The sequence below is a fragment of the Psychrobacter fozii genome (genome assembly GCF_003217155.1).
GTDB classification, from domain to species: Bacteria; Pseudomonadota; Gammaproteobacteria; order Pseudomonadales; family Moraxellaceae; genus Psychrobacter; species Psychrobacter fozii.
The window spans coordinates 1-57,671 of the sequence record NZ_QJSU01000005.1; the positions used below are offsets into that span (position 1 = coordinate 1).

The window sequence follows — 57,671 nt, forward strand, 5'->3', positions numbered from 1 at the left end:
CAGTCTGGTATCGGCCGTGAGAACCATTTGATGATGCTGGATCATTATCAACAAACCAAGAACATGCTGGTGTCTTACGATCCTAAAAAAATGGGGTTCTTTTAAGCCAAAGTTCGAAGCACTTTGCAATCAAGGTTGCAAAGTGTGTTTGTGATGTTTATATAGCATTTTTATGCAAAAACTCTAACAAGGAAGAATTATATGAGTAATAAAATGAAAGCCGCCGTATTACATGAGTTCAACCAACCATTACAGATCGAAGAAGTTGATATTCCAACGCCGGGCGCTGGTGAGATCGTGGTTAAAATGCAGGCCTCAGGTGTCTGTCATACCGATTTGCATGCTATCGAAGGCGATTGGCCAGTCAAACCAAGTCCGCCATTTATCCCTGGACATGAAGGCGTTGGCCTGATTACTGCCGTTGGTGAAGGTGTTACCCATGTGAAGGAAGGTGATCGCGTTGGTGTGCCTTGGCTCTACTCTGCTTGTGGTCACTGTACCCATTGTTTAGGTGGCTGGGAAACCTTGTGCGAGCGTCAACAAAACGCAGGCTATTCAGTCAATGGTAGCTTTTCAGAATACGTACTGGCCAATGCCAACTACGTCGGTATCATCCCTGAAAGTGTTGACTCGATTGAAATTGCACCCGTTTTATGCGCAGGCGTCACCGTGTACAAAGGCCTTAAAATGACCGACACCAAGCCTGGTGATTGGGTTGTTATTTCTGGTATCGGTGGTCTCGGTCATATGGCAGTACAGTATGCCATTGCAATGGGACTGAACGTTGCGGCAGTCGATATCGATGACGAAAAGCTCGCATTTGCCAAAAAACTAGGCGCGACCATTACCGTTAATGCAAAAAATACCGATCCTGGCGAGTATCTAAAAGAAGAAATTGGCGGTGCCCATGGTGTGTTAGTAACAGCCGTATCTGCTATCGCGTTCGATCAAGCGTTGAGCATGGTCAGACGTGGTGGCACGGTGGTCTTTAACGGCTTACCAACTGGTGACTTCCCTGTTTCTATCTTTGATACGGTGCTCAACGGTATTACCATTCGCGGCTCTATCGTCGGTACGCGTCTCGACTTACAAGAGTCGTTGGACATGGCAGCAGCAGGTAAAGTAAAAGCCACTGTTAGCGCTGAGCCGTTGGAAAACATTAACGATATATTTGAACGTATGCGTAACGGCAAAATCGAAGGTCGCATTGTGATTGACTACAGTATGTAGTTATAGCTGATTCAGTTTAAAAGAGATACAAGGCAACCGAGCGCAGATGTATATGTGATACCTCAAGTGAGGTTAACGCTGTAACTCTTTTATAGAGGATTGACTATATTGCTTGTGAGATTCTGACATTGTCTTAATGCTTCACACATTTAATCACAAACCATCAGTCGTATCGTCTTCATTCACATGCTATAAATGATGTGAGTGAAAACGATACGGCTTTTTATATTCTCATCCAGTATGACACTTATACTTAATAAGACGCTCATACTTAATAAGACGTTTTCTAAAATTACATTCTATATGATAAGGAAATCATCATGAAAGTCAAAGCGACAGAATCCTGCATAGACCTAATCGAACTACTGAAATCCAAACACGGTGAGCTTATGTTTCATCAGTCTGGTGGCTGCTGTGATGGTAGCTCCCCCATGTGTTATCCGCTAGGTGAGTTTAAGGTAGGCGGCCAAGATGTATTGGTCGGTGAGATTGCTGGCTGTCCATTCTATATGGGCAAAGCGCAGCACAAATTATGGCAAAATACGGATTTGACCATTGATGTGGTTGACGGGCGTGGCGCCAGCTTTTCGCTAGAAATCCCTGAGGGTAAACGCTTTATTGTACGTTCAGAAATTTGCTCAATATAAATGACTATTAGAGCGTGCCCTTATTTCGAAATGGTGATAAATACTGCTAAATATCCTCAAAAAACCTATCAATAGGCTTCTATTGATAGTTTACTTTCTCTATCTACACGCTCTAGTCATTTTTATTTTATTATTCTGGCAAAATAATAGATATTGTAAAGAGTAGCTTACTTTGAAAAGCTCGTTTTGATTAGCATGGATGCTATAAGGAAGATAAAATGGAATTTGATAAAACGTTTGATTACGTCATCGTGGGCGGCGGCTCTGCCGGCTGTGTACTTGCCAGCCGACTCACCGAAAACCCAGATATCAGTGTCTGCTTATTAGAATATGGCGGCGACGGTAAAGACCTTGCGGTGCGTGTGCCTGCTGCTCTGATTCTGCTAGTCCCCGGCAAACCACTCAAACTCAATAATTGGTGCTTCCATACCACCCCTCAAATTCATCTAAATAACCGACGTGGTTTTCAGCCACGTGGACAATGCTTGGGTGGCTCGTCTGCTATCAATGCCATGATTTATACGCGTGGCAGTAAGCTGGATTATGAGCGCTGGGTAGAGCAAGGCTGTGCTGGATGGGGATTTGATGATGTGCTTCCCTACTTTATAAAGGCTGAAAACAATATTCACGGTAGTGACGAGCTACATGGTGATAGTGGACCGCTGCATGTCAGCGATTTACTCAGTCCACGGGACATCTCAAAAGCATTCGTAGAAGCTGCTGTTCTCAATGGTCTAGATCACAACACAGATTTTAATAGCGAAAAGCAAGACGGCACAGGATTGTATCAAGTCACTCATTTTCATGGCGAAAAACAAGGTCAACGCTGCTCTGCCGCTGCTGCTTATCTACACCCAGTACAAAGCCGCCCGAACCTAACCGTTATTACCCACGCGCAAGCCAACCGTGTCATCATTGAAGACAAACAGGCCACTGGCGTGATCTATGAAAAAGACGGTGTCGAGCATACGGTCATGGCAAACCATGAAGTCATATTATCAGGTGGCGCATTTGGCTCACCCAAAGTATTAATGCTATCAGGTATCGGCCCCGCTGAGCACTTGCAGGCTCATGGTATTGACGTAGTAGTAGATGCCCCTGATGTCGGTAGCAATCTACAAGATCACTTAGACGTGGTCTTTGACTACGAGGTTAACACTACTGATGTCATCGGCATTGGTATGGCCTCGATTGCAACCTTGACCAAAAGTATTCGCCAGTGGAAAAAAGACGGCACGGGATTACTGTCGAGCAATTATGCCGAAGCAGGTGCGTTCTTCAGTGTTGGCGATGCACCAAAAGAGTGGCCAAATACCCAATTGCATTTTGTCATATCTCGCGTAATCGAACACGGTCGTGACCTCAGACGTGGCTTTGCCGTCTCTTGCCACAGCTGCTATCTACGTCCTGAGAGCCGCGGTACGGTTAGGCTTGACTCTGCCAATCCATCTGATGCTGTACTGATTGATCCAAACTATCTATCACATCCAAAAGACGTGGAGTATATGGTGGCGGGTGCCGAACGTACTCGTGCCATCATGCAAGAGTCGCCAATAGCCGAATATATCACCGAAGACTACCCTGCCCCTTATATCGAAAAAGACGGCATGCTCGGCTATATCCGTAACAAGTCAGACACCATCTATCATCCTGTAGGTACCTGCCGAATGGGCTCAGACGAACGCTCTGTAGTCGATTTAGAATTGAAAGTGCGCGGCGTGAGTGGACTGCGAGTCATCGATGCGTCAGTCATGCCAACATTGATTAGCGCCAATACTAATGCTCCGACGATTATGATTGCTGAAAAACTGGCAGATATTATCAAAGCAACTCATAACCATGTCGAAAACACTGTCACGTAAATAACCATCATAAAAGCATTTTCTAACTGGTTGCGTCAAGTACACGTAACCAGATTATTTCTTTTCGTCTGTAATTCGTTATAAAACCATACCTAAGTGATTTCGTAATCATCTAACCCTTTACCTTAAACAAATAGATAAAATAGTAAAATTCCGCATATTCCATTAAATTCGTGCTGTTAACGGCATATTAATGTATTTTTTATCGAAATTAGTTTAATTATATCTTGCGTTATTGCAGATTAAGAGAGTATATTCGAACGAGTTGTTTATATTAATAGTTTCTATGGATATAAATTAAAGTTATAACAACTCATAATATGTTTTTTTTTGTATATACGTAAAATCACATAAATAAATATTTTCAAGGTTATTAAATGCTTGCTCATTATATTCATGATCGAGTACGAACATGTAGATATACGAGTAGCTACCTATCACTACATAGGATGTAATAATGCAAAAATCCCTCTTTAAACTTACCATGCTGACGACACTTATCTTAGGTATTAGTGCCTGTGGCGGCGACAATAAAACCACCGACGATTCTGCCGCTAGCTCAGATGCTAAAGCGGCTAAAACATTGCTTTATTGTTCAGAAGGTAGCCCTGCAGGTTTCGATCCAGCGCAGTATACTTCAGGTACTGATTTTGATGCGAGCGCCTTCCCTATCTATAATGGCTTGGTAGAGTTCAAAAGAGCCGGTACCGAAATCCAGCCAGGGTTGGCTGAGAGCTGGGATGTCAGCGAAGATGGCAAGACCTATACCTTTAATCTACGTAAAGGGGTCAAATTCGGTAAGACTGATTACTTTACTCCGACTCGCGATTTTAATGCAGACGACATCCTCTTTACGCTAGAGCGTATCACCAATCCAGACTTTGATTTTAATAAAGCCTATCCTGCTGAATTCCCGTATTCTGTGGGCATGGGACTGCCAGACATCATCTCTAATATCGAAAAAGTGGACGACTATACGGTAAAAGTCACGCTCAGCGAGACCAACGCCCCGTTTTTACAGAACCTAGCGATGCCTTTTGCTTATATTGATTCTGCTGAATATGCCAACAAATTGATGGCGGATGGTAATGCCGCTGATATTAATACTAAGCCAGTGGGTACCGGTCCTTTCGTCTTTACTTCTTATCAAAAAGACGCGCAAATTCGTTATACTAAAAATCCAGACTATTGGAACAAAGACGATATCCATATCGACAATCTAGTCTTTGTCATCACTAAAGATTCAGCCGTTCGTGCTCAAAAAGTGCAAGCCGGTGAATGTCATGTCTCCGCTTATCCAAAGCCTGCTGAAATTGAATCGGTCAAAAAATCTGGTAAGGCGACGGTCCTTGATCAACCTGGATTCAACGTCGGTTATGTCGGCTACAACGTCGAAAAACCTAAACTGAGCGATCTCAAAGTTCGTCAAGCATTAGACATGGCCATCAATAAAGACGCCATTATCAATGCGGTTTATCAGAGCGAAGGCTTAAAAGCCACCAATCCGATGCCGCCAACGCAGTGGGGCTATGACAAGTCGCTCAAAGACGCGCCTTATGATGTCGAAAAAGCAAAAGCTCTGATTAAAGAAGCGGGCGCGGACAATCTTTCTATCGACCTATGGTATATGCCAGTGCAACGACCGTACAACCCTAATGCCAAGCTGATGGCTGAAATGCTACAAGCAGATTGGGCCAAAATTGGTATTAATACCAAGCTTGTGACTTATGAATGGGGTGAGTACCTAAAACGTGCAGCCAAAGGCGAGCCTGATGTCATTCTAGCGGGTTGGACTGGTGACAATGGTGATCCAGACAACTGGCTGGGTTCGTTATTGTCTTGCGACGCAGTCGGTGGTAACAACTACTCGCGCTGGTGTAACAAAGACTTTGACAGCCTAGTAACCAATGCCCGTCAGATTAATAATCAAGATGAGCGCGTGAATGAATATGTACAAGCACAGCAAATATTCAAAGAGCAGCTGCCTTGGACGACGATGGCGCATTCGGTTGTGACCGTATTTACGGCACCAAATGTGGTCGATTACAAAATCAGTCCGCTTGGCTCAATACGTTTTGACGGGGTGAAAGTTGAATAATCTTCACTAATCCGATACGACATACATAATGGTTTAATTTATATTCGGCTGGGTCAGACTTCCTGCACCAGCCGTATTCATCTGCATTAAACGCCTTGTCGCGGACACCTTCATCATTGCAAGCCCTCTTATCATTGAATCACAACTATTGAGCAGCCCATGCTACTTTATATTCTGCGTCGAATCGCTATTCTCATTCCTGTCTACCTTGGCTTGACCCTATCGACCTTCACTCTGATTCGTCTCGTGCCTGGAGATGCGGTCGAGATTATGATGGGCGAGCGTATGGTCGATCCAGAGTTACATGCCCGCGCCCTAGAGCGACTGGGACTAGACAAACCTCTTGTCGCCCAATATTGGGATTATCTAACTGGCATCTTGACGGGTGACTTTGGTGAGTCTTTTCGTACTCGAACCCCAGTATTACAAGATTTCTTTGCCCATTTTGTACCCACCTTAGAGCTGGCTCTGTGCGCCATTGTCATTGCTAGCGTCATTGGTGTGAGCTTGGGCATCTTTGCCGCGCTGCGACGTGGTACTTGGATTGATTACACCCTTATGTCAGGTGCGCTGGCAGGTTATTCCATGCCCATCTATTTATTGGGGCCCATCCTCACTGGTATATTTGCTCACTATTTAGGCCTGTTGCCTGTCGCTGGGGTGATCTCTGTCGCGCAATTTTTAGATGTGCAGCCATTATATGGCTCATGGCTACTTGGCTCTCTCACCTCAGGAGAACCTGGAGCGTTTTGGAACGTGGTCAAACACTTTATCTTGCCCTCTATTGCATTATCGACTATTCCGCTTGCCATGATTGCACGGATGACGCGCTCGGCGATGCTAGAAGTACTGGATGAAGACTACGTACGTACGGCTCGAGCTAAAGGCTTATCACCAAGCCGCGTGATCATGGTACACGTAATGCGTAATGCCTTAATCACGGTGGTTACCGTCGTTGGCTTGCAGATGGCGACATTGCTCGCGGGTGCGATTATCACCGAGACTATCTTTAGTTGGCCAGGTGTTGGTAATTGGCTACTTGATGGGTTTTTCACTCGTGATTATCCGATTGTACAAAACGGTATCTTACTGGTCGCTACCGCCCTGATTTTAGTCAGTTTATTTATTGATATTTTGTATGGTCTGATCAACCCACGTATTCGACATACTTCTTAATCTAACGTTGATAAATACTCATATTATAAATAGTGATGAGTAACGCGTGCCGAGTGTTGAGTAAGTTTTAGCACGTTCTAAATGATTGCTAAAAACCAGACTGACATACGGCCAACGCGTTCGCCACTGTAGGAAATGCTCATGAAGCCTTCTGTTGTTCCCTCTGATCTTAAGCTGGCGGCTCTCACGCCGCCCTCGTCTTGGCAGCTATTTTTATCAACGTTCTGCCGTAACAAAGGCGCGGTACTTGGTTTTATCGTACTGGCACTGATGGTGCTTGTGGCCATACTTGCGCCCGCTATTGCCCCTCATGACCCTTATGAGTTATTCACCGGTCAAGAGCAATTGCCACCTGCCTTTTTGGATGGTGGTAATACGATGTTTTGGTTAGGTACGGATGATGCTGGACGAGATACGTTGTCTCGAGTGATGTACGGCGCACGTTATTCGTTGTTTATTGGTCTAAGCGCCACCACTTTGGCGATGATCGTTGGTATTTCACTAGGACTTAGTGCTGCATTTTGGCCAAAGGTCTGGGGCAAAGCGGTCATGCTGGTCAATGACATCTTGATGTCTTATCCAAGCTTACTATTGGCCATCATCATTGCTGCTATCTTAGGGCCTTCGATGACCAATACGATTATTACCATCGCTTTGGTCTGTACGCCACCCTTTATTCGGCTGACTCGTGCCACCGCGATGGTAGAGCTACAGCGTGAGTACTTTATCGCTTCGCAAGTGATGGGTGCTGGCGTGCTGCGCTTATTGTTTATTACCATTTTGCCCAACTGTATGGCTCCGCTTATCGTACAGGCGACGATGATTTTCTCTTCTGCTATTTTGGAAGCAGGCGCGATTGGTTTCTTAGGCTTTGGCGTACAGCCACCAGATGCAGAATGGGGTGCGATGTTAGGTACGGCACGCCAATATATTCAGAGTAATGTTTGGCTCGCTATTTGGCCGGGTGTCGCTATTTTCTTGGCTGCCCTGTCGATTAACTTGACTGGTGATGGCTTACGCGATGCACTAGATCCTAAACTGAAGCAGGTGACCTAAGATGACGGATATATTGGATAAAACAGTGATAATAAATGACTCTTTAAGTGGCTCATTGATTAAACCAGCACCTTTGCTCTTAGACATCGAAAACCTATCGGTTACGTTCGGTCAAGGGATACGCGCCTTTCGTGCAGTCGATGATGTGTCATTAAAGATTACACAAGGTGAGGTCATCGCCGTCGTCGGTGAATCTGGCTCAGGCAAGTCCGTCACTATGATGGCACTGATGGGACTGTTACCACCCTCTGCAACCGTGCGCGCACAGCGAGTGGTGTTTGACAATAAAGACATGCTTAGCATGCCAGCCAAAGAGAAGCGCGGCATCATTGGCAAAGACATCTCTATGATTTTTCAAAATGCCATGTCTTGCCTAAATCCAAGCTTCACGGTTGAGATGCAACTAGGCGAAGTGCTACGTAAACATCTTGGCTTGCGTGGCTCGGCCGTACAGATGCGTATCTTAGAGCTGCTAGAATTGGTCGAGATGCCCGATGCCAAAAACCGACTCAAAGTCTATCCACATCAACTGTCGGGCGGCATGAGTCAGCGGGTCATGATTGCAATGGCGATTGCTTGTGAGCCAAAACTACTGATCGCAGATGAACCGACTACGGCTCTGGATGTCACGGTACAAGCGCAAATTATGGACTTACTGAGCCGATTACAACGTGAAAAACAAATGGCGATGGTACTGATTACTCACGACTTGGGTTTGGTCGCACAGAACTCACGTGATGTCGCGGTCATGTATGCCGGACAAGTGGTTGAAACCAGTACCGTGCCAGAGATTTTTCAACATCCTGCACACCCTTATACTGAAGCGCTGCTGCAAGCCATCCCAGAGCTAGCTATCGGCCAAGATAGATTGAACAGTTTGCCAGGGGTCGTGCCGAGTCAATATGATCGTCCAAGTGGTTGCTTACTGTCTCCTCGTTGTCCGTATAAGGAGCCCGCTTGCGAAGTACCACCACCTATTTTAGATACGCCTACTGGTAAGGTGCGTTGTATTCACTCTGATCCTTCTTCTCGCAACTCTATCTCTCACGCTGCTACTTTGGAGTCCCAAGTATGAGTAACAAAGTGGTCTTAAAAGCAGACAACCTACACAAGCACTACCCAGTATCACAAGGTCTGGGCAAAGCCAAAGCGTATGTGAAAGCGCTTAATGGTATCTCGTTCGAGCTTGAAGCTGGCAAGACATTGGCCGTCGTTGGTGAATCAGGCTGCGGTAAATCAACCCTTGCCCGCCAGCTGACGCTCATCGAAGCGCCTACTCATGGTGAGCTATTTATCAATGATGAAGGCACCACTGGCTATAGTAGAAAGGCGCTCAAAGAGTTGCGTACCGAAATTCAAATGGTTTTTCAAAACCCTTATGGCAGCTTAAATCCGCGCCATACTATTGGCTATCAATTGACTGAACCATTGGATATCCATACCAAATTGTCCAAAGAAGAAAAGCGCAACAAAATCAACGAGATGATGAGAAATGTCGGCCTACGTCCCGAACATGCAGGCCGCTATCCACATATGTTTTCGGGTGGTCAGCGCCAGCGGATTGCCCTCGCCCGCGCGATGATGCTCAATCCTAAAATTGTCGTCGCTGATGAGCCGACCTCCGCCCTCGATGTCTCCATTCAGGCGCAAGTCTTAAATCTATTTATGGATTTGCAGGATGAATATCGTACCGCTTACGTTTTTATCTCGCATAACTTGTCGGTCGTACGCCACGTCGCTGATGATGTGATGGTCATGTATTTAGGTCAAGCTGTTGAGCACGGGCCGAAAGAAGCGATTTATAATGCGCCAAAACACCCGTATACCATCGCACTATTGGCTGCTGCCCCAACGGTAAATGGCCACAAGAACGATCTGACGCTACAAGGTGAGCTACCAAGTCCGCTTAATCCACCAAGTGGATGTGCACTACACAAACGCTGTCCGTATGCCAAGCAGCAATGCAGCGAAATAGAGCCACAACTGCGTGAATGGGATGGTCGATTGGTTGCTTGTTTGCGTTTGGAAGAAATATATGGGTAAGTGAACTAACACCTAATCAATATTGACCACACCTCGGCACTTAGGAAATTGACTACAACCAAAAAAGACCTGACCTTGATTCAGGCCTTTTTTTGCAGTGCGTTCAACCATTTCGCTGTTACATTTCGGGCAAGTTGGTGCTTGGACGAGATTAGCGGTATGGGCTGTCGCCTCAAATATTGCAGGTGCTTCCACCTGTGGCTCAGGCTCTACAACTTCAAACGGCGTGAGAAACATCTTATCAGCCATATCATGCGATATACTGGTATGTGATATATTTGTCTGCTGAGTATTCAGACTGTCCGTTAGTAACTCGCTAGATTCAATCTCAGTCTGACCCGACCATCGCAGCACTTCTCTACTTTTTAGCGTGGCTCGTTTAGCGGTTTCTTTTACTATCGGCTCTGATGTAGGTTTATTAGACATTTTGGCAACTGGTTTATCATTGGCGTTACCGCTAGGCTGATTGTTTGTATTTTTGCTTGGATTACTATGCTTGTCTTTTAGATAGGCTTTATGCTCTCGATTGGTGCGCCAAGATTTGCTAAATCTGTTGCTATTAATTTGCTCAACGATGGACTTAACCTCGTCTTCAGTCAGTATTTCATCCTGCTTTTTCTTCACATAAGATACCATCCCACTCGTCAATACGTGTTCGGGTAGCTCATCACGGGTTTTCAGCTCGCACTCACCGATGAAAGCAATCATCGAATGAAAGTAGCCCAGCTCCAACCCTAATAAATCGGCGAGCGTCTTGATGTGCAGATAATTTTGGCGCAATGGGTTCTGGAATTTGAATTTACTTCCATTCGGGAAAGCTTGTGTCCACTGCTTTTGCTTCTCGCTACCATATATCCAACCTTTATAATTTTTAGTTTCGATGACAAAGATGCCGTATACAGAGACGATGATATGATCGATTTGGGTACTACCACCGTTGGCTCTTGGCAAGGTGATACCGTTTAATCGGTGATAGACGTTTTTTTCTAATTTTAGCCACATGGCAACGTTGATGACGGTCTCGCCTAGGAAACCTTTAAAGCTGGATTTTAGGGACATTGTCGCTCTTATATTTTCAAGTCATCAGAATTTTTACTAGATGTAGCAAACTTAATTTAGTCTACGCTCGCTGTATTGACAAGTAGGTTTTTTGAGAAACCTAGATTGAATGTGCTGTCTCTAATTGCATCATCTAGGATGACTAGCAGATTTTGATGCATTATTTAACTGTTCATTAGCATTCATATTCTTAACCTTAGATAGAGTTTTTTATTTGTAAAAAGAATTGATTAATTCTTTCAAATTCAGACCAAATACTTTTATCAGTTACCTTTTCAAATCCGTTGATTTGGATTGTTGATATACGCGTAGCACTATCAAAACTATCTGAATTTTTTGACACTGTGCTTACTCTATAGAAGTCGTTGTTTTTTACAACATAGAATCTTCCCATAACCATGACATTTGCATTTCCGTTTAATACGGCGAAGCCATTATTTATTCTGGCAAAGTCTTGCTTTAGATAGTCATCTAGAAAACATTCAAACTGTTCAATAAAATGTTTAGCATCTCGCTCATGATAGTGGGTTAATATCTTATCTATAAAAAACTGTTTTTCATCTTTTGTTAGTACGTCAGACTTTATTTCCATGTTGAACTCCTTGGTATCAGATGTATGACTAATACTATATTTATGACTTGATACCTAAAGCATCGTTCCACGCCTGCAGTGCAAAAAACTGATTAATTGCTTCAAAGTTCGATCTGATATTTTCATCAGTAACTTTTTCAAACCCATTGACTTGAATCGATGTTACACGTGCCCCTCTGCAGAAGCATAGCATAGCTTGCTTTATATGATTATCTTAAACTACATTCAGTCTATGCCCGTAACATTCTAGTTATACATCTTAATGACAACCTGCTGCTAGAGCCCCTCCCCAACCTGACATAAACCCAATGATTACAGCTGCTAGAGTATAAACGATCATTAAGATAATCACGCCTATAATAGAGCCAGTTCCTTTTATTTTTTCATCGTAAAATATTTGATAGTAGCTATACAATGCAAAGGCCATTCCTGAAAATAGAACAAACTTTGTTGTATCAGATGAGACTCCACTTGAAATACTGCACCCAACATACATCATAATAAATGGTAGCCAAGCTGGAAAAGTGAACAAGATAAAAAATTTAACCCACCACTTAGCATTTTTTTTGAAGGTCTTTTCATTTGAGTTTTTATCTATTTCATTCATTTAAGTCTATCCTATAAGCTTTATAATTATATGTAATAACTAACGTTTTTATCATTGCATGAGAAACAAATTAAGCTCATTATTAGCAATAATTCGATGTTGCCACTATCCTTAATTACAATGACTATTCTTCTAGTAGTATTACAGATAATAGCGAAAAGCGATATCAACTCCAAAACCAAAAATTAAGCCATAAAAAGAGCCACTAGAATTCTCTAGCAGCTCTTTTTCAAACACTAACTAAGTTAGGTTTATTACACCAGACTATTTACCGCTTCAACCACAGCATCAGTCGTAATACCAAACTCTTTATACAAATCACTAGCAGGAGCAGATTCGCCATAAGTGGTCATTCCGATGACTTTGCCATCTAGACCAACGAACTTATACCAGTAATCTACATGTGCCGCTTCGACTGCTACGCGAGCACGAATATTGGCAGGCAATACTGCTTCACGATAGCTAGCATCTTGCTCTACGAAAATCTCAGCACATGGCATAGACACTACACGGACGCCAACACCGTTTGCGCTCAATGTCTCGTACGCTTCCATCGCTAGGCCAACTTCTGAACCAGTGGCGATGATGATGGCTTGTAGCTCGCCCTGCTCTTTTGCCAGTACATAACCACCTTTGGTGATGTTCGCTACTTGCTCACTATCACGTGCTTGATGTGGCAAGCTCTGACGGCTAAAGATCAATGCTGATGGGTTGTTTTCAGACTTGATTGCTTCTACCCAAGCGCTAGCAGATTCAGTCGCATCACACGGACGCCATGTGCGTAGATTTGGCGTGGTACGTAGGCTAGTCAATTGCTCAACTGGCTGATGCGTTGGGCCATCTTCACCCAGACCGATAGAGTCATGCGTATAGACATGGATAACGCGCTGCTTCATCAATGCGCCCATACGTACCGCGTTACGTGCGTATTCCATAAACATCAGGAACGTTGCTACGTAAGGGATAAAGCCGCCATGCAATGCGATACCATTGGCAATCGCAGTCATGCCGAACTCACGCACACCATAATAGATATAGTTACCGTCAGCATCTTTTTCGATACCTTTAGCGCCTTTAAATAGTGTTAGGTTTGAGCCAGCGAGATCCGCTGAACCGCCTAGCAATTCTGGTAATAATGGCTGTAAGGTATTGATAGCATTTTGACTGGCTTTACGACTGGCGACATCGCCGCCCGCTTCTTGCGTTTGCTGAATATAGGCTTGTGCTTGATTATCAAAGTCAGCAGGCAAATCACCATTTAGACGGCGTAGCAACTCAGATGCCAGTTCAGGATAGGCTTTTTTATACGCGTCAAAGTCAGCATCCCAGTTCTTTTGCTGGACGTCGCCTTTGGCTTTAGCATCCCACGCTTCATAGATTTCGTCATCTAATTCAAATGGCGCATGTTTCCAAGACAATGCATCACGAGTCAAAGCGATTTCGTCATCACCAAGTGGTGCACCATGACTGGCTGCTAGACCCTGCTTGTTCGGGCTACCAGCACCGATCGTGGTTTTGCAAATCAGTAGACTTGGTTTAGCAGTCTCTTTTAGCGCTTGTTCAGTTGCTTGCGTGATTGCATCCGCATCATGACCATCTACTTTGATAACTTGCCAGCCGTATGACTCAAAACGCGCTTGCGTATCATCTGTGAACCAGCCTTCGACATTACCATCAATAGAGATGCCATTGTCATCATAGAAGAACACTAACTTACCAAGACCTAACGTGCCAGCCAATGAGCAAACTTCATGACTGATACCTTCCATCAAGCAACCATCGCCTAAGAACGCATAGGTGTTATGGTCTACGACGTTATGACCGTCACGATTGAACTGTGCGGCTAAAGTTTTTTCTGCAATTGCAAAACCAACGGCATTAGCAATACCTTGACCTAGTGGACCAGTAGTCGTCTCGACACCTGGTGTATAACCAAGCTCAGGATGACCTGGAGTTTTTGAATGCAGCTGGCGGAAACCTTTCAGATCATCGATGCTCAAATCATAACCAGATAAATGCAGCAATGAGTAAATAAGCATTGAGCCATGGCCGTTCGATAAGACAAAGCGGTCACGGTTATGCCACTGTGGATCGGTTGGGTTGTGCTTCAAAAACTTGCGCCACAGAACTTCAGCAATATCAGCCATGCCCATCGGAGCACCTGGATGTCCAGAGTTGGCTTTTTGTACCGCGTCAAACGACAGTACACGAATGGCATTGGCTAATTTACGTTCGCTAATTGGAGCTGGCATAGAGTGTCCTAATATTCAAATGAGGGGTATGGCTGATAAGAGGAGAGTTTACTCAAAGGGTAATAAAATAAGGACGCAAAATGCGCCCTTACCGTGTTGGCTATAAAATCAAAGTGCAATATTAACATATTTGATGCAAGTCACGCCAAAAAATGGCATGACAGCCAAGTTTATTACTGCTCATACTTCATACATATCATGAATAATACTGGTCAGTAATTTGATATTTATGACATGAGCTTTAAATCAATACAAATCAAATTCAGCCGTTATATCTTGATACAAGCTGATATCTACTGGCTGGTTATTGTGAAACAGAAAAAAGCTATCTATCACTTGGCACGTATCGTTAGTACAGCGCTGATAGTGCTTAAACCCAATCGCTACAGGAATTCGCACTTCTAAATCATACAGCCCGTCTGTACGATAGGTTTCTATATTAATACGAGTCTGGATATAACTATTATCATCAAGCAAGCTACCTAAGACGATATGCTCTTCATTTGAATAAGGCAAATCCATAATATAACGTTTTATGGATACCCAATCGAATGTTGCCAACTCATCATTTGCGGTTCTTAAATAAAACTGCGTCATAGAAGTATCACCTAATAGAAGAGTCGCCTGAATTAGTACGAGTAATGATAAGTCTCTAGGCAGTGATTAAGCACAGCCGACTTGTTCTGTCGGCAGAACGTCACGACATAATCCGTTATTTTATCGTATATATCTTCACCATCTAGGTAATAGCAGATACCTGTCTCGCCATTTTTAATTATCTGATACAAATACACTTGAATGGCTTGTTGGTCTGACGGTTCATCGAAATGATTGCTTAATTCAGTCTCAAGGCACTTAGCCATATTGTTAAAACCATCACTCCAATTCATATTGCCATTTCGGTAATACTCGCTAGCCAACCGACCGATCAAGCGAACGAGCTCACCTTGGAGTGTAGCGGCATGACCACTCTTCGGTACAAGGCTTTGCCACAGAGCGTCATACTCACTCTGATATTGACCTGAACCATCTGCATACAATGCCACTACTTATCCTTATTCAGCTATATGGTGAATCCGATATTAAACTGAAATAGTCTCAGCACCGCCCATAAACGGACGCAATACTTCTGGAATGGTGATGCTGCCATCTGCGTTTTGATGGTTTTCCATCACTGCCAGTAGTGTACGACCGACGGCCAAACCTGATCCATTTAAGGTATGAGCCAAACTGGTTTGCTTGCCATCTTTGACACGAGTTCCCATACGGCGTGCTTGGAAATCACCACAGTTAGAGCAGCTTGAGATTTCACGGTACGTATCTTGGCTCGGTAACCATACTTCGATGTCATAAGTCTTTTGTGCTGCAAAACCCATATCACCCGTACATAGCTGCACAGTGCGGTACGGTAGGTTCAACTGCTGCAAGATATATTCGGCCTGTCCTGTCATTGCCTCTAGCAATTCATCAGACTGCTCAGCCGTGGCAATATTGACCATCTCAACTTTTTCAAACTGATGCTGACGGATTAGACCACGAGTATCACGGCCATGTGAGCCTGCCTCACTACGGAAACAAGGCGTATGCGCGGTAAACTTAAGTGGCAGCTCGCTAATATCCAAACGCTCGCCACGTACCAAGTTGGTCATTGGTACTTCAGCGGTTGGAATCAAATAAAAGTCCATATCTTCGTTATTAGTATGATTTTTCAATTTAAATAAATCATCTTCAAACTTTGGCAGCTGCCCTGTACCTTTGAGGCTGTCTGAATTCACAATATAAGGCACATAGGTCTCAAGATAGCCGTACTTCATAGTATGGGTATTGAGCATGAATTGAATCAGTGCGCGATGCATCTGCGCCAATTGTCCTTTTAGCACATTAAAGCGACTGCCAGTCAGCTTGGTCGCCGCTTCAAAGTCTAACATACCAAGTGTCTCGCCAATATAAGTGTGATCTTGAATCTCAAAATCAAATGTACGCGGCGTGCCCCACTTGCGTACTTCTACATTGTCATCTTCTGACGTACCCACTGGCACATCGGCTGCTGGAATATTAGGGATTTGCATGCCAGCTTTGGTGATACGCTCTTGCAAAGTGCGCAATTCATCTTCAGCCGCTTTAATCTCACCACTGACACTTTGCATCTCAGCCAATAGCTCACTGGCGTCTTCGCCTGATTTTTTTAGCGCACCTACTTGCTTAGCACCAGCATTACGGCGTGACTGCAACTCTTCAGTTTTGATCTGCAAAGATTTACGTTCTGACTCAACCGTTTGCCAAAAATCCATGTCAAGTGCATAACCACGAGTGGCCAACTGCTGTTGTAAGTCGATTAAATCGCCGCGTAAGAGTTTCGGATCAATCATAATAGTTGCCTGTAACGCTAGAAGTGAATAAGAGGTTTAAAGGTACTGTTTTTAAAGGTACTGTTTTTAAAGGTGCTGGTTTTAAAGGTGCTGGTTTTAAAGGTGCTAGTTTTATCAAAATAAGTGGTAGCCGCTATAATACCAAGACCCATCTCATTTGACCATGTTTTGGCGATACTTTCATTCATCACTTTGATGATTAATGGCATGCGATTTTTAACTTGATAATATGCTTTGGGCATTCACAAGCCTCCATAATCATCATCCGTATTAATTAATCGCTATAATATCGCGTCTATCCGTGAACAGTGCTGCTTATATGTTTCATTTGAGAGCGCTTTTCGGTAAGATAAGTGCATACCTTTTTTCACTTTCAGCCAAGTGCCGCGTAGTTGCTTCACTTTGGTGATTTAAACCCAACACTTTTAACACAAGTATTTGAGAAACCTTTATGGCCCTGTACCCCTACACGCTGCAACCTGTCGCCTTAAACCTAACCGAGGCAGAATTTCACCAAGCACAATACGAGCTATTTTCTAGTGCCAGCCCTTCTTTTGGTCTAAAAAGCATCAAAACGAAAGAGTGGATCATTATGGCAGTAGTCGTGGTATTAGCGATTGCAGGGTTGGTCTTTGTCACAGGCTACTCAACCATTATTTTTTGGTTAATGTTGGTTTCAGTGGTGGTTTACTTACTGGTTCGTACCCTTGGTTTTAAATGGTATGTCAAAAGAGAGTTCGAAAAGCAAGTGGCCGACCAAGAAATGCCAGATGAGATGCGCCAGATGAAACTGGGTGTGCAAAAACATGGCTTAGTGATGGCAATGCCCGTCAATCAACCTGATTTGATGAAAAACTCGCAAATGCGTGGTATGCAGATGCGCGCGAGCAATACTCAACAAGCGGTTATCCCATGGTCTGCGGTCAAAAGCTGGGATGAGACTGATGACTACATCTTTATCATGTTTGAAATGAAAGGTCAGCAAGGCAGCCAAATCGTTCCCAAACGCCTGCAAGCTCAGAAATTCCCAATCGACACAGTGCGTCAGCATTTAGAGGAATTCATTGCCGTTAAAGGATTGAACCCTGAAAATTTACAACCACCAGCATAAAGCATTAAATAGCTCTTTATCGCTCATTCATTGAACGATAAAGGGTTTAGCTCTTTTGATAAACCAATCGCATTATTGTATTTATTAAACTTAACTTGTCGATGATGCTTTGTTATTATAATAGGCATCAGAAGAAAGGTAGCAGAAGCGCTGGATTATATAAATAAGTTAAAGTTATAACTTTCTTCATTTAATTTTCACATCAACACTCACACTATAAGGATAATATCATGAGTAATAATGAGACTAACCAAATCGGTCTAGAAAGAGCAGACATGAGCGAAGTCATTGCTAAGTTAAATGGCCTATTATCAAGCTATCATATGTTTTACATTAATGTACGCGGCTATCATTGGAACGTTAAAGGTGAGCATTTCTTCACTTTACATCCAAAGTTCGAAGAACTATATACCTCACTACAAATACAAATTGATGAAATCGCTGAACGTATTCTAACGTTAGGTGGCACGCCATTACATGCTTACAGCGACTTTGCTCAGCACACAAGCATTAGCGAAGATAAGAACGTTAAAGACGGCACAACTTGTGTTAAAGGCGTGGTCAAAGGCTTACAAGAGCTTATCGAAGAACAGCGTCAAGTATCTACTCTAGCAGCGGATAGCGAAGACCAAGGGTCAGCTGATCTTGTCGATGCATACGTACAAGAGCAAGAAAAGTTAGTATGGATGTACAACGCCTTTTTGGGTTAATAGCAGCCAGACTAAAATGAGATAAAAGCTATAATGTACAAATAAAAAAAACACCTAACATAGGTGCTTTTTTATTGTTAAATATTTATAAAGACGGTAATTTATTTTTGAATCCATTGACTCATTTTTTCACGCTCAGCAGGTGTTGCTTGTAGCCAGATTTGCATAAACTGATCTAAATTACTGTTAGATGAATTAACGCTTGTCGTTTGCTGTACAGTGTTTTGATTCGCAACCGCTGGCTTGTCTAATGATGCAATAACACGTTGGTTTTGCATCTCAGCATCACCCGAGCCACCAAACACACCGCCTATTACGTTACCCAAACCTGAAAATAATCCGCCTTGGTTATTCGCCATACTTTGCTGGCTAGCGATCACAGTATTATCCTGCTGCACAGCTAACGTTGGACGTTTGGCATATTCTCTAGCCGCTTTATACTCTTCTGGTTGACTTGGCATAGTCAAACGATAGGTTTGATTATCAGCCAATTGTGCGGTCACACTGACGTTACCTGAACGCAAATAATCATGCTCATCACGAGGCAGGTTATACAAACGGTCATACTTAGCAGTAATGGCATGTTGTCCAGGCTGTAGTGTAAATGTTTTTGTCGGCGACTGAAAAATACTCTGCTGGATTTCCTGCCCATTAATCGCAGTAACCTTGATGTGGTCATCAACTAACAGAGTGACCTCTGCTTGCGACAACATAGAGACGGAGCTTGCACCAATAAGTAACGTACCGATAGTCATTTTTTTTAGCAAAGAAGCATTGAGTTTCATAAGTGATTCCATTAATAGTAAAAACGTTTTTGATAAAAATATTCGTATTTTTAGGACTAAAAGTCGAATGGCATAGTATGTTGATCTTGATCTGCAGCGTCATGATCTACTTGCGTCTCTTGCGCAATATCAGCTAGCTCTGCCGCTAGTGTCTGTTCATCAATAGTACGTAATGCATCACTTATGACTGCTTTGGATATATTGTTGCGGCCAAGGTTAGAAAACATCGGTTGAATATAGTTGAGCACGTCCATCATCGCCCCGATACGGTGCGGGCCTTCCGTAAGCAAATAGTCAATAATTCTATCGTCAAACTGCCAGCCACGTCGACGCAAGATAGACTGCAACAATGCCTGACGATCTGCCAAATCATGACCATTAGGTACTTTAAACGTAGGCGCTTGTGCCAAACGGGTCAATAAATCTCTCAGCTGAAAAGGTAAATCATCAGCAGGTTTATTGGCTGCAAACAATAACTGACGCTGACCTTCCCGACTACGATTAATCAAATGGAATAAAGCTTCTTGCCACTGACTGCTTTGCTCAAGGACTTCTAAATCGTCGATTGCGATCAGATCAAAGTTCTCTAAAGATGAAAGCACGTGGACATCGGCATGAATCAACTCGTTGAGTGACAAACAAATAGCAGATTTGTCCATCTCAATAAACGACTCACAGATTGCTGATAGCAAATGAGACTTACCAGTAGCAGGACTACCAAATAGATACAGCTGTCCTATCAGGCCGACATGTAACTGCCGCACTGCATCAATAATCGACATCCAACCAGGACCGGCAAAGTCGCTTAGACTTGCATCATGCTTAATGTCCAGATTGAGACTTAGCTGTGCTTCTGCCATGAATCATCAACTCGTTTTACGTAACACAATGGAAAATAGGAGGCATAACGGTCGTAGAACTGACTTTACTGTGTTCAATACGACTTGATATAAACTTGTGGCGTTGGTCTGCCGTGTTCTTGGCTATGGACATATCGTAGGACTACCATTATAAAAATGGCTCTTGCCAACGAATAACCACTGATACTACTAACACTGCGCCTATATATAACATATTTGCAAAATGACTGACAAGTCTTTTACCTATTAAGCCTTATCAACCGCCCTTTATCTCTCTCATAATTCTACCGCCAATTTATGATAAACACGTTAATTTAACAGTAAATTATCTAATTCTTTTCAAACAAAGCCAATTGCTTACGGCCTTTATAAAAATCAGTCGAACGATAGTAAGCGTATAAATGGCGGAACAATACATTAAGCACCGCTGAGACAGGCAAGGCTATCAACATACCAACGAAACCTAACAGGCTTGCCCCTGCCAATACCGAAAAAATAACCCATAGCGGTGATAGACCAATCTTATCACCTAATAGCAACGGCTGCAGTACATAACCCTCAGCGGCCTGCCCAACCAAAAATGCACCCACGATTAATGAAAGATAAGTCCAGTCTAGTCCAAACTGGAAGAGGCATGCAGTAATGGCAGCGATGAAACCGATACCAAACCCCAAATAAGGAACAAAGCTAGCAACCCCCGCAACCATACCAATGATAAGTCCAAGCTCAAGACCAATGAGCTGCAACTGCACCGCATAAATCATGCCCAACAGCACCATTACCAATAACTGACCTTTGATAAAAGCCATCAATGCACGATCACACTCTTTGGCGATCTGAACAAACTTTTCATTATAAGCCGCTGGAACCGCCATTTTCCACGTATGCAAACGCTGATCCCAATTGAATAAGAAATAAAAGGTCAGAATAGGCACTAATACGATGAGTCCTGCATTATTAATAAAGCTCATACTTGAGGCAATGATATGACTCATCATCGTGCTGGCATCTTCGAACTTATAATTTGTTTGCATGTAATCGACCAACGTCTCAGAAAATCCTTTTGACTCCAGCTCTGGCAAACTAATACGGCTGTTATTAACAAACCATTCTCGCACCACTTGGTTATACCAGTTCAAAACTTTGGGTAAGTAGTCCCACGCCGCTTGCAACTGATTCCACAATGTCGGTATCAACCACCATAGCAGCAGCACCATTCCTAACGTAATGGTCGAATAGACAATGATAATCGCTATCCAGCGTTTGATATATTTCGATAGGCGTTTGACCAACGGATTGAATAAGTAAGCGAGTACGAAAGCAAAGACAAACGGTATAATGACAGGCATCATTAAATACAATAAAAAGACAACCACCACCATAGCAACGACGATAAATAAGCGTCGAAAAAAGAGGTCGATTGGTTGGTTCATCATAACAAGTTATCCTAGGCTTAGGCTGATTTAAGGTTGCGATATGATTGCTTTGAAATAGGTGTTATTGAGTAACAACACCTTAATAGCAAACAGTTATTGACAGTAGATTTAGATTCCCATTATCGCAGAGTACCGTTAAAAATCAGTCATTTTTTGTTTCTTGACGCTTTATTTGCCACTTAAAGTAAGTCTTCACTAAATATCAGCCAAATATCCGCAAGTTGCTTTGCGAGTGTGGGTCGTTTTTGGGTATAATGCGCCCACTATATTCAGAATTAACACAACCAACTCGCTTTTCTACCGATAGACCTTCATTCCCTATAAAATTTGTGAGATGACCATGAGTAACAAGCCTTCTTTAAGCTACAAAGATGCCGGCGTTGATATTGATGCAGGCGATGCGTTGGTTCAACGTATTAAATCAGTGGCAAAAGCCACCTCTCGTCCTGAGGTTGTGGGCGGACTTGGCGGTTTTGGCGCGCTTTGTCGTATTCCGACCGGTTACACCTCACCTTTATTGGTTTCGGGCACTGACGGCGTCGGTACCAAGCTTAAACTGGCCTTGCAACTGAATCGTCATGACACTATCGGTATTGATTTGGTCGCTATGTGCGTCAATGATCTGTTGGTTTGCGGTGCTGAGCCATTATTCTTCTTAGATTACTACGCAACAGGCAAGCTTGATGTTGACGTAGCAGCGACTGTCGTCACTGGTATTGGCGAAGGTTGTAAACTCTCAAACTGTGCGCTCATCGGTGGCGAGACAGCTGAAATGCCAGGCATGTATCAAGATGACGATTATGACCTAGCTGGATTCTGTGTGGGCGTGGTTGAAGAAGCCGAAGTGATCACTGGTGAAAATGTCGCAGAAGGTGATGTATTGATCGCTCTTGCCTCAAGTGGTGCTCATTCAAACGGCTATTCATTGGTTCGTAAAGTTATCGAAGTGAGTGGCGTTGATGTCACCACTAGTGATGCACAATTAGATGGTCAGCCTATCCAAGACGCACTAATGGCCCCTACTCGTATCTATGTTAAAGCCATCAAAGCTTTGCAAGACACTCTTGGTAGTTCAGCCCTTCACGCGATGTCACATATCACAGGTGGTGGCTTGACAGATAATTTACCGCGTGTATTGCCTGAAACACTAGCCGCTAGCATCGATACCAATAGCTGGCAGTTTTCAGAGCTATTCACTTGGTTACAAACCCAAGGTAACATCGAACAGAGTGAAATGTACCGCACCTTTAACTGCGGTGTCGGCTTTGTAATTGTCGTGCCTAAAGATAAAGCTGAAGCGGCTATCAATATATTGAATGACGCTGGCGAAAAAGCATGGCAGTTAGGCGAAATGGTCAGTCGTGAAGTGGATGCAGTGGTGTACCGTTAATGCTAGCCAATAATACCAGTCACGCCAACAAGCCATTACGTATTGCCGTTCTGGTATCAGGCAGTGGTAGCAATTTGCAAGTATTGATCGATGCCATGCAAGCTGGCGCACTACCGATTGAAATAGTAGGTGTCATCAGCAATCGTGATGACGCTTATGCCGTCACTCGTGCCAATGATGCTAATATTCCAGTCGCGGTACTGTCACACGTTGCTAACGGCAAACGCATGGGTATCAAAACTTTTGAAACTCATGCAAATGCACAGCTTGTTGAATGGCAACCCGATTTAATAGTGTTAGCTGGTTTTATGCGTGTATTAAGTGGCCCATTTATAGATAATGCGCCAGCGCCTATGATTAACTTGCATCCTTCTCTATTGCCTGTCTACAAGGGACTTGATACCCATCAGCGAGCTATTCAAGCCGGTGAGCGTCACCATGGCTGTAGTATTCATGTTGTCACTGCTGAGCTCGATGCAGGCACTGTTTTGACTCAAGCGCTGTTAGAGATCAATCAAACAGAGACAGCTGATAGCCTACAAGCACGTGTACAAAAACTTGAGCATAAATTGCTGCCTTGGACAATTTTGCTGTTGGCAAATAAAGCATTGTCACTTGGTACTAATAATGAAGTCAGCAATGAAACCTGTAATAAAACTAAGGCAAATTACTTGCCAGCCTTGCCATTACAGCTGTTTATAAACACGTAAAAGTTTCAGCTTATCAAATTACATGTTTTACCGTTCTATTTGATGCAATAAAAAGCCCAGTTACTCATGATGAGTAACTGGGCTTTTTTCTTTCAATAACCCTCTACAATTTGAAATCATAAAAGGTTATCTGCTGATAACTATATAGCTATTTAACTAGCTAGATTCTTAAAATGTAGGCTCTTAAAATACATGAACCGCTTTGATATTAACAAACTCTTTGATACCAAAGCCCCCATGCTCACGGCCATAGCCTGAATTTTTGACGCCACCAAATGGCAGTGCAGGGTTGGCAAGACCGTAACCATTGATGTAGACCATACCAGTATCAAACTCTTCACGTGCTAGACGTACCGCTTTGTCTGTATCTTTTGAGAAGATTGCACCGCCTAAACCATAGCGACTGTCGTTAGCGATACGTAAGGCATCGTCTTGATCTTTTGCACGAATAAGCGAAGCGACAGGGCCAAACAACTCATCATCATAGGCAGGTTGACCTTTCTCAACGTTTTCTAAAATAGTGGCTGGATAAAAGCTGCCTTTGCTATCAGGAACCTTACCACCAACAGCAATCGTTGCACCTTTAGCCACACTTTGCTCTACTTGCTCATGTAACTGTTCTTGTAGATCTTTGCGAGCCAATGGTCCGATGTCTGAGCTATCATCCATAGGATCGCCATATTTCGCACCTTCAAACTTCTCAACAATACGCTTGCGGAATTCGTCGTATACGCTATCTACTACAATGAAGCGTTTTGCGGCGACACAAGTTTCACCGTTATTGATTAGGCGTGCTTGTGTACAAGTTTCTACTGCTATGTCTAAATCAGCATCTTCTAATACGATGAAAGCATCGTTTGAGCCAAGCTCTAGTACCGCTTTTTTGATTGCTTTGGCGGCTTGCTGTCCAACGATTACGCCTGCTTTGTCACTACCAGTTAGTGTGACGCCACGCACTTTATCGTGTCCAATCAAGGCTTCTGATTGGTCGTGATCAATGATAATTGTACGGAACAAATCACTTGGTAATTCAGATTCATGAAGTATTTTTTCAATTAATAAACCAGAGCCTGTTACGTTAGAAGCGTGCTTTAGCAGGATACTATTACCTGCCATCAAGTTGGCAATGGTATAGCGGAATACCTGATACGCTGGGAAGTTCCAAGGTTGCATACCATAAATGATACCGATAGGTTGGTAGCTAACCAATCCTTTTCTCATGCCTTCAATATCACGTACATCGTCGGCCAGTGATTCAACACCGTTTTCAGCAGTATAATCACAGATTGCCTTACACAGATCAATCTCTTGTAAGCTTTGGCTATATAGCTTACCGCGCTCTTCTGTCATTAGTTTAGCCAACTCTTCTTTGTACTCGATTAGCTTATCACCAATAGATTTGATCGCTCGGCCACGATCTTCGTGGCTAACAGTGCGCCATGCTAAGAAAGCTTCATGTGAAGCATCAACAACTTTATTAACTTCGTCTACGCTCATGTAATCGTAATTTTTAATCTCTTCACCCGTGGTTGGGTTGATAGTAGTAATATCTGACATGTTATTGTCCTTGTTATATTTTATTTTATGTTTAGTATTTTCAGTTTATAAAATAAGCATTGGTTACTGTTTTGTGGCTCAGCATACTCGCTAAACGTTATGTAATGAGTTCTTGTTGTATCATAAGCTCTTATAGCAACCAATCACTCAAATAGGTATCAGCTTGTTTGTGCACTGCTTTCTATCTGTGGCCATCATAACAAGGTAATTTGGATGATAGGTTTACAAGATATGAAGAAGTGTGCATAAGATGTTAACAGTGTGGCTATCTTATTAATTACGCTTAAGTTGTAAGTAGTTTGAGTTATGGACGAGGTAGTTGAGTAAAATTAGACCAATAAAAAACCAGCCCTGCGGCTGGTTTGATAAAAAATTTATCTGTCTTAGAAAGTAATCAATTTAAAATAGATGGTTCATCACGGGTATCTCCTGCGGTGGGTTTTCTTCCTCATCAACGATTTGACGAGCCACATGCATGATAAGTTGGCGTAACCAACGATGAGCTGGATGATGTTGCAATAACGGTGACCACGCCATCGTTAGCTCAAACTCAGGAATGAAGAATGGCGGCTCTTCCATTTTAATACTGTCGTTATTTGCCTGCATTTTTGCCACACGAGTTGGCAAAGTTGCTACCAAATCTTTATTAGCAGCAAGCATGGCTGGCATCTGATAATGACGCGTAAAGACACTGATTTGACGTTTTTGTCCGAGGCGTTGTAACGCTTGATCGATAGACCCCAAACCACCTGATTTTTCTGGATTGACACCGAAGCCCACACCCATACCCGTTTTCGATACCCAAACATGCTGCGCTTTCAGATAATTTTTTAAATTAAAACGATTGGCATAAGGGCTGTCAGAGGATAGTAGACAACTAAAAGTATCACGCCACACCAACACTTGGTGAAAGCTCTGTGGTATCTCATTAAAGCGATTAATCGCTAAATCAACGCGTCCCTGCTCCATATCACGATAAGAGACGTCCGATGGTGTCAAGAAATCCAAAATGACATTGGGTGCTTCTGAGCGTAGTGCTTTGACCAGTTTAGGAACTAGCGTCGCTTCTGCATAGTCTGACGTCATGATACGGAAGACGCGAGAGGTGCTATAAGGACGGAACTCAGTACGTGGCTCTAACACTTGCGTCAAATCTGCCAGTATCTCACGAATACGAGGTTGCAACTCTAAAGCCCGCTCTGTTGGCGTCATACCTTCAGATGATCGAACCAATAAAGGGTCGTTAAACAATTTGCGCAGACGACGCAAAATATTACTCATCGCAGGTTGGGTAATGCCAAGCTGCTCAGCTGCACGAGTGACATTTTTCTCTCGTAACAACACATCTAGATGTACCAATAAGTTTAAATCTACCCGCTGCAAATTCATATATAGTTCTCTTGGCCTTTGGATAAGTGCCGTTATAAGCTTGGCATTTTTGGTGCTGTTCTAACAATTTATGGTCTATAACAGTGTAATTCTGCTACTTTTTATCTGATTTTATGCGATATCTGCTAAGTATAACCCAAACCGTCTAACGTAAGGTACTGTTATATATGAATTATAACTAAAGAAAATACCCAAGATAATAATCATAAATTAGATAAATCTTGGTAAGGCAGTTATAGTAAGTCTCATAGGATGACTTGTAACGTAAACGATACAGCTTAGTTTTATAGACTGGCTACATTCATTTGACCGACACAATTATATAGTATATTGATGGTCTTTATCGGTAGCATCATACGATGAATTGATTGCTTAAAAGACCGTTATAGTCATTAGACAATGACCAAATCTATCGCACAAACTGTTTATTATTGTAACATTTCTTATTGCCGATAATGACATCGCCACTCAATAAAGAACGCAAGTGCCTTAGCAATATATGAATAAGCTCAGCAACCTTTTATACATTGCCCATTGTTTTTTCACTACCAAGTTCTAGTAATTCTCTTGTATTAGTGACTAAGTTTGTTTAGGGTAAATAAGGCTTTAACTGATAGCTTGTAATTCTGTCTGACCTTATGAGATGTCAATAGCACTAATATAAAGTCTAAATGTATACCTTTTCAGTCATACACAATTGTCATTATTTTAGCACTTAACTTATTTGTTTTTACACCCCACCAAGGAGACATAGATGTCAACTGCATATAAATCAGCGATCGACTTAGTACGTGAATTGAAGCAAAAGCACGGTAACTGGCAGAATATCAGCGAAACCGATGCGGCACGTATGATGTCACAAAACCGTTTTAAAACGGGCTTGGATATCGCAAAATATACTGCAAAAATCATGCGTCAAGACATGGAAGACTATGACAATGATACGTCTCAGTACACACAGTCTCTAGGTGCATGGCATGGTTTTGTTGCACAACAAACTATGTACGCTAAAAAGAAATATTTTGGCACGACTTCTAAAACTTACATCTACTTATCAGGTTGGATGGTTGCAGCCCTACGCTCTGAGTTTGGTCCACTACCTGACCAATCTATGCACGAAAAAACATCAGTACCTAAGCTAATCGAAGAAATCTATACTTTCCTACGTCAAGCCGATGCTAAAGTATTGAACGATTACTTCCGTGAGCTAAACGCTGCTGAAGAAGCTGGTCAAGATACTTCAGCTATCGTAGAAAAAATCGAAAACTTTGATTCGCATGTTGTGCCAATCATCGCTGATATCGATGCAGGTTTTGGTAACGAAGAGGCCACTTACCTACTGACTAAGCAAATGATCGAAGCAGGTGCTTGTGCCATTCAGGTTGAAAACCAAGTATCTGATGCTAAGCAATGTGGTCACCAGGCTGGTAAAGTAACTGTACCGCATGAAGACTTTATCTCTAAGCTAAACGCTATCCGTTATGCATTCCTAGAGCTTGGTGTTGAAGACGGTGTTATCGTTGCTCGTACTGACTCTGAAGGCGCATCACTCACACAGAAAATCCCAGTATCAAATGAGCCAGGCGATCTAGCTTCTAAATACATCGACTTCATCGAAATGGAAGAAGTTACTTTAGAAAATGCAAAAGAAAACGACAGCTTACTTAAGCATAACGGCAAACTAGTACGTCCAGTTCGTCTGCAGAATGGTCTATATCAGTTCCGCGAAGATACAAACATTGACCGCGTTGTACTTGACTGTGTGACCGCTCTAGAAAACGGTGCCGATCTATTATGGATTGAAACACCAACTCCAGATGTAGAACACATTAAAATGATGGTTGACCGTATTAAAGAGCAACAGCCTAAAGCGAAGCTTGTATACAACAACAGCCCATCATTCAACTGGACGCTTAACTTCCGTAAGCAAGTGATCGCACAGTGGGAAGAAGAAGGCAAAGACATCTCTAGCTACAATAAAGATGACTTGATGAGTGCTGATTATGACGGTACTGAGCTTGATGCAGCAGCTGATGTTGCCGCTAAGAACTTCCAACGTGATGCGTCACGTGAAGCTGGTGTATTCCATCACTTAATCACGCTACCGACTTACCACACGACTGCTCTTAGCGTTCATGAACTTGCTAAAGGCTACTTCGGTGAAGAAGGCATGCTTGCTTATGCAGCTGGTGTACAACGTAAAGAAATCCGTGAAGGCATCGCTTGTGTTAAGCACCAAGCAATGGCTGGTTCTGACCTAGGTGATGACCACAAAGAAATCTTCTCTGGTGACAACGCACTTAAAGCTGGCGGCGGCAAGAACACAATGAACCAGTTCTAATCACCGACTCTCTATAAGTAATTGCTAAAAAAGCCGCCCTACATAATGTAGGGCGGCTTTTTTATGGCTGTTTATTGATATTCTGTTATTGTGAGCTTTTTAAGCATCCATTCTAGGGTGTGTCCTCATTTTAAAAATGATGATAAAAATGAGATAAATTGCCGTCAAACGAGGAAAATAGCGCAGATAATATCAGGATATTAACCAGCTATTTGACGATTTTTGGCAAAATTTAGCTATTTTTAGCTCATTTAGAGGACACTCGTTTGAATTGAGGACACGCCCTAATGCTTAGCATCCTTGCTATCAGTCTCTTTAGCACTGTCGGTATTATCACCTACCTGATTGCTCTTTATACCCTCTGAATGATGGACGTCTTGGTTTTCACCCATCAGATTACGTCGTAAGTGTTCCACACGAGGGCTGTGTTTAAAAAACTTACGATAGATCGCTTTTATTATTCTATAAATTAGATAAAAAACACCACCAAGCACCACTAGCCACCACAATTGTATAATGCCAAGTGCAAATGACCTGAGCATACTCCAACCATCTTTGAATGATTTGTTGACTTCGGTGCCAAAACTCGGACGTTCAGCATCTATCAAAACGTCTAGGTTTTGCGTGGTTTCTTTATAACTGACATCTGGCTGCATAAAGCTCAGATTGATGGTGCTATATTTAACTTTATCGGCGATATCCATTTGCTTAAGCTTCGCCAATTCTTTTTGGCGACGGGCGGCATAGGTTGCAGTGATAGCATCGACATTACTACCCTGATCTTTATCATTTTTGCTCTCGAGACGCTCTTGACTGAGCTCATCTACCATATCGCTATTTAGCTGACTTGCCAGCTGCTCACGATAAATATCCAAAGTAACATCTTGTGCAGTGAACTCCTGACTATTCAAAAAAGCCACTTGCTGCTGCATTTGTTCTAAAAACTTATGGACGTTGACCCGAGGAACCCGAACCGTCATCTCAGCTTGGCGATTATAGGTTGTGATTGTAATATTCTTATCACCTTGGACAAAGGTTCTATCACTACGTGGATAATTGCTAATATTACTGAGCGCTACATAGCCACCCTGCTGCCGTGTCAATGTCTCAATAGCGGCGCTACTCTTGACCACGTCTTTGACAGTAAAGTTTGTACTGGCATTGATCAGCAGCTCTTTACCTTGTATCTGGATATTAGCGGCCTGAATAGCGAGTGTCTGCTCACTACTCTCTGATAAGTTTTCAACCGTCAGCTCATTGGCTTGATTGTCAGCCTCTAACTCTAACTCTGGCTCTACAGCAGCTGATTGCTCAGACATCATGGTATTTATATCAGTGTCAACGGCTTTTTCATTCGCATAATCGCTTGGCTCCTCTGAGGCACTTTCTGCATATTCCTCAGATTGACTACAGCCACTCATCAGTAATACAGACCCGAGCATTGCCGCTGCTATAGCTAATGACAAACGATTGGGTGGTGATGATGTTTTAAGCTTACTCATCATAGAGTCGTGCTGCCTATCAAAACCAACCTGCTTTTTCAAAAGATGGCTTTCAGATACCATAAGGATTTCTCTCATATTAAATATACTTTTGTTCAATATTTTCTCAATTATAACGACAATAAAACAAAAGTGTATTTTTTATAGAAAAACACATAGATAGTTCTATAGAATATTACTTGTTATTAGATGATAGCTTTCATACGATAGAGTTGATTCAATCTAAAAAAGTACCAAGTAGCCGAGTACAGATGTGTAGCACTTTCACTCGACTTCCTTGTATCCAAATTATATTGAGCCGACTATAGATTGACTAAAGTACTCACTTAACGTTTATTAAAATAATTGGGAGCCACCATGCAAGAGATAGAACTGAAGTTTTTGGTGCCAGAATCACGGCTAAAAGGCTTGATGCGTCAAGCTCAAGTCAAATCCTCACAGCTGACGCAACTGGCTGCCCATTATTACGATACGCCTGACCAACAGTTGGCACAGTCAGGTATTGGCTTGCGGATTCGTAAAGAAGGCGATTCGTGGGTACAGACTATTAAAGCTGGCGGCGATGGCATTGCCGCGCGCTTAGAGCACAATGCGGTATTAGATAATGAACAAGTACAAGCAATGCTCGATGCCAACTCCCTCATGCCTGATTTGACCATTTATAAAGACACTCCAATCGCTCCTGCATTGTCTAAATTTAAGCTCAAAAAACTGGTAAAAACACTGACACGATTGTATGTCACTGATGTACAGCGCACCACTCGATTGCTAGTAGAAGATAATGGCGATCAAATGGAAAACAGTATTGAGATTGCCTACGATCATGGAGAGATTATTCATGGTAATGATGATGCTCAGCGAGAGGTCATCCAGGAGATAGAATTCGAGCTGATATCAGGAGATTTAGATTTTCTGTTTATGACAGCCAAAACTTGGTGTCAGCGCTATAAGCTATGCTTATCTACTGTGACCAAGGCTGAACGCGGTGGATTACTCATCAACGGACAGAATCATAGCCCAGCCGTTAGCGCTGATCTTAGTCAGCTAAACATCAGCAAAAAAGTTAGCATACCTGCCTTTGTAAGGGCTGCCATACATAACTGTCTGCTGCAAATATTACCGAACAGCAGTGCTATCGTGGCTGGTAGTACTGACAGTGACCATATCTTACAATCACAGATAGGCATTCGCCGCCTGCTAGCTGCCCTAGATGCGTTTGCTAGCTTCTCTGATGAAATCAATCCTGATTGGCAGCCAATCCTAAACCAAACGGCCACCTTACTTGGCGATTATCAAGAGCTGGATTACCTAGCAAATTACATCGAACCTAAGCTGCAAGAATATGGCGCACCTGAGACTAACTGGACGACGGATATTGATGCTCTCAAAATCAAGCCTATCGATGCCATTAGCGTCCCTGATTTTCAGCTGACCTTATTAGAACTCATTGCCTTTACTATGAGTGATCCAACCCTTGAGCCTCAAAGTAACAAGCTTGCTACCGATAAAATTGTAAAAGTCTTATCTAAACAATATGAAAAGCTGCTCCATACCGATGAAGAGCTTGATGAGGGAGACAATGTTGAAGGCGATAGTATGGATTTAGAAGACATTGATTTAAAAAACATTGATTCAGAAGATGTTGATTTAGAAAGTACGAACTCAAACCTTGATACTGATGATCAAGCAGACTTTGAATTGCATCAGCTAACAGATTTTCGTTACATCACTGAGTTTTGTGCACCTCTATTAAGTAAGAAAGGGTCTAAAAAACGCACTGAACGCCAGCTAAAGTGTTTGCTCAAAGCGCAAAAATCATTAGAGAAATATCACGGTTATGCACAATATCAACAGCGTTATCAGTTAAAATCAGCTGTAGATAATAATGCACTATATGGTGCAGGCTGGTTTGCAGCCGTACTCAAAAATGACGCGAAACGCAGCGATAAATGCTTGGTCAAAGTGAGAGATCGTTCGATATTTTGGTAAAATATTCATCGTAAAATAGCAAAAACGTAAAATAAAAAAGACAGCTCCCTCTATGAGGGCTGTCTTTTTTATAATGTCTGATTCAAGAAAGTTACGATAGATGATTTAATCAATGTAGTTGTACTATCATTCTGTTTCATCCACTTATACCATAGTCGGTTCAATATAGTTTGGATACAAGGAAGACGAGTGAAAGTACTACAAATAGTAGACTAAGCGAGACTGACACCGTATCCAATTTATAGAGGATTGACTATACTATTCAGCCGTAATAGTCACAAACGTACCCTCGCTGACTTGTTCAAATAGCTGAATGATATCCGCATTACGCATACGTATACAGCCATGCGAAAATGGTGCGTCCATTGGCTCGGTATCTGGTGTGCCGTGTATATAGATATAGCGCTTATAAGTATCACAGCCACCTTGACTGTTAGCCCCTTTGTTCACGCCTTCTTCCAGACCGCTGAGCCAAAGGATACGGCTCAATATCCAATCGCGCTCAGGATGAGACTTACCGAGTTCCGCATCATATATCTCGCCTGTAGGCACACGGCCTATAAGCACAGCGTTGCTAGGTACACTACCCCCTATTTTTTCGGCAATGACATGTTTGCCAAGCGGTGTACAGCCACTATCTTGCTGACTGCCAATGCCGTTTTTAGCAGTCGATATCGAGTATCGTGCTATTTCTTTATTCTGCTGGTGTACTGTTAAATATTGCTGAGCGATGTTAATAACTATCTGTATATCAAGATTATTGCTGTTTTTCATAAATGCTTCCAACTATCAGTCATTCGTAAAAATACCGTTAGGGCAATTAGGACATATTAAACTTCCAACTAGGTCACTCACAGTGACTATATTCGGATTATTCAACACATCCTCGTAAAATGATTGAAAATTTCTATTATCAAGGGATTGTATCAAGGCATTGGGCACCGTAATATAGGGGCACACTTTTTGATGCTAGCAGATTATGACGACTATTTCACCGAGACGTGTGTCGATGTATGATTTTCTATATCAAGATACCATACCGATGGTGTCATTATTGGCAGATGCCGCAAAGCTTTCATTACCACAAGCCCGCTTAGCAATGGATGCCAGTTTGCAGGCAATTATTAGTGCCCTTCTCGCTTACCAACAGCGTTACGATGGTCAGGCAGTGAGTAAAAAACTGTTTGGGCGTGGTGCTGTCAAGGAACTCCGTCAATACAACTCTATGAACTTTGCGACCATTAGTGCGACGTTATATCATCGTCACGATGCGGCAGATGCCATATTCTCTGATAATGCTCGGGTCATAAAAGCGAGCGATCGTATCGCCAGTCAAATTGACGCAACGACGCAACAAGTCCAAATTTTACTGACCTCTTTATGTGTGGTTGTGCTCCGTGAGCTGGCTATATTGGCAGAATACAGTCAACTTGATAATAACGAGATTAACAAATGGTTTGCGCTACAACCACAATTTTTGTCATTAGCTCGTTTCGCAGCCAGTGAACCAGAAACACTATCAGCTGAACCGTCTAACGAAAACAACGAAGCGCCCGCGATAGCAGCCGAAAATACGGTAGATACAGGAACAGAAAGTCCATCAGAGGTTGGCTCATTAAGTACTGAACAGCTATCAAGCAACCCACCGTCTTTCGATCATTACTGGTACGAACTGACGGCATTCAAACCTGAAAACTATGAGCCTGTACAAGACATGCAAATGGCCACAGGTAACTATCTAAAAGCCATTGGCCGCTCACCTGACAATTTGCAACAAGGACGCCATAATGACATGCTAGTGTTTGCAGAAATGCATGATATTGCATTGCCACATCAACGTTGGTTATTACAGCTCGCAAAAATATCAGACATCTATCTCAGTCGCAATCGACTGCGCGTAAATTCTGAACCTGCTACCCCACCCAAGCCACCTTTGGTTAGCTTGGGACTCATCGGTGGCAATAGCGACAACACGCCCGCAACGATCAGTGAAAAACCGATTGAATACGAAGCCGCCACGCCGCTTTGGAAAAACCCCGTCATTATCATTATCATTCTGGTCATTAGTATACTGGGTGGATTGGCAACCCTCAAATATCAGATGCAAAAGTCTGACGGTGCTATGTTGGCAACAGAAGAAGTGCTATTAGAACAAAAGACTCTCGAAGAACGACAGCAGCAGGATGTCGCCATCGTGATGGTAGACGATGAAAGTGTTGTAGAAATAGCTGAAGCTGAGTAGAAAAAAGCAGTGATTTAAATGTGGCTGTTGTCATAAGTATTTAATCACAGACTATCAGCAATAAAAAAGAGGCCCTATATCTAAGGCCTCTTTTTTGTGCGATTTAATTTTCTAATTGATTACGAGTAATCTGACAATCTTACTTCGATAAATCGCGACCACGGCTGGCTTCGATAGCTAGACGTAGACCATTAAGACGGATAAAGCCTTCTGCATCTTTTTGATCATAAGCGCCTGCATCATCTTCAAAAGTTGCGATTTTTTCGTCAAATAGTGAATCATCAGATTTACGTCCGACAACGCTCACCGCACCTTTATATAGCTTCACGCGAACCGTACCGTTGACGTATTCCTGTGATTTGTCAATCAACGCTTGCAACATCATACGCTCAGGACTGAACCAGTAGCCGTTGTAAATAGTTTTAGCATAGCGTGGCATTAGCTCATCTTTTAAATGCGCGGCTTCACGGTCTAAGGTCAATGACTCAATACCGCGATGCGCTTTTAGCATAATCGTGCCCGCTGGTGTCTCATAGCAGCCGCGTGACTTCATGCCAACATAACGGTTTTCTACGATATCTAAACGTCCGATACCATGCTTACCGCCAATCTCATTGAGCTTGATCATGATTTCGAAAGGCTTAAGTGCTTCGCCATCGATAGCAACGATGTCGCCTTTTTGATACTCTAGCTCTAGATACTGTGCTTCGTCAGGCGCTTCTTCTGGGCTGACTGACCAGCGCCACATATCATCTTCTGCTTCAGCATATGGATCTTCTAGGATTCCGCCTTCATAAGAGATATGTAGCAGGTTAGCATCCATTGAGTATGGAGATTTTTTCTTATTACCCGCATAATCAATCGCAATGTTGTGCTCTTTCGCATATTCCATCAAGCTTTCACGGCTAGACAAGTCCCACTCACGCCAAGGGGCAATGGTGACTACATCTGGTGACAAGGCGACAGCACCCAGCTCAAAACGTACTTGGTCATTACCTTTACCCGTAGCACCATGGCTAATGGCATCAGCATTATGTTCTTTAGCAATCTCAACCAAACGCTTCGCGATTAGTGGGCGTGCGATAGAAGTACCGAGCAAATACTCGCCTTCATAGATAGCATTGGCACGGAACATTGGGAATACATAATCACGGGCAAACTCTTCGCGCAAGTCTTCGATATGGATATGTTTGATACCCATGGCTTCTGCTTTAGCGCGTGCTGGCTCAACTTCCTCGCCTTGACCGATATCTGCGGTAAAGGTAATAACCTCTGCATCATAAGTCTCTTGCAGCCATTTAGCGATGATTGAGGTATCAAGACCACCTGAATATGCCAATACGATTTTATTAATATTTTTCGGATCAAGTTGAGCCATGAATAACTCCTATTATGAGAATTTAATTTTGGTAAAAGCACTAAGATTCAATCGAAAGGTAAACTACTTACTCAGTGTACATCATATTTACTATAGGCAAAAGTGCCACGGCCATAAGGAGTGAGCTTTTGGTTGAATGGTGAGCCAATGGATATAAGCTATCTCTATGAGATTGTTATCTAATCATGATAAACCAAGCCATTTTATACATCCAAAAATCATTACTCTTCATAGAATGCTAGCAGAATACTCAAAACCTTCTACAGTACAATCAATGAATTATGTACAGAGCGTTAGTCGCATATTTAGTCAAGTGGGCAAATCTGTTATGATAGCCACATAACACCACTCCGTTTTATTCCCATATATGACGACACAGAGCGCTACGACATTATGACTGATTCGATTAGAGAATTGACCATCCTTCAACCAGACGACTGGCATATCCACTTGCGTGATAGCATAGCATTGAGTACAACAGTACCGCATGCCGCAAATAGCTTTAATCGTGTGATTTGCATGCCAAACCTAGTACCACCCGTCAAGAATGTCGACGATGCACGTGCATACCGCGCGCGTATCATGTCACATCTAGAAACTAGCGATTTGAGCATAGAGCGCAAAACGGCATTCGACCCCCGTATGACCTTATATCTGACGGATAAAACGACTGCACAAGACATCGAAATGGCAGCAAAATCAGGTATCGTACAGGCCGTTAAGCTATATCCTGCTGGAGCAACCACCAACTCTGCTGACGGCGTCACCAATATCAATGCTTGTGTCGATGTCTTTGAAGCACTAGAAAAATACGACTTGCCACTATTAATACATGGTGAGGTCACTCAAGACCATATTGATATTTTCGATCGTGAAAAGCGCTTTTTAGATGAAGTGTTGGCACAGATTATCGTAAAGTTCCCTACGTTGAAAATCGTAGTAGAACATATCACTACTAGTGATGCTGCAGACTTTGTATTGGCTCAGGGCAATCACGTTGCCGCCACTATCACCCCGCAGCACTTGATGTTTAACCGTAATCATCTATTGGTCGGTGGTATCAAACCGCACTTTTATTGCTTACCTATCCTGAAGCGTGAAAGCCATCAAAAAGTACTATTAGATGTCGCGACCAGCGGCAATCCAAAGTTCTTCTTAGGTACTGATTCTGCTCCACATGCGACGGATAAAAAAGAAGCTGCTTGTGGCTGTGCTGGTTGTTATAGTGCTGCGACTGCCTTGCCACTGTATGCCACTGCTTTTGATAGCGTTGGCAAAATAGACAAGCTAGAAGGTTTTGCCAGTCGTTTTGGTGCCCAGTTCTACGGCATGCCACTGAATGAGAGTACGATTACGCTTGTCAATACGCCTATGCAAGTGCCTATCGCTTATCCTTACTTCGATGGTAGCTCTCTCACCCCGCTTATGGCAGGTGAAACGCTACCATGGTCTCTTAGAGACTAGAGCACGCTAAGGTATGTCATCATTCAAATTGTAAAAATTAAGGGTACTAAGTGCTAAGTGAACCAATTGATGACGTATCTGACATAAAGCCTTCTATATTTTATCCTATAATATTTGTCATATCCCTATCTTAAGCGGTGTGACAGATATCATCACATACTTATTTTTAATTCAATATAACAGTACGACTGATAAAAGCGATTTTACCTGATATGACCACTCAAAACGATGCCACCTTGCCTGACAATACCGTGACAGATGAACAAGCACCAATACGCTTAAAAGATCGCTTTCGTAAGTTTTTACCTGTGGTCGTCGATGTTGAGACAGCTGGTTTTAATGCACAAACTGATGCTTTATTAGAAATTGCCTGTATTCCTGTGCTACTTAATGAGCAAGGTGTGTTTTATCCAGGGGAAGCTTTCAATGCTCATATCGAACCTTTTGAAGGGGCAAATCTAGAGCCAAGTGCCCTCGCCTTTACAGGGATTGATCCTAAAAACCCACTGCGTAAAGCCATTGCTGAAGACGAAAAAACTGCCCTACGCCGGATTTTTAAAGGTCTAAAAGAAGTACGCCGTGAGGAAGACTGCCGTCAATGTGTATTAATCGGACACAATGCCCATTTTGACTTGGCGTTTTTGAATGCAGCTGTGCTACGTACCAATAACAAGAGCCACAATCCGTTCCATAACTTTTCAGTCTTTGATACCGTCACGCTATCAGCACTCGCATTTGGTCAGACGGTACTGGCACGTGCCTGTAAGGCAGCAGGGCTAGATTTTGATGGTAAAGACGCTCACTCAGCGCTATATGATACGCAAAAGACTGCTGAGCTGTTTTGTCATATTCTTAACCATTACCCCATGCTTGCTAATGCAATGCATAATGAAGCAAATACAGATGAATTACCTGACAGCGATAATAAATAAGCCACATATCCTATATTGCCCATGTCTCCTAATAGTGCTACTTTTAATACTTGATGACTTTGGCATCTTGATTTTACAATCAATAGGGATATGATTGATATCATGATAAACAAGCCACTCGTTTAACTATTGAATATGGTATGGCCATCATTCAAAAGCAACAAACGAGTCGACGACCTGTAATTATGCACTCTGAAATGGTGTTGTCGTATCCTATAGATGGTTTAAGTTGCCCACACTGCCTCATAGCATGACATTGCTCATACTATAAGGATTGATAGGAGAGACTTTATCATGGATCCACAACTCAAATTATGGGGAACTATCATAGGCTACATGTTGCTAGCTTTGACGATTAGCGCTTGTACTTCTTTGTGGATTCGCTATCATTTAAAGCGTAAAGACTTACATCCTCGCCGTGCAATTAAAAAAAGATACTTAATTTTAAAAAGACGAAGAAAAAGGCTTGACAGCAAGCGCAGACACCATTAGAATACGCACCACTTCGGCATAAATGGTGAAAGCAGCTGAGGTGTTGTGTTACTAGTCCCCATCGTCTAGAGGCCTAGGACACCGCCCTTTCACGGCGGTAACGGGGGTTCGAATCCCCCTGGGGACGCCACTATTTGGCGTCACTCGTTAGCAAGTTTGCTGCAAAGCATCTATTAAGACTAACAAGCGTACCATCGAAAAGCCCAATCACATCGTGATTGGGCTTTTTTTTATGCGTGCATTTAACTGTCTCAAAAAGATGATACCTAAGATCTTCAAATGTATATCACTATTAATTTAATGCAGCTAGTAATGTGTACTATGAATACGCAACTTGATTTGCTGCTGCATCTATATTAAAAGTTTTATCGAAAATTTACTGACAAAAAAGCCAACATTGAATGTTGGCTTTTTAGATCGAATACGATTTCTTTATAAAATTTACCAGATTTTATCTGATAACATCAACCATGACAGTGTCATGATAACCATCACACCAAGTACGGTTTGAATCAAAAAGAATGCTTGATGCTGACCGACCACCTTACTTAAGGTCACCCCTAATGTACTGTACTTAATAGGTGGTGTATCTATATTACCTGTTCTTGCCTGTTCTTCATAATACCCTTGTAGGATATCTACAAACCTTGGCCATTCACTAGAATTCCAATCGTAAGGCTTAAACGGCATAAAGTTTTTCAGCTCAGGCTCTTTTGTCATCCAACGTTCAAGTGTGACAGAACGTAGAGACCAATTCGTAAAACGGCGTTGAGAGATTTGTGAAAAATCTAGAATTTTTAGTTCTTTATGACGGTCATCTACTAGCAATCGATTTTTTAAATTAGTGAGCGCTTGTTCTGACCCTTCTACACACTGTAAGAAGTAACCATTGCCATAGCAAAGAATACCCGTAACATTATCGGCTTGGTTTTGCTCAATCGAAATCTCTGAAATGTCGTTAAGCGTACTAGAGCCTGACAGACCAGTCGAAGTGATTTGGCTGATATATACAAGCTGGCAGAGATCTATTGTGACTGGATTTGTCGAATCATTAATTTTTGACAATTCGATTCTCCCTATTTTTAGATAAATGGAGCTAAAACAACCATACTAACTTTAGAAAAAACATAGAGACAAGACTTTTAGAAGCATCAAATTGGTCTGGTATATTATTGATTTTATAAATGTTTATATTAATTGTATTAAGTTGGTTACATCATAGGCTAGTTTGGTCATCAAAGCAATCTATGTTTGACAATACTGTTTGTGTTTCATAACTGAGAAGAACTTTAAACGAATGAAGTAGCCTATGTTTTTATTTTAAAATAGGTGCTGGCTGAAATATGTGAGATATAGGCACACCTACATCTCCATTAAATGAACGTATTTGATACGAGATAGGTCACAGTAAGTGAATAAAAAAGAGCTATTGGAAATACTTTAGGATAATTACGATTGTGCAGTCAGAATAGCGGCAAGTAAGATAGCATCGTCTGGATAAGTGAGCTTTATGTTTTGGCGACTGCCAGTCACTAGACGAATGGGGAAATCTAAGTACTCAAAGGCACTGGCTTCATCAGTAATAGAAAGTTTATGGGTACAAACATAAGCCAATACCCTCTTCAACTCACCTAATCGAAATACTTGTGGGGTTTGAGCTTGCCACATATTGCTGCGGTCGATAGTGCGTTTAGCATAAGAATGTGCGTGGTTATGGTTATGGTTATGGTTATGGTTATGGTTATGGTTACTACTAACAGTCTCATTCGTAAGCTCAGATTGAGCAGTAGAATAGAAATATGACTCTTTTAGTGTATCAGCCACAGGTGTTGCTAGGATAGCGCCATAAGGCTCTGTCATCGCCGCTTCGATCACCTGATTAATATCATTACTGGGTACAGCAGGACGCGCAGCATCATGAATCAACACTAAGTCTGAATCGTCAGCGCCTGAATGACTGATTGCCCCTACACCTGCCTGTACTGACTGCCAACGCTCAGCGCCGCCAATGGCATAATCTATAGGAAGTGCGAAATCGAGTGTTTGAGCAGTGGTGTCATCTGCTGCAATGACCAACAAGCACTTATCAACATAATCACTACAGGCGAGCCTTGCCACGCTATGCTGTAGCAGTGTCCGTCCTTGTAGCATCGTGTATTGCTTGGCAACAGACGCACCAAAACGACTACCGCGACCAGCAGCGACGATCATGGCATGTATACGAGGTGTGGTATTCATAAGATAATACTCATCAAGCAGCCCTCATGGTTGAGACCCATGACAATATGGCTAAGGAAAAGCAAGTGCTAAGAGGGGTAAAGAGATTGAGGTGAACAGAATATCTATTCTAGATAATAACAGGTAGTACTTTTTAGAAAACTAAGAATGATTACTGACTGCTGTGCGTGGTAGGTGCAGTGGACACTTGCACAAATGTCTCGTTTGGTTTAATCAAACCCAAATCTAAACGAGCATGCTCTTCTACTGCTTCGAGACCATTTTTTAAATCATATACGTCGGTACGTAATAAATTATTTGCGGCTACTTGGCTCTCATTCAAGCGCTGCTGCTCTTCTGTCTGAGTCATCAGTTCGTTGTGCTCGAAACGACCATTTTCGCCTAGCCAATACTGATATTGCAGCCCTAACAGGACAGCAACGGCTAACGCGAGTAACATAAATTGGCTAAAATATTTCATAAGAGGATAACGCCAAACGACAGAGATATAGTAAAAATTAGCTAAAGCAGCTAGGCAATATATAAACACAACAATGATTACATACTGCCCAGCTTTAACGTTAAGTCCTGATCAACTTGGACTTATTAACCACGTAGACCGATGAACTCTTCACGGCCACGATAGCTTGCACGTACTTGCTGCTCGATACGAAGCAATTGATTGTATTTTGCGACGCGATCTGAGCGGCATAGCGAGCCAGTCTTGATCTGACCAGCAGCAGTACCAACCGCTAAATCTGCAATAGTACTGTCTTCAGTTTCACCTGAACGATGCGAAATAATCGTCGCATAACCATTTTTCTTCGCCAGATAAATCGCATCTAGCGTTTCTGATAAAGTACCAATCTGGTTAAACTTAATCAAAATTGCGTTGGCAATTTTCTTATCAATACCTTCTTGCAAGATAGCAGGATTGGTTACAAATAAATCATCACCGACCAATTGTACTTTATCTCCAATTTGCTCAGTCAAATACTTCCAACCATCCCAATCTGACTCATCAAGACCATCTTCGATAGAGATAATAGGATATTGACGTGCCAAACCAACTAGATAGTCTGAAAAACCTTGGCTATCAAAAGATTTGTTACCTTCGCCTGCCAAGATATACTGACCATCTTTATAGAATTCGCTCGCTGCACAATCTAACGCAAGATGAATGTCTTCACCAGCTTTATAGCCGACTTGCTCAATCGCTTGCATAATGACAGTGATGGCTTCTTCGTTGCTACGTAGGTTTGGTGCAAAACCACCTTCATCACCGACCGCTGTATTCAAGCCTTGTGATTTTAGGACAGATTTTAAGCTGTGGAAAATCTCCGTACCAGCACGCAATGCTTCTGAGAAGCTCGTAAACCCAACTGGCTCAATCATGAACTCTTGGATATCTACAGTATTATCCGCATGCTCGCCACCGTTTAAGATATTCATCATTGGCACAGGCATCGTGAGCGACGTCTGATTGCGCAAGTTGGCAATATACTGGTGTAATGGCAAGTTCTTTGATTTGGCAGCCGCTTTAGCAGTGGCAAGTGACACCGCTAGCATAGCGTTGGCACCAAGGCTGTCTTTGTTTTCTGTACCGTCTAGCGCAATCATTGCATCATCAATGCCTTGCTGCTCTGTAACGTCTTTATCCATCAAAGCGCTACGGATTTGGCTATTTACATTGGCAACGGCTTTTTTCACGCCTTTACCCATGTAGCGATCTTTGTCGCCATCACGCAGCTCAAGCGCTTCACGCGAGCCAGTTGACGCGCCACTTGGTGCTGCAGCACGGCCAATCGTACCATCAGCCAAGATAACATCGGCTTCAATCGTTGGGTTACCGCGTGAGTCTAAAATCTCACGAGCGCGAATGTCTTTAATTGCGGTGACGTTGTTGGTTTCTTCAGCGTACATAATGTCTGTTAATTCCTTTGGTCATGCCAAGTTTATGGGGTAAATAACGGCAACTAGAATACAAAAAAATAAAGCAAATTATCGTATAGCACGTGCGCCTAAAACAGCTTTGCCTATTTGTAAAATCGGCCAATCTTCAGTACGATTACAGGTTTGTTTGGCGTATCGACAGCTGGCTATAGTGCTTGGCATCATAGCATAAATTTTGCCAAACTTCCCTTATCTTACACCAACTTGCGCCCATAAAATCAAATATGAACAGCAATATCAGCCGTTATCGAATCGTTTCATTCATGACGATGTAAAAAGCGAATGAATGCCTAAGCTTTAGACAACTACTCTGCTTTAATATTGGTGTTTGAGACTGTATTATCTAGCTCAATTTCTGTCTTAAATCGTGTCAATCGCAGTGCATTCATTAATACTGAGATGGAACTAAGCGCCATGGCAGCAGCTGCAATCATAGGATTTAAAAACCCAAAAGCAGCGAGTGGAATGCCAATGCAATTGTAAATGAAGGCAAAAAACAAATTTTGCTTAATATTACGCAGTGTTGCTTGAGCGATTTTTTGTGCCGCATCGATATGCATTAATGACTCACCCATCAATCGTGCAGAAGCACTGTGCTGGGCCACATCTGTCCCTTCAAACATAGCAAAACTGGCATCGGCAGTTGCCATCGCTGGTGCATCATTAACACCATCACCTGCCATGGCAACTTTATGACCCGCTGTTTGTAATTTAGCAATCTGGCTCGCCTTGTCTCTCGGGCTCATTTTGCCATAAGCCGCCTTGATACCCAGCTTTCCTGCGACATAATCGACGACAGACTGCTTGTCACCACTCATCAAAATCACGTTAATGCCAGCATTTTGTAGTGCAGTAATCGCTTGTGGAGTATCCGCTTTTAGGTCATCCGCTAAAGCAAAAGCGCCTAAAGGTTCGTCATTAATACTAACTGCAACCGTACTGGCCACTTGCCATGCTTTTGGCATAAACTTTGGCAGCGTCAAGTTAGCAAACTCTGCCGTACCAACCTTAATAAGCCCAAGTCCATCAATGTTTGCTTGTATACCTGCGCCTTTTATCACGCTGATATCAGTAACATTCATTAATGGCAAATTGCGGTTTTTTGCAGTGTTGACCAGAGCAGTTGCTAATGGATGACTAGCATGTGCCTCAACGCTCGCTGCAATCTGCAATACGTCATCAACAGCAAGCGATTTGTCCACCATGACATGGTCAACGATAGTCGGTTTGCCAATGGTCAGTGTGCCCGTCTTATCCAAGACAACGGTATCGATGTCGCCTGCTGCTTCAAGGCTTTGTGCATCCTTAAACCAAACGCCATGACGAGCAGCAACACCCATACCCGCCATGATTGCCGCTGGTGTGGCCAAGCCAAGCGCACAAGGGCAAGCAATGACCAATACCGATACGGCGTGCATTAGTGCCGTATCCACCATACCTGTCAGCCACCACGTGACGACAAAAGTAACCAATGCAATCGTAACAACGATGGGAACAAAAATAGCTGTCACTCTATCAGCAAGACGCGCTAAATTGGCTTTTGAGCCTTGCGCATCACTGAGTGCTTGTACCATATCACCTAGCTTGGTATCACTACCTTTAGCACTGACTCGATATAGCAAACTGCCATTTTCGACTAGAGCACCTGCTAGTAGACCATCGCCCTCTTCTTTTTTGAGCGGTACTGACTCACCAGTTAGATGACTCTCCACACACCAGCCACTACCACCTATAACCATACCGTCAGTGGCTACTCGGCTACCTTGCTTAGCGCGCAAAATATCACCAACCTGCACGTCTTGGAGTGCAACATTATGAAAATCACCATTTGACTGCTGCTGCTCAACTTGATCAGGTGTCAGTGATAATAATAAATCAATACTATTTAAGCTGTGCTTTTTGGTACGCTCTTCTAAATACTTACCCGTACGAACAAAAGCAATAACCATCACTCCTGCTTCAAAATACACTGCAGGGCTATTACCTGCACCATGACCACCCATGTGAGCATCCTGCAGCAAGCTATTTAGAGTGCCATCACCATGTGTCAGCCAAAGATAAGTTGAATATGCCCAAATGGTGACCGTACCGATAACGACCAATACGTCCATATTGGCAAGACCACCTCTAATCGATGCCCATGCACTTTTATAAAATGGCAGTGCCAGTCCAAATTGCACAATCGTCGCTATGAGGAACTGTTTCCAAACCGCTGGCATCCACGCCATACCAAAACCCGTCAGCATGCCTGCCATACCGACTAAAAATGGGATTAAGCAAACCCATAGCCCAATTAAGCGCCAAGGATACTCAGTTGCTGTATCCTTGTCCGTTTTCTCAAATAAGCTCTCACCTACTTGTAAATTAGCCACAAAACCAGTTTTATTCACCCATTCTGTGACCTGCTCTGGTGTGGTCTGAGTCGGATCATAATCGACATTGGCAGTCTCACCTGCAAAATTCACACTCACATCGTATACCGATGGCTTTTTGTTAAGTACCTTTTCGATTCGTGAGGCACAAGCCTGACACGTCATACCATCAATCGCCAGTTGTAGATGCGCACGCTGCGGCGTAAGTGATGTATTTGACTGAACGTCAGTTTCAACATCGTAGGATTTGTCATTAGTGGTGCGGGTAATATCATTCATAAAGAAAACTCGGTATGGCATTTATTCGTTATAGCGTTTGTAAAATTGAATGAGCCATAAAAATATCAGTGGATGGATGAATCTAAATTAAAAAACATTCAAGGTTACTATTCATTCAAATCAATTCATTTATAGCCATCTGGGAAGCAACCTAATATCACTACTCTTCAACCATTAAAAAACCAGCCATAATAGCTGGTTTTTTCAAATGAAAGACGGTACTTATGAGTTAGCGACAGTCGCATCAAAGCCCGCATCATCAATCGCTGAAGCAATGGCTTCTATATTCGTTTTACTATCGTCAAAAGTAACGGTTGCTTGATTGTCTATCAGCTCGATACTGATATCATCTAGGCCATCGATATCAGCAGTAGCGTTATATATACTGGCTACGCAGCCACCGCAAGTCATGCCGTCGATTTTGATAACACGAGTTTGGTCTGTCATATGAGGCTCCTTATTTTTATTTATTAATATAATACTGTTTTAAATAAATGATACGCAGATCTTATCTGAGGATCATTCGAGCTGAGGATCATTCGAGGAATAATACCCGGTATCAAAGACTAATCATTATGATGTGGGTTTTGTGGTGCATCGATAGGAAACGGCTGAGTAACATAATCAACCATACTGATTGCCGCCGTCAGAGCATGGATACTCGTATCGGTATCTTCATAACGCACGGTGGCAACGTGGCGAGTGGTATCTAAATCGATAGCTGTTACGCCAGTGATGTTCTTCAATGCCGTCATCACGCTATCTAGTCCTGCCGCGTCATTAATGTTTTCAATACTGACTTGCGCCATTTGCATAGACATTATACTACCCTCCTATTCTTATTCTATTAGCGATTACTGCTAATGAGTGTCTAGGGTTTCAAAACCTTTGACCAAATCATCAATCTGCTTAAGCTGACGTAAAAACGGCTCTAACTGGCTCATACGTAGCGCACAAGGACCGTCACATTTGGCTGTTTCTGGACTTGGGTGTGCTTCTAAAAACAATCCTGCCAACCCTGCTGCCATACCCGAACGTGCAAGCGTCGTAATTTGCTCGCGACGACCACCAGCACTATCACTACGCCCGCCTGGCTGTTGCAAGCTATGTGTCACATCAAAGAATACGGGAATATCCATTTGCTTCATCGTATCAAAACCAAGCATATCGACGACCAAGTTGTTATAACCAAAAGCACTGCCGCGCTCACACAATATCAGTTTGTCATTGCCACCTTCTAGGCATTTATTGACGATATGGCGCATCTCATGGGGTGCTAAAAACTGGGCTTTTTTAATATTGATAATGGCATCTGTTTTCGCCATCGCATGGACCAAATCAGTCTGACGTGACAAAAATGCAGGCAACTGGATGATATCAGCTACTTCAGCGACAGGTGCTGCTTGATGAGGCTCATGAACGTCAGTAATGATGGGTACTTGAAACTTCTCTTTGATTTGGCCAAGCCAGTCGATGCCTTTCGCCAGCCCTGGACCTCGATAAGAGTGCAGGCTTGAACGGTTGGCCTTATCAAAACTGGCCTTGAAGACATAATCGATGCCCAAACGTTGGCATATCTCAATATATTGCTCAACAATCTCAAATGCTAACTCTTTAGATTCCAAGACATTCATACCGCCGAACAATACAAACGGCTGATCGTTACCAATATTAATAGTATTATTGTTAGGCGTATTAAGCTGAATATGTGATTGTGCTTTTAGTAAATTATCCATTAAACAACTATCCTCTTTATTGTTATCAGTGGTTCTATCGCATATTGTAACCGATAGCCCAATTAATAAAAGTATCCAAGCGTAATCATACCATTCCTAAAAATCAGAATAGTTAGGGAAATGAGTTCAACTACCACATTTTTTAGACTAATCACTTTTCACCTGGTTAATGATATTTTTTGGGTTTGGTGTGATCTGCAATCGATAGTCATATTAGAGGTATCAGCCATAGCCATATTTTCTTATTCTAAAATACAGGCTCAAAAAAAAGACCGATTCGAAAATCAGTCTTTTTTATATATGTAAATATGTCAGGCGTTGATAACGACTTGGTTTGAACTATCTGGCTTCGTTATAGTTTTTCGCCGCTTTTACAAAGCTGTTAAACAGTGGATGACCACCGCGTGGCGAGCTAGTAAATTCAGGATGAAACTGTACAGCAACGAACCATGGATGCTCAGAAATCTCAACTGACTCAACCAAATGCTGCTTGGCTGAATAACCAGATATGCTCATACCCGCTTGCTCTAGTGGCTCGATATAACGGTTATTCATCTCATAACGATGACGATGACGTTCCGTAATATTGCTCGCGCCATAAATTTGGCTTAATTTGCTGCCAGCAACTAATTCGGCTTGCTGTGCACCTAGACGCATAGTGCCACCAAGATCTGAATCATCACTACGAATCTGTAGCTCACCGCGCTCATCTAGCCACTCAGTGATGAGACCGATGATCGGCTCAGCAGTCTTGCGATCAAACTCAGAAGAGTTAGCATCAATATTAAGCACATTACGAGCATACTCAATCACTGCCAACTGCATACCGAGGCAGATACCTAGATAAGGTACGCTGTTTTCACGTGCATAAGTAATGGCTTTCATTTTGCCATTAGTACCACGCTCTCCAAAACCGCCTGGTACTAAGATAGCATCAGCGTTATTTAGCTGCGCGAATAAACTATCATCACTCTCCAAACGCTCGGCATCGATATAATCAATCTTTACGTCTGCTTTATGTGTGATACCAGCATGGAGCAATGCTTCATTGATAGACTTATACGCATCAGGCAGTTCGACATACTTGCCAACCATCGCTACGGTCACAGTCGTCTCAGGATTAAGCTGCGCTTCAACAACTTTATCCCAATCGCTCAAATCTGCTTCAGGTACATCAATACCGAAACGCTCACAAATCAAGTCATCAAGGTCTTGCTCATGCAAAGTACGCGGTATTTGATAAATACTTTGGGCGTCTTCACACATAATGACTGCACGCTCTTCCACATTAGTGAATAGCGCAATCTTACGGCGATTGTCTTGTGAGATATGATGTTCAGAACGGCAAATCAATATGTCAGGCTGCAAACCAATAGAACGCAGTTCTTTTACAGAATGTTGGGTAGGCTTGGTTTTGGTTTCACCAGCACTAGCAATATACGGTACTAGCGTTAGATGCATCAGCATGGCTCTATTACGGCCAAGCTCTACTTGCATTTGGCGTACGGCTTCCATGAAAGGCAGTGACTCGATGTCACCGACTGTACCACCAATCTCGATGATAGCGATGTCATAGCCTTCACCACTGGCCAGGATTTTACTCTTGATTTCATCAGTGATGTGCGGGATAACCTGCACTGTACCGCCGAGATACTCACCACGACGCTCTTTGTTTAAAACGTTTTGGTAGATACGACCACTGGTGAAGTTATTGCTTTTACTCATCTTTGAATGACGTAAAAAGCGCTCGTAGTAGCCCAAATCTAAATCTGTCTCTGCGCCATCTTCAGTAACGAAAACTTCGCCATGTTGGAATGGGCTCATCGTACCTGGATCGACATTGATGTACGGATCCATCTTGGTCATCGTGACTGTCACGCCACGTGCTTCTAAGATAGCGGCAAGAGATGCTGCGGTGATACCTTTTCCTAGTGAGGACACTACCCCACCGGTCACAAATATAAACTTGGTCATAGTACTCTTTCGGTAATTGGTAAAGAAGGATTTTACTAAAAATACACCACAAAATATAGGGCAAAAATGCAAACTGTCAGAAACTCTTCTGTTTTTTTGTTGGTAATCAACATTTTTCTGCAATTTAAATGCTACACAACAAAAAACTCACCCCGAAGGATGAGTTTTTTATAATCAGATTCTAATGCTTAGATTAGAATTTATATTCTAGACCACCACCAATTGCGAGTAGATCATAATCACTGCCACCAAGGTCAGCTGAGTTTTGACCGGCCCAAACATGAGCAATCATGTTAGGTTTGTAATTGTATTCACCACCGACAACGATCTGATCAGAATCAGCATCACTGAAACCGAGTAAGTTGTCAGTATTGTTATACTGAATATAAACAGCTGCTGGCTTAGCAAAGTTGTTTAGACCCATCTTAGCACTAACGACTAGACCTTTTTCTTTCTCACTACCTCTAGCACCCATTTTGTCACTGTCATCGAAATCAGCAACTTGGTACATCGCGCCCACAGTTACAGGAGCTGCCATATACTTGCTTAGATCAACAGCAGCAGTAGCACGGAGCAAATCACCATCTAGGTTGACATCGTTGTCATAAGCAGCACCAAATGTAATACCAGTACCGGCATCATACATTGCAGAAGCAGCAAAACCTGCATCAGCATCGACAGTAGAGTCATCTAGTGACTCATTTGCCTTATACATAAGTGCAACATCTAATGGTAAGTTGTTGTATTTAGGCGCCATCCAAACAACCGAGTTATCACGGCGACCACTATCAGTCATGTTATAACCGTTCTCGTTTTCATTAAGCTGATTCGAGCCTAAGTTATCCCAAAAACCACTACCAGAAGTTACAACATTATTTACATAGTCAACAACTGATGTGTTGCGACCAAAGCGGAGTTCACCGTAGCTATCATTTTTGAAACCTAGGAAAGTATCACGGCTTTTAAATGCGATATTATTATCATCACCTTCATTACCATCAATATTGATACCTACTTCATATTGATAGATCACATCAGTATTAGCAGTGATCGCTTCAGAACCTTTGAAACCTAGGCGTGACGAGTATGAGTTGATTTGCACTGAATCTTCATTTTTATTGCTCCATTCATCATCTATATCGACATAGTCCATACCAACGAATGCTTTACCATAAATAGTTGGAGCTGCGTTGGCTGCAGAAACAGATAGGGCAGCAACTGCTGTAGCTAAAAGTAGTTTTTTCATGGGGTATCTCCACTTTACAATTTTAGTAATAAGCTAGCTATTATTAGCTGGTGCTCATAATGGTATCGTCACAAATCCTCAAAGATATAATGTGTAACTGGCTACCGAGATTAGTCAGAAACAAGTGTGGCGAATTTCTATTACAGTAAGATGAAAAAAACATGATTTACATGACTGGGATCTAAAGCGTAACTGCCATGTAACCTTTCGTCTTTATCACTCCATTGCGTAACATCCGTTACCAAACTCATACTTCGAGTACAAGCATATCAACTTTGACATAATTTGCAACACATTTCTTTGGTTTTTCGATACATTCATTATCGAGTAAAAAGCACTTGGTTTTATTTGAGCAATCACTAAAAAACTTCTATTGACTCAATGAGATAGTGAAAACATTGATTAATATAAGTACTAAGAAATTAAAACTGTTGTAATGAATGTAGTGTAATAACCAAAAATAAAGCGATACTTGCTTACACAAGTATCGCTCATAAAAATGATTAACCTCAGTTACAAAGCTAAATTGCAGGGAGAAACATAGTGATTCAGTTATGAAACCAAATCACTAAAAAAGCCACTAATATTAGCCTTTAAAACAAACTAATCTACCTAGTGCTAATTACAGAATTAGGTGTTTGCTTTTAGATCAAGACGTGCCTGATGCAACAATGGTTCAGTGTAGCCACTAGGCTGCTCACGTCCTTTAAACACTAAATCACAGGCTGCCTTAAACGCATAAGAGTTTTCGAAGTCACTGGCCATTGGTTGATAATCGCTGTCACCTACATTTTGCTCATCAACGACTTTTGCCATACGCTTCATTGTCTCAAGCACTTGCTCCTCAGTGATCACATTATGATGCAGCCAGTTAGCGATATGTTGACTGGAAATACGTAGCGTTGCACGATCTTCCATAAGACCAACATCATCGATATCAGGTACTTTAGAGCAACCAACGCCTTGGTTTACCCAGCGTACGACGTAACCTAAGATACCCTGCGCATTGTTCTCTAATTCTTGTTGCTTTTCTTCTTTAGACCAGTTGGTGTCTTTCGCTAATGGAATGGTCAAGATATCGTCCAAGCTTGCACGCTCACGTGATTTTAGGCTGTCTTGTACTTCTGTCACATTTACTTGATGATAGTGCATGCTATGCAAGGTTGCCCCTGTTGGTGACGGTACCCATGCCGTACTAGCACCAGACTTAGGATGCGCGGCCTTGGTGTCCATCATCTCTTTCATTTCATCAGGCTTCGCCCACATGCCTTTACCAATCTGAGCAACACCCTGTAGACCTGTCTCAAGGCCAACATCTACGTTCCACTGCTCATAGGCTGGCTGCCATGCTTGTGACTTCATCTCACCTTTTGGTACAAATGGGCCTGCATTCATACTGGTATGCATCTCATCACCTGTACGGTCGAGGAAACCAGTATTGATAAAAATCACACGCTCTTTGGCTTGGCGAATGGCTTCTTTTAAGTTAACCGTCATGCGACGTTCTTCATCCATAATGCCGATTTTAAGGCTGTTACGCTCAAGCCCTAGCAAGTCTTCTGAAGCGTTAAACAAGTCATTGGCCATTTTGACTTCTTCAGGGCCATGCATTTTTGGCTTAACGATATACATTGAGCCTTTGCGTGAATTCGATAGTGGGTTTTTACCTTTTAAATCATTCAAAGACAATAGCGGCGTGATTAAGCCATCCATCAATCCTTCGAAGATTTGTTCTTGACCATTACCCAAATCTACTAAGATTGCTGGGTTTTGCATCAAGTGACCGACGTTACGAATGAGTAGCAACGAACGACCTGGTAGGATAAGTTTGCCACCATCTGGCGTGGTGTATTCGCGGTCTGGGTTTTGTTTACGAGTACGCGTTTTGCCACCTTTTTCAAAGGTTTCTTGCAAGTCCGCATTCATCAAACCAAGCCAGTTGCGATAGACTTCAACTTTTTCTTCAGCGTCAACCGCAGCGACTGAATCTTCACAATCCTGAATGGCTGTAATCGCTGACTCAAGTAAGACGTCTTTGATATTTGCAGGATCATCTTTACCGACTGGATGATTGGCATCGATTTGGATTTCGGCATGCAGATTGTTGTTCTTTAATAAAATACCTGTTGGTGCCTCTGCATCACCCACAAAACCGACAAATTTTTCAGGGTCTTTTAGCGAAGTGCTGCTATCACCTTGAACAATTGAAAGCCTGCCATCAACCACTGCAAAGCCTGTTGCATCATTGTATGATCCTGATGCTAGCGCAAAATGTTCATCTAAGAATGCTTTTGCATAAGCGACGACGGCAGCACCGCGAGTCGGGTTGTAACCGCCTGTTGCTTCTTGACCATTATCATCACTGATGACATCGGTACCATATAAGGCATCATACAAACTACCCCAACGTGCATTGGTTGCGTTCAGTGCATAGCGAGCATTGCGCACTGGTACCACTAGCTGTGGCCCTGCGATATGAGCAATCTCATCATCAACGTTTTGCGTGCTAACTTTAAAGTCATCACCTTCTGGTAATAGATACCCAATCTCTTGTAAAAATGCTTTATACGTAGGGTAATCGATTTCGCCGTCTTTGGCTGGGTTGTCTAAATGCCACTGATCAATCTGTGCTTGAATTTTGTCACGAGTCTCAAGCAGTGCCTTGTTGCGCGGGGTAAACTCTTTGATGACTTTTTCGAAACCTGACCAATAACTGTCTGAGTCAACACCGACTTTCGGTAGCACTTCGTTTTCAATAAAGTCATACAATTGCTGGTCGATGGCAAGGATGCCTTTTTGAATACGATTGGCGTTAGAAGACTGGCTCATGTTGTTATCCTTATCTGTTCGTGAGAGTGTAAATACGAAGTTGCTACCGCAATGATTGGACATTGTCGGTCTTAGACATCTATTCCAAGTTCAGATGCAGTATGAATCGAACCTGTTGTTCTATCATATAAGTTTGTCATGAATAGCGCTTTAAACATTTGTGCTATGCTACTAGCATACATTTTTTGCTGCATTGAAGCACGCTTGCTAATAACATTATAGAAAACGATACAGGTCATAAATACAGCCATTTATTTCAAACGGCCTATACCTGTGTATCAATAGCTTTATGTCGTATTGGCATGAGTTATAATACTCATTACCCATCACCAAGCGATGACTGATATATCAATAGTAAGAAAGATTCTGCTTTAGCAAAATCTTATCCTACTATCAAATAAAGAAATAAACAAGAAAACCCCATTCACTAAGTAAATGTTGGGGGTTTTATAATGATGATGACCTATAAGCTGTCGAGCCTAAAGTCTATTCTCAGTGCTTTTACATGCACAGACAATTAGACCCAGATAAACAGTAAGTAATCATTACTGTATCGACTTATAGTTATTAGTTATCTATCTCATTTTTATGTTTAGTCAATACCTATCAAATACTCAACCGTGACAGAGACTATGAACGAAGAAAATATGAAACCTATTAACAGCAGTGATAACGCCTTAAACGATGGACTTATGAACGACAGCGATATCGTAAAAGACAGCATAGAAAAAGACAGCGTTGATATCACTCAACTACGTACGCCCATCAAAGTAGACCTATCTCCTATTTATAATTTCTTGGGTGCTCGAACCACACAGGCTTGGGTCGATGCGGCGATTAATAACTTGCCATTGATCATTCAGGATCATGCCAATTGCGAAAAAAAAGCAGCGGGTACCGCCATGAATCTCATATTCCGCTATGAGTTTTCCTATGATTTGCAGTGTAAGCTGGCGCAGTTGATACGTGAAGAGATGCTACATTACGAACAAGTACTAGGCATCATGAATGATCGTGGTCTGGAGTGGAAATACCTCAGTGCTGGACGCTATGCTAAAGGCATGTTGAAACACAAGCGCACTTACGAGCCAGCAGCGATGGTTGATGTGCTAATCATTGGGGCATTCATTGAAGCACGCTCTTGCGAACGATTTGCGTCGTTGGCTGAGGTTATCAATGATGAGCGCTTGGCAAAGTACTATCGCTACTTACTCAAGTCAGAAAGTCGTCATTTTGAAGATTACTTGGCCTTAGCTCAATCACTATCTGAAGACAATATCGATGAAAGAGTGTCTTTCTTCAAAGAAGTGGAATCAGAGTTGATATCCAGTCCAGATGCTGAATTGCGCTTTCATAGCGGTACACCTGCTTAGATATCACTAGCAATCGTTTAGACAAATAAAAAAGGTACTACTAGAGTTCAAGATATTTAGCTTGAACTCTAGTAGTACCTTTTCTGATTAGATCTGTCTATTGATGTTTTTGCTTATGACATTCTTTGTAGAATCCAGAACCAAAACCATCACAATAAATCACTATTTATCGTCTTTCATTAATGGACTGTCATACTGTTTATGGTTTTTGGCAATATTATGTGGGTCGTGATCGGCCGTGGCTCTTTCTGCAGCAGCAGGATTGGCTTTCTGTAAGGCATCATCAGCGACAATGCCATTTTTATCATCTGCATCTTTTAATTTATGACTCTCATTCACTGCCTTATCATCTGGCATATTCATAATGACACCTCACTCTCATCGCTATTATTGTTGTCTGATCTAAGATACAAATGACTAAGCAAGTACTATTTATCCTTTTCATCAGGATTCAACACACGTGATTGCGCGTTGTCAACGCTTGCATAACGGTTTAAATTGTTAATACCTTCACTTTTAGAAGGCTCGCTGCCAACTGTATGCTCATTAATACCGTCATCAAAAGCATTGCCCTCTTGGTCACGGCGATCAGGCTGACGGGCAGGATTATCGTTGTCATTTACGTGTTCTGAACGAACAACCCCTTCTTCAAACGTGTCCGTTCCTTTGTTCTCAGTGATATTCTTTTCTATCTGGCCATCTGATAATGCTGATTTTTTATTTTCCATGGTCATATCCTTATTATTTTTATTCGTCTCTTTCTAACGGCTATGTCGCCTGCTATTGAAGGCCGCTTATCGGTTTCATCCGACATCAGCCAATCTTTACTCGTTACCTTTTTGGCTCAAGTCGTGGACATTTAAGTCCGCAACATTTTTGCCACCCGCTGGTAAGTCTTCTTCTTTGCGTGGATCAGCGTAGATTTCATCTGTTTCTTGTGAGTCTTGCTGTGGACCATCAATGTCCGGCTTATGTTTACGGCCTTCGTAACTGTCCTGCGCATTATTTGGATGTGATGCTGCCGAATCATTGACTACTACTTTTTCTTCATTGTTTGACTGACTATCAATTGTCATAGCATGTCTCTCTCGTTGATATGTTAAACATTAAATCAAATCATTTGTTACCATAACTATTTATCAGTGCGTAGTTCATCTTCAATGAAAGAGGTTTTCTCTTCTTCACTCAATGATTCAGGCGCATCTACTTTTTTATCACTCTTGAGATTTTGTGCAATTTGTTTGCTGTCAGCGTTTTCTGCTGCTTGTTTGATATCTGAGCTGTCGTTGTTTGTCGTACTCATAATGCTTTCCCTATTTTTATAATTCATTGGTTTTACTTGTTTTTTATATAGCTGCCTATCTAGCAGGACTGATATTGATTATAAGTAGAACGTTGTGCACCTCACCAGTGTACTGCCGTATCAATATGTGAATAAATGTGAGGTTACAAGACAGTTTGTAACTTATATCAATCCTTTTCCCAAATAAAAACCAAGCGCCAGTACTGACCAGCGCTTGGTTTTGTTAACTCGTTTAAAACTATTTACAACATCAAAAATATATCTACAAGAGTGCGCTAGACTGAATCTCCTACCCCATTGATAACCTTTAATAGGTGTTCTTGGGCAATATACGGTGTTTCACCCGCTACTGGTTGCAGATGTGTCCACACACCATTGCCATCCAGCGTCCAAGCTTGAGTATTGTCTTTTAGGTAACTGAGCAATCCATCTTGATAGACTTGCTTAAACAGTTTTTTGTCTTCAATGGGAAATGCCACTTCTACGCGATGGAATAGATTGCGATCCATCCAGTCAGCACTGCCGCAATATAGACGCTCATCACCATTATTATAAAAATAATAAACACGCGTGTGTTCTAAAAACCGGCCAATCACAGAGCGTACGGTAATATTTTCAGACAGACCTTTTACCTGTGGACGTAGGCAACATATAGAACGCAAAATCAGCTCGATTTTGACGCCTACTTGCGAGGCATCGTATAATTTGGCAATCAGTCGACGCTCAGTTAGGGCGTTAACTTTCACGATAATGTGAGCCTGCTTACCTGCTTTTGCATGTGCAATTTCATCATCGATAAAGCGTATCAATTTATCATGTAGCGTAAATGGGGCATGCAGTAGCTTTTTGAGATTGGCTGGTTTGCCCATCCCTGTCAGCTCTTGGAATATTTTATGGACGTCTTCTGAGATGTCAGGATCTGCGCTAAACAAACCATAGTCGGTATAAACTTTTGCGTTGGCTGCATGATAGTTACCTGTACCCAAATGCACATAACGGTGGATACGGTCATCCTCACGGCGAACGATGAGCATGAGCTTGGCATGGGTCTTATAACCGACGATACCATAGACCACGACTGCGCCCGCTTCTTGCAGATAATTAGCAACG

Annotated in this window: 50 protein-coding genes, 1 tRNA gene and 1 pseudogene (1 of these 52 running past the window's edge); 20 read left to right on the forward strand and 32 right to left on the reverse strand. The window is 42.4% G+C overall.

Features of this window, described 5'->3' with window-relative positions; all coding sequences use genetic code 11:
* The 9 genes and pseudogenes from DFP82_RS14815 to DFP82_RS07465 all read left to right on the forward strand — a co-directional run.
* Window positions 1-105, forward strand: a pseudogene (locus DFP82_RS14815) (aldehyde dehydrogenase family protein); the annotation flags it as partial.
* 96 nt (window positions 106-201) lie between these two features.
* Window positions 202-1,230 (forward strand): alcohol dehydrogenase AdhP, encoded by a 1,029-nt coding sequence (gene adhP, locus DFP82_RS07430; protein ID WP_110923109.1) that lies wholly within the window; start codon window positions 202-204, stop codon window positions 1,228-1,230.
* 320 nt (window positions 1,231-1,550) lie between these two features.
* Window positions 1,551-1,877, forward strand: coding sequence for a DUF779 domain-containing protein (locus tag DFP82_RS07435; protein WP_110923110.1), 327 nt, complete (start codon window positions 1,551-1,553; stop codon window positions 1,875-1,877).
* Between the two features lie 218 nt (window positions 1,878-2,095).
* Complete coding sequence (locus DFP82_RS07440; protein WP_110923111.1) at window positions 2,096-3,739, forward strand: GMC family oxidoreductase; 1,644 nt, start codon at window positions 2,096-2,098, stop codon at window positions 3,737-3,739.
* 457 nt (window positions 3,740-4,196) lie between these two features.
* Window positions 4,197-5,837: an ABC transporter substrate-binding protein gene (locus DFP82_RS07445; RefSeq protein ID WP_110923112.1), complete on the forward strand. Its 1,641-nt coding sequence runs from the start codon at window positions 4,197-4,199 to the stop codon at window positions 5,835-5,837.
* A gap of 159 nt (window positions 5,838-5,996) precedes the next feature.
* Entirely contained in the window at window positions 5,997-7,013 is a 1,017-nt protein-coding gene (locus tag DFP82_RS07450; protein WP_110923113.1) for an ABC transporter permease, read from the forward strand.
* A 141-nt stretch (window positions 7,014-7,154) separates the two neighbouring features.
* Window positions 7,155-8,069 carry an ABC transporter permease gene (locus DFP82_RS07455; protein WP_010196425.1) on the forward strand — a complete coding sequence of 305 codons (915 nt, stop codon included), beginning with the start codon at window positions 7,155-7,157 and terminating at the stop codon, window positions 8,067-8,069.
* Between the two features lies 1 nt (window position 8,070).
* On the forward strand, window positions 8,071-9,144 hold the full coding sequence (locus DFP82_RS07460; RefSeq protein WP_245905672.1) for an ABC transporter ATP-binding protein: 1,074 nt from the start codon (window positions 8,071-8,073) through the stop codon (window positions 9,142-9,144).
* The gene (locus tag DFP82_RS07465; RefSeq protein WP_110923114.1) at window positions 9,141-10,112 is read left to right on the forward strand and encodes a peptide ABC transporter ATP-binding protein; all 972 of its coding nucleotides are present in this window, start codon (window positions 9,141-9,143) and stop codon (window positions 10,110-10,112) included. Before DFP82_RS07460 ends, DFP82_RS07465 begins: the two co-directional genes overlap by 4 nt.
* Window positions 10,113-10,124: 12 nt before the next feature.
* Here the strand turns inward: DFP82_RS07465 and DFP82_RS07470 are convergent, their stop codons facing one another.
* From DFP82_RS07470 to DFP82_RS07505, 8 genes are all read right to left on the reverse strand, one after another.
* A complete protein-coding gene (locus DFP82_RS07470; protein WP_110923115.1) occupies window positions 10,125-11,171 on the reverse strand; it encodes an NERD domain-containing protein in 1,047 nt (348 codons plus the stop codon).
* Window positions 11,172-11,367: 196 nt separating this feature from the next.
* On the reverse strand, window positions 11,368-11,763 hold the full coding sequence (locus tag DFP82_RS07475) for a hypothetical protein (protein ID WP_110923116.1): 396 nt from the start codon (window positions 11,761-11,763) through the stop codon (window positions 11,368-11,370).
* 259 nt (window positions 11,764-12,022) lie between these two features.
* Window positions 12,023-12,370, reverse strand: coding sequence for a hypothetical protein (locus DFP82_RS07480; protein ID WP_110923117.1), 348 nt, complete (start codon window positions 12,368-12,370; stop codon window positions 12,023-12,025).
* 254 nt (window positions 12,371-12,624) lie between these two features.
* Entirely contained in the window at window positions 12,625-14,622 is a 1,998-nt protein-coding gene (gene tkt / locus DFP82_RS07485) for a transketolase (RefSeq protein ID WP_110923118.1), read from the reverse strand.
* Between the two features lie 246 nt (window positions 14,623-14,868).
* Entirely contained in the window at window positions 14,869-15,219 is a 351-nt protein-coding gene (locus tag DFP82_RS07490) for a hypothetical protein (protein ID WP_110923119.1), read from the reverse strand.
* A gap of 32 nt (window positions 15,220-15,251) precedes the next feature.
* Window positions 15,252-15,668 carry a hypothetical protein gene (locus DFP82_RS07495; protein ID WP_110923120.1) on the reverse strand — a complete coding sequence of 139 codons (417 nt, stop codon included), beginning with the start codon at window positions 15,666-15,668 and terminating at the stop codon, window positions 15,252-15,254.
* A 36-nt stretch (window positions 15,669-15,704) separates the two neighbouring features.
* Window positions 15,705-16,991, reverse strand: coding sequence for a serine--tRNA ligase (serS, locus tag DFP82_RS07500; RefSeq protein WP_110923121.1), 1,287 nt, complete (start codon window positions 16,989-16,991; stop codon window positions 15,705-15,707).
* Between the two features lie 17 nt (window positions 16,992-17,008).
* Complete coding sequence (locus DFP82_RS07505; RefSeq protein WP_110923122.1) at window positions 17,009-17,233, reverse strand: hypothetical protein; 225 nt, start codon at window positions 17,231-17,233, stop codon at window positions 17,009-17,011.
* Window positions 17,234-17,442: 209 nt separating this feature from the next.
* Between DFP82_RS07505 and DFP82_RS07510 the strand changes: the two genes are divergently transcribed.
* On the forward strand, window positions 17,443-18,102 hold the full coding sequence (locus DFP82_RS07510) for a YcxB family protein (protein WP_110923123.1): 660 nt from the start codon (window positions 17,443-17,445) through the stop codon (window positions 18,100-18,102).
* Window positions 18,103-18,332: 230 nt separating this feature from the next.
* Window positions 18,333-18,812, forward strand: coding sequence for a Dps family protein (locus tag DFP82_RS07515; protein WP_110923124.1), 480 nt, complete (start codon window positions 18,333-18,335; stop codon window positions 18,810-18,812).
* 101 nt (window positions 18,813-18,913) lie between these two features.
* On the opposite strand, the gene DFP82_RS07520 is transcribed toward DFP82_RS07515, so the two are convergent.
* The 3 genes from DFP82_RS07520 to DFP82_RS07530 all read right to left on the reverse strand — a co-directional run bounded on the left by DFP82_RS07520 (window position 18,914) and on the right by DFP82_RS07530 (window position 21,893).
* Window positions 18,914-19,597, reverse strand: a complete 684-nt coding sequence (locus DFP82_RS07520; RefSeq protein ID WP_110923125.1) for a DUF2057 family protein — start codon at window positions 19,595-19,597, stop codon at window positions 18,914-18,916.
* A gap of 56 nt (window positions 19,598-19,653) precedes the next feature.
* Complete coding sequence (gene hda / locus DFP82_RS07525) at window positions 19,654-20,457, reverse strand: DnaA regulatory inactivator Hda (protein ID WP_110923126.1); 804 nt, start codon at window positions 20,455-20,457, stop codon at window positions 19,654-19,656.
* Window positions 20,458-20,786: 329 nt separating this feature from the next.
* Window positions 20,787-21,893, reverse strand: a complete 1,107-nt coding sequence (locus DFP82_RS07530) for an AI-2E family transporter (RefSeq protein WP_110923127.1) — start codon at window positions 21,891-21,893, stop codon at window positions 20,787-20,789.
* 340 nt (window positions 21,894-22,233) lie between these two features.
* On the opposite strand from DFP82_RS07530, the gene purM reads away from it, so the two are divergent.
* Window positions 22,234-23,283, forward strand: a complete 1,050-nt coding sequence (purM, locus tag DFP82_RS07535) for a phosphoribosylformylglycinamidine cyclo-ligase (protein ID WP_110923128.1) — start codon at window positions 22,234-22,236, stop codon at window positions 23,281-23,283.
* Window positions 23,283-23,993, forward strand: a complete 711-nt coding sequence (gene purN, locus DFP82_RS07540) for a phosphoribosylglycinamide formyltransferase (RefSeq protein WP_110923129.1) — start codon at window positions 23,283-23,285, stop codon at window positions 23,991-23,993. Before purM ends, purN begins: the two co-directional genes overlap by 1 nt.
* A gap of 183 nt (window positions 23,994-24,176) precedes the next feature.
* On the opposite strand, the gene DFP82_RS07545 is transcribed toward purN, so the two are convergent.
* Together DFP82_RS07545 and DFP82_RS07550 are read right to left on the reverse strand one after the other, a co-directional pair.
* Complete coding sequence (locus DFP82_RS07545) at window positions 24,177-25,550, reverse strand: NAD-dependent succinate-semialdehyde dehydrogenase (RefSeq protein ID WP_110923130.1); 1,374 nt, start codon at window positions 25,548-25,550, stop codon at window positions 24,177-24,179.
* Window positions 25,551-25,949: 399 nt separating this feature from the next.
* A complete protein-coding gene (locus DFP82_RS07550; protein ID WP_110923131.1) occupies window positions 25,950-26,939 on the reverse strand; it encodes a LysR family transcriptional regulator in 990 nt (329 codons plus the stop codon).
* Between the two features lie 754 nt (window positions 26,940-27,693).
* Here DFP82_RS07550 and DFP82_RS07555 point away from each other — a divergent pair.
* The gene (locus tag DFP82_RS07555; protein ID WP_110923132.1) at window positions 27,694-29,280 is read left to right on the forward strand and encodes an isocitrate lyase; all 1,587 of its coding nucleotides are present in this window, start codon (window positions 27,694-27,696) and stop codon (window positions 29,278-29,280) included.
* Window positions 29,281-29,564: 284 nt separating this feature from the next.
* On the opposite strand, the gene DFP82_RS07560 is transcribed toward DFP82_RS07555, so the two are convergent.
* Window positions 29,565-30,860 carry a DUF4349 domain-containing protein gene (locus tag DFP82_RS07560; RefSeq protein ID WP_110923133.1) on the reverse strand — a complete coding sequence of 432 codons (1,296 nt, stop codon included), beginning with the start codon at window positions 30,858-30,860 and terminating at the stop codon, window positions 29,565-29,567.
* 279 nt (window positions 30,861-31,139) lie between these two features.
* Here DFP82_RS07560 and DFP82_RS07565 point away from each other — a divergent pair, with 279 nt between their 5' ends.
* Window positions 31,140-32,771 (forward strand): CYTH and CHAD domain-containing protein, encoded by a 1,632-nt coding sequence (locus DFP82_RS07565; RefSeq protein WP_110923134.1) that lies wholly within the window; start codon window positions 31,140-31,142, stop codon window positions 32,769-32,771.
* A gap of 258 nt (window positions 32,772-33,029) precedes the next feature.
* Here DFP82_RS07565 and DFP82_RS07570 read toward each other — a convergent pair whose 3' ends face one another.
* Window positions 33,030-33,545, reverse strand: coding sequence for a L,D-transpeptidase (locus DFP82_RS07570; RefSeq protein ID WP_110923135.1), 516 nt, complete (start codon window positions 33,543-33,545; stop codon window positions 33,030-33,032).
* A 205-nt stretch (window positions 33,546-33,750) separates the two neighbouring features.
* Here DFP82_RS07570 and DFP82_RS07575 point away from each other — a divergent pair, with 205 nt between their 5' ends.
* Window positions 33,751-35,013 carry a hypothetical protein gene (locus DFP82_RS07575; protein WP_110923136.1) on the forward strand — a complete coding sequence of 421 codons (1,263 nt, stop codon included), beginning with the start codon at window positions 33,751-33,753 and terminating at the stop codon, window positions 35,011-35,013.
* A 139-nt stretch (window positions 35,014-35,152) separates the two neighbouring features.
* On the opposite strand, the gene DFP82_RS07580 is transcribed toward DFP82_RS07575, so the two are convergent.
* Window positions 35,153-36,391 (reverse strand): argininosuccinate synthase, encoded by a 1,239-nt coding sequence (locus DFP82_RS07580; RefSeq protein WP_110923137.1) that lies wholly within the window; start codon window positions 36,389-36,391, stop codon window positions 35,153-35,155.
* Window positions 36,392-36,784: 393 nt separating this feature from the next.
* Here DFP82_RS07580 and pyrC point away from each other — a divergent pair, with 393 nt between their 5' ends.
* From pyrC to DFP82_RS07595, 3 genes are all read left to right on the forward strand, one after another.
* On the forward strand, window positions 36,785-37,855 hold the full coding sequence (gene pyrC, locus DFP82_RS07585; RefSeq protein WP_110923138.1) for a dihydroorotase: 1,071 nt from the start codon (window positions 36,785-36,787) through the stop codon (window positions 37,853-37,855).
* 212 nt (window positions 37,856-38,067) lie between these two features.
* Window positions 38,068-38,787: a ribonuclease T gene (gene rnt / locus DFP82_RS07590; RefSeq protein ID WP_110923139.1), complete on the forward strand. Its 720-nt coding sequence runs from the start codon at window positions 38,068-38,070 to the stop codon at window positions 38,785-38,787.
* Window positions 38,788-39,333: 546 nt separating this feature from the next.
* A tRNA-Glu gene (locus tag DFP82_RS07595) sits at window positions 39,334-39,409 on the forward strand.
* A 311-nt stretch (window positions 39,410-39,720) separates the two neighbouring features.
* Here DFP82_RS07595 and DFP82_RS07600 read toward each other — a convergent pair.
* From DFP82_RS07600 to DFP82_RS07650, 11 genes are all read right to left on the reverse strand, one after another.
* Window positions 39,721-40,344 carry a BLUF domain-containing protein gene (locus DFP82_RS07600; protein ID WP_110923140.1) on the reverse strand — a complete coding sequence of 208 codons (624 nt, stop codon included), beginning with the start codon at window positions 40,342-40,344 and terminating at the stop codon, window positions 39,721-39,723.
* A 384-nt stretch (window positions 40,345-40,728) separates the two neighbouring features.
* Window positions 40,729-41,517: an IspD/TarI family cytidylyltransferase gene (locus DFP82_RS07605; protein WP_110923141.1), complete on the reverse strand. Its 789-nt coding sequence runs from the start codon at window positions 41,515-41,517 to the stop codon at window positions 40,729-40,731.
* A 151-nt stretch (window positions 41,518-41,668) separates the two neighbouring features.
* Window positions 41,669-41,977, reverse strand: coding sequence for an FtsB family cell division protein (locus tag DFP82_RS07610; RefSeq protein ID WP_110923142.1), 309 nt, complete (start codon window positions 41,975-41,977; stop codon window positions 41,669-41,671).
* A 125-nt stretch (window positions 41,978-42,102) separates the two neighbouring features.
* Complete coding sequence (gene eno / locus DFP82_RS07615) at window positions 42,103-43,419, reverse strand: phosphopyruvate hydratase (protein WP_110923143.1); 1,317 nt, start codon at window positions 43,417-43,419, stop codon at window positions 42,103-42,105.
* Window positions 43,420-43,754: 335 nt separating this feature from the next.
* On the reverse strand, window positions 43,755-46,100 hold the full coding sequence (locus DFP82_RS07620; protein ID WP_110923144.1) for a heavy metal translocating P-type ATPase: 2,346 nt from the start codon (window positions 46,098-46,100) through the stop codon (window positions 43,755-43,757).
* 222 nt (window positions 46,101-46,322) lie between these two features.
* Entirely contained in the window at window positions 46,323-46,547 is a 225-nt protein-coding gene (locus tag DFP82_RS07625; protein ID WP_110923145.1) for a heavy-metal-associated domain-containing protein, read from the reverse strand.
* A 119-nt stretch (window positions 46,548-46,666) separates the two neighbouring features.
* Window positions 46,667-46,921 (reverse strand): heavy-metal-associated domain-containing protein, encoded by a 255-nt coding sequence (locus tag DFP82_RS07630; protein ID WP_110923146.1) that lies wholly within the window; start codon window positions 46,919-46,921, stop codon window positions 46,667-46,669.
* Window positions 46,922-46,960: 39 nt separating this feature from the next.
* Window positions 46,961-47,836, reverse strand: a complete 876-nt coding sequence (kdsA, locus tag DFP82_RS07635; RefSeq protein WP_110923147.1) for a 3-deoxy-8-phosphooctulonate synthase — start codon at window positions 47,834-47,836, stop codon at window positions 46,961-46,963.
* 339 nt (window positions 47,837-48,175) lie between these two features.
* Entirely contained in the window at window positions 48,176-49,810 is a 1,635-nt protein-coding gene (locus DFP82_RS07640; protein WP_110923148.1) for a CTP synthase, read from the reverse strand.
* A 193-nt stretch (window positions 49,811-50,003) separates the two neighbouring features.
* Window positions 50,004-51,056: a porin gene (locus tag DFP82_RS07645; protein ID WP_110923149.1), complete on the reverse strand. Its 1,053-nt coding sequence runs from the start codon at window positions 51,054-51,056 to the stop codon at window positions 50,004-50,006.
* A gap of 630 nt (window positions 51,057-51,686) precedes the next feature.
* Window positions 51,687-53,885, reverse strand: a complete 2,199-nt coding sequence (locus DFP82_RS07650) for a malate synthase G (protein WP_110923150.1) — start codon at window positions 53,883-53,885, stop codon at window positions 51,687-51,689.
* Between the two features lie 647 nt (window positions 53,886-54,532).
* Here DFP82_RS07650 and DFP82_RS07660 point away from each other — a divergent pair.
* The gene (locus DFP82_RS07660; RefSeq protein WP_245905673.1) at window positions 54,533-55,258 is read left to right on the forward strand and encodes a MiaE family protein; all 726 of its coding nucleotides are present in this window, start codon (window positions 54,533-54,535) and stop codon (window positions 55,256-55,258) included.
* Between the two features lie 162 nt (window positions 55,259-55,420).
* On the opposite strand, the gene DFP82_RS07665 is transcribed toward DFP82_RS07660, so the two are convergent.
* The 5 genes from DFP82_RS07665 to ppk1 all read right to left on the reverse strand — a co-directional run.
* Window positions 55,421-55,621, reverse strand: coding sequence for a hypothetical protein (locus DFP82_RS07665; protein WP_110923153.1), 201 nt, complete (start codon window positions 55,619-55,621; stop codon window positions 55,421-55,423).
* Between the two features lie 65 nt (window positions 55,622-55,686).
* Window positions 55,687-55,986 carry a hypothetical protein gene (locus tag DFP82_RS07670; protein ID WP_245905674.1) on the reverse strand — a complete coding sequence of 100 codons (300 nt, stop codon included), beginning with the start codon at window positions 55,984-55,986 and terminating at the stop codon, window positions 55,687-55,689.
* A 96-nt stretch (window positions 55,987-56,082) separates the two neighbouring features.
* A complete protein-coding gene (locus DFP82_RS07675; protein WP_110923154.1) occupies window positions 56,083-56,334 on the reverse strand; it encodes a hypothetical protein in 252 nt (83 codons plus the stop codon).
* Between the two features lie 56 nt (window positions 56,335-56,390).
* Window positions 56,391-56,561: a hypothetical protein gene (locus DFP82_RS14705; RefSeq protein WP_181416273.1), complete on the reverse strand. Its 171-nt coding sequence runs from the start codon at window positions 56,559-56,561 to the stop codon at window positions 56,391-56,393.
* A gap of 275 nt (window positions 56,562-56,836) precedes the next feature.
* Window positions 56,837-57,671, reverse strand: the end of a protein-coding gene (ppk1, locus tag DFP82_RS07680; protein ID WP_425450600.1) for a polyphosphate kinase 1. The gene runs 1,340 nt beyond the window's last position; the window shows 835 of its 2,175 coding nt (coding positions 1,341-2,175); its start codon lies off the right edge, out of view; it ends in the stop codon at window positions 56,837-56,839.

What these genes read in the sequence shown, in the direction of transcription:
- DFP82_RS07645 (WP_110923149.1), bottom strand. Translation starts at nt 51,056, where the DNA reads ATGAAAAAACTACTTTTAGCTACAGCAGTTGCTGCCCTATCTGTTTCT.
- DFP82_RS07605 (WP_110923141.1), bottom strand. Translation starts at nt 41,517, where the DNA reads ATGAATACCACACCTCGTATACATGCCATGATCGTCGCTGCTGGTCGC.
- DFP82_RS07475 (WP_110923116.1), bottom strand. Translation starts at nt 11,763, where the DNA reads ATGGAAATAAAGTCTGACGTACTAACAAAAGATGAAAAACAGTTTTTT.
- tkt (WP_110923118.1), bottom strand. Translation starts at nt 14,622, where the DNA reads ATGCCAGCTCCAATTAGCGAACGTAAATTAGCCAATGCCATTCGTGTA.
- DFP82_RS07465 (WP_110923114.1), top strand. Translation starts at nt 9,141, where the DNA reads ATGAGTAACAAAGTGGTCTTAAAAGCAGACAACCTACACAAGCACTAC.
- DFP82_RS07490 (WP_110923119.1), bottom strand. Translation starts at nt 15,219, where the DNA reads ATGACGCAGTTTTATTTAAGAACCGCAAATGATGAGTTGGCAACATTC.
- DFP82_RS07555 (WP_110923132.1), top strand. Translation starts at nt 27,694, where the DNA reads ATGTCAACTGCATATAAATCAGCGATCGACTTAGTACGTGAATTGAAG.
- DFP82_RS07660 (WP_245905673.1), top strand. Translation starts at nt 54,533, where the DNA reads ATGAAACCTATTAACAGCAGTGATAACGCCTTAAACGATGGACTTATG.
- DFP82_RS07575 (WP_110923136.1), top strand. Translation starts at nt 33,751, where the DNA reads ATGACGACTATTTCACCGAGACGTGTGTCGATGTATGATTTTCTATAT.
- DFP82_RS07580 (WP_110923137.1), bottom strand. Translation starts at nt 36,391, where the DNA reads ATGGCTCAACTTGATCCGAAAAATATTAATAAAATCGTATTGGCATAT.
- DFP82_RS07545 (WP_110923130.1), bottom strand. Translation starts at nt 25,550, where the DNA reads ATGTCAGATATTACTACTATCAACCCAACCACGGGTGAAGAGATTAAA.
- pyrC (WP_110923138.1), top strand. Translation starts at nt 36,785, where the DNA reads ATGACTGATTCGATTAGAGAATTGACCATCCTTCAACCAGACGACTGG.
- DFP82_RS07530 (WP_110923127.1), bottom strand. Translation starts at nt 21,893, where the DNA reads ATGATGAACCAACCAATCGACCTCTTTTTTCGACGCTTATTTATCGTC.
- DFP82_RS07650 (WP_110923150.1), bottom strand. Translation starts at nt 53,885, where the DNA reads ATGAGCCAGTCTTCTAACGCCAATCGTATTCAAAAAGGCATCCTTGCC.
- DFP82_RS07445 (WP_110923112.1), top strand. Translation starts at nt 4,197, where the DNA reads ATGCAAAAATCCCTCTTTAAACTTACCATGCTGACGACACTTATCTTA.
- hda (WP_110923126.1), bottom strand. Translation starts at nt 20,457, where the DNA reads ATGGCAGAAGCACAGCTAAGTCTCAATCTGGACATTAAGCATGATGCA.
- DFP82_RS07480 (WP_110923117.1), bottom strand. Translation starts at nt 12,370, where the DNA reads ATGAATGAAATAGATAAAAACTCAAATGAAAAGACCTTCAAAAAAAAT.
- DFP82_RS07515 (WP_110923124.1), top strand. Translation starts at nt 18,333, where the DNA reads ATGAGTAATAATGAGACTAACCAAATCGGTCTAGAAAGAGCAGACATG.
- DFP82_RS07610 (WP_110923142.1), bottom strand. Translation starts at nt 41,977, where the DNA reads ATGAAATATTTTAGCCAATTTATGTTACTCGCGTTAGCCGTTGCTGTC.
- DFP82_RS07450 (WP_110923113.1), top strand. Translation starts at nt 5,997, where the DNA reads ATGCTACTTTATATTCTGCGTCGAATCGCTATTCTCATTCCTGTCTAC.
- DFP82_RS07455 (WP_010196425.1), top strand. Translation starts at nt 7,155, where the DNA reads ATGAAGCCTTCTGTTGTTCCCTCTGATCTTAAGCTGGCGGCTCTCACG.
- DFP82_RS07675 (WP_110923154.1), bottom strand. Translation starts at nt 56,334, where the DNA reads ATGACAATTGATAGTCAGTCAAACAATGAAGAAAAAGTAGTAGTCAAT.
- DFP82_RS07505 (WP_110923122.1), bottom strand. Translation starts at nt 17,233, where the DNA reads ATGCCCAAAGCATATTATCAAGTTAAAAATCGCATGCCATTAATCATC.
- DFP82_RS07560 (WP_110923133.1), bottom strand. Translation starts at nt 30,860, where the DNA reads ATGAGAGAAATCCTTATGGTATCTGAAAGCCATCTTTTGAAAAAGCAG.
- serS (WP_110923121.1), bottom strand. Translation starts at nt 16,991, where the DNA reads ATGATTGATCCGAAACTCTTACGCGGCGATTTAATCGACTTACAACAG.
- rnt (WP_110923139.1), top strand. Translation starts at nt 38,068, where the DNA reads ATGACCACTCAAAACGATGCCACCTTGCCTGACAATACCGTGACAGAT.
- DFP82_RS07570 (WP_110923135.1), bottom strand. Translation starts at nt 33,545, where the DNA reads ATGAAAAACAGCAATAATCTTGATATACAGATAGTTATTAACATCGCT.
- DFP82_RS07665 (WP_110923153.1), bottom strand. Translation starts at nt 55,621, where the DNA reads ATGAATATGCCAGATGATAAGGCAGTGAATGAGAGTCATAAATTAAAA.
- DFP82_RS07550 (WP_110923131.1), bottom strand. Translation starts at nt 26,939, where the DNA reads ATGAATTTGCAGCGGGTAGATTTAAACTTATTGGTACATCTAGATGTG.
- DFP82_RS14705 (WP_181416273.1), bottom strand. Translation starts at nt 56,561, where the DNA reads ATGAGTACGACAAACAACGACAGCTCAGATATCAAACAAGCAGCAGAA.
- purM (WP_110923128.1), top strand. Translation starts at nt 22,234, where the DNA reads ATGAGTAACAAGCCTTCTTTAAGCTACAAAGATGCCGGCGTTGATATT.
- DFP82_RS07440 (WP_110923111.1), top strand. Translation starts at nt 2,096, where the DNA reads ATGGAATTTGATAAAACGTTTGATTACGTCATCGTGGGCGGCGGCTCT.
- DFP82_RS07460 (WP_245905672.1), top strand. Translation starts at nt 8,071, where the DNA reads ATGACGGATATATTGGATAAAACAGTGATAATAAATGACTCTTTAAGT.
- purN (WP_110923129.1), top strand. Translation starts at nt 23,283, where the DNA reads ATGCTAGCCAATAATACCAGTCACGCCAACAAGCCATTACGTATTGCC.
- DFP82_RS07670 (WP_245905674.1), bottom strand. Translation starts at nt 55,986, where the DNA reads ATGGAAAATAAAAAATCAGCATTATCAGATGGCCAGATAGAAAAGAAT.
- DFP82_RS07435 (WP_110923110.1), top strand. Translation starts at nt 1,551, where the DNA reads ATGAAAGTCAAAGCGACAGAATCCTGCATAGACCTAATCGAACTACTG.
- eno (WP_110923143.1), bottom strand. Translation starts at nt 43,419, where the DNA reads ATGTACGCTGAAGAAACCAACAACGTCACCGCAATTAAAGACATTCGC.
- DFP82_RS07640 (WP_110923148.1), bottom strand. Translation starts at nt 49,810, where the DNA reads ATGACCAAGTTTATATTTGTGACCGGTGGGGTAGTGTCCTCACTAGGA.
- DFP82_RS07620 (WP_110923144.1), bottom strand. Translation starts at nt 46,100, where the DNA reads ATGAATGATATTACCCGCACCACTAATGACAAATCCTACGATGTTGAA.
- adhP (WP_110923109.1), top strand. Translation starts at nt 202, where the DNA reads ATGAGTAATAAAATGAAAGCCGCCGTATTACATGAGTTCAACCAACCA.
- DFP82_RS07520 (WP_110923125.1), bottom strand. Translation starts at nt 19,597, where the DNA reads ATGAAACTCAATGCTTCTTTGCTAAAAAAAATGACTATCGGTACGTTA.
- DFP82_RS07625 (WP_110923145.1), bottom strand. Translation starts at nt 46,547, where the DNA reads ATGACAGACCAAACTCGTGTTATCAAAATCGACGGCATGACTTGCGGT.
- kdsA (WP_110923147.1), bottom strand. Translation starts at nt 47,836, where the DNA reads ATGGATAATTTACTAAAAGCACAATCACATATTCAGCTTAATACGCCT.
- DFP82_RS07510 (WP_110923123.1), top strand. Translation starts at nt 17,443, where the DNA reads ATGGCCCTGTACCCCTACACGCTGCAACCTGTCGCCTTAAACCTAACC.
- DFP82_RS07470 (WP_110923115.1), bottom strand. Translation starts at nt 11,171, where the DNA reads ATGTCCCTAAAATCCAGCTTTAAAGGTTTCCTAGGCGAGACCGTCATC.
- DFP82_RS07565 (WP_110923134.1), top strand. Translation starts at nt 31,140, where the DNA reads ATGCAAGAGATAGAACTGAAGTTTTTGGTGCCAGAATCACGGCTAAAA.
- DFP82_RS07630 (WP_110923146.1), bottom strand. Translation starts at nt 46,921, where the DNA reads ATGTCTATGCAAATGGCGCAAGTCAGTATTGAAAACATTAATGACGCG.